The organism is Streptomyces hokutonensis, from assembly GCF_042751305.1.
Taxonomy (GTDB): domain Bacteria; phylum Actinomycetota; class Actinomycetes; order Streptomycetales; family Streptomycetaceae; genus Streptomyces; species Streptomyces hokutonensis_A.
The window spans coordinates 381482-424644 of record NZ_JBHYWD010000005.1 but is presented as its reverse complement, the minus strand read 5'-3'; the positions used below and the strand labels follow the sequence as shown (position 1 = coordinate 424644).

Below are 43163 nucleotides of genomic sequence, written 5' to 3'. Positions count from 1 at the left end.
GGCGCGCCGCGCGCGCCCCGCCGCCCCGGCGCGGGCGGGGGGGGGGGGCGCGCCGGGGGGGGGGGGGGGCGCGGCGCGGCCCCCCCCCCCCCCCCCACCCCCTGTTCAGCGTGATTCGTTACGGCAGCGCGTGCACATGCGCCCCCACCGAGTTCGACCACGAACTGCCCGCCGCCGCGTCCCAGTTCGTCGACCAGGTCATCGCGCCCCGGAGGTCGGGGTAGGTCTTCGACGGCTTGAAGGTGCCGCAGTTGGTGCCGGCGGTGAGGCAGTCGAGGGCGTTGTTCACGATGGTGGGCGAGACGTAGCCGCTGCCCGCCGCGCTGGTGGAGGCCGGGAGGCCCAGGCCCACCTGGGACGGGGAGAGGCCGCCCTGGAGCTGGATGCAGGCGAGGGCCGTCAGGAAGTCGACCGTGCCCTGGCCGTAGACCTTGCCGTCGCAGCCCAGCATCGTGCCGCTGTTGTAGTACTGCATGTTGACGACCGTGAGGATGTCCTTCACGTTCAGCGCGGTCTGGAAGTACGCGTTCGACGTCGACTGCATGTCGATGGTCTGCGGCGCCATCGTGATGATGAGTGACGAGCCCGCCTTTGAGGAAAGGGTCCTCAACGCCTGTGTCATGTACGTCGCGTTGATCCCGTTCTCCAGGTCGATGTCGACGCCGTCGAAGCCGTACGTCTGCATCAGGGAGTAGACCGAGTTGGCGAAGTTCGTCGCCGAGGTCGAGTCGCTGACCGAGATCGTGCCGTTCTGGCCGCCGATCGAGATGATCACCTTCTTGCCGGCCGCGTGCTTGGCGACGATGTCCGCCTTGAACTGGTCGACCGTGTAGCCGCCGAGCCCGGACGAGTCGAGCGTGAAGGAGACCGCGCCCGGAGTCGAGGTCGCGTCCGCGAAGGCCACCGCGATGATGTCGTACTGGGAGGAGACGGCCGAGAGCTTCTGGACGGTCGCGCCGTTGTTGAAGTTCTGCCAGTAGCCGGTCACCGCGTGCTTGGGCAGGGACCCGCCTCCGCCGCCGCCCGTCGCCGTCGTCGTGCCCGTCACCGCCGTCGACTTCCCGGACTCACCGGCCGAGTTGGTCGCCGTGACCTGGAAGGAGTACGACGTCGAGGCCGCGAGTCCCGTGACCGTGGCGGACGTTCCCGTCACCGCCGTGATCTTCGTGCCGTTCCGGTAGACGTTGTAGCCCGTGGCTCCCGACACCGCGCTCCAGGCCAGGGAGACCGAGGAAGAGGTCGTGGAGGAGACGCTCACGCCCGTCGGGGTCGCCGGGACCGTCGGGGCGGGGTCGCTGCCACCTCCGCCGTCGGGGCCGTAGACCGAGATGTCGTCGGCGTAGTAGGCCGCCTGGCCGTACCAGCCGTGGGTGTACACCGAGACGGACGTGGTCGAGGCGCCCGTCGTGAACGTCGTCGACAGCTGCTTCCAGGATGTCGTGTCGGGGGTCCAGGTCGACACGTCCGTCGTGCCGGTGCCCGTCACGCCGAGGTAGGAGTAGCCGCCCTGGACCCACGCGCTCAGCGTGTACGTCGAGTTGGGCTTGACCGCGACCGACTCGCTGCACTGGGCGTTGTCCTGGCCGGCCGGGGTGCCCTTGAGGGCCGCCGCGCCGCTGTGGACCGGGGAGGAGACGGTCGTGCCGCTGCCCGCCGTACAGGTCCAGTTGGTCAGGCCCGATTCGAAGCCGGCGTTCTTGGCGTTGTTGATGTCGGCGGCGGACGCCTGGCCGGTGCCCGCGAAGGAGAGAGCGAGGGCGGCCATGGCGATCCCGGCCCACAGACGTCTGTTCCTGAGTGCGGGCATGCCTGGTGCGCGGTCCACTGGTGCCTCCGGTGGGGGAGTTGGAGGGGACTGTGACGAACGACGGTGGCCACCGCTGGAGTTCAAGAGTTGGTCCAGACCAATTGCGCTGTCAAGAGGTCCAGACCAACTTCCCCGGCGGCGCATTCGGCACCCCGGCCGCGATCAGCTGCTCGACCTGCCCCGATTTGGCGTGTTGTGCGCAATGACAGTTGCGGTACAGGTGCCGAAACGCTGTTCTCCGGTCACAGGGGCGTGGTTACAGTGCTGAGGTAGTCACGCAGTGAAGTCGACTCGGCATACCGGAGTAATGCCGGGAAGCCGACAGGCGTGAGACGGGGAGCTGCGCGTGCCAACTGCCATTGCCGTGACCAGCGCCGACATGGCGCTGCCGCCACAGGACGAACGAACCGTGCCCGCCGTCGTGCTGCGGGACCTGGATCAACGGCCGCTGGACCAGGCGCTGTCGGAGATGCAGACCCTCATCGACCAGCACGGGCATGTCGTCGTGGTGTCCTCGCAGGCCGTGTCCGAGGGCGTCGACCGACGGCTGCACACCATCCGGTCCATCCTGGAGACCGACCGGATCGCCCTGTTCCGTCCGAATCTCCCCCCACTCGGACTCGCCGTACTGGCCCGCCAGTTGAGGCAGCTCGCGTCCTGCGACCTCAGCCCCGGGGTGCTCGCCTCGGCGGGGCGGCTGCTCACCCACTACATCCACGCCGGCGCCGTCCTCGGCTCGGTCACCAAGCTGGACCGGGTCCCCGTCGGTCTCAAGTCGCACGCCAAGTCCTGGGTGCCCGGCAGCCAGTTCGCGGTGATCGCCCACCCGGAGCCGCAGCTCATCAGGGTCGGCCCCGGAGTCGCCCTCGCCGGGCCGGAGTTCGGCACCTGGATGCTGGTCGCCAAGGGCCAGCTCCAGTCCGACTGGATCGGCACCACCCTCGCCCCGGCCTGGAACGCGATGGGGCTGCGCGAGGCCACCCTGCCCGCGGAGTCGGCGAGTTGGTGGGGCACGGGCAAGCTGATCGAGTTCTGTACGTATCTGCCCGACCTGTCGGTGCTCTACCAACTGGTCACCTCGGTACGGCAGTCCGTGTGCCATTGGTGCGGAATCGACGTCATCGGCGACCGTTGTGTCTTCTGCTCGGCAACACCGCCCGTTCACGAGAACCAAACGCCCAGCGGATAAGTCATCCCTTCACAGGACACGCTTACAGCACCTGGTCCCGCTCGACCCGGCTCGATCCGCTCATTTCCGCTCGACCGATATCCCCAATGAGGTTGTACGGTTCATGAACTCCCGTCAGCGCCGCGGCGTGATACTCCTGCTCCTGTCGGTCCTCTGCGCCCTCGGCGCGTTCGCCGGCGTCCTCTCCGTCATCAGCGACGTGAAGTCCAAGGTCGGCCCCGAAGTCGCCGCCTACCAGGTCAAGGACAACGTGGCGCCCTACACGGCCCTCACCGCCGCCCAGTTCAAGAAGATCGAGATGCCCAAGCGGTGGCTGTCGGACAACGCCGTGACCGATCTCCGGCAGATCCAGGGAAAGATCGCGGTGACCACCCTGCGGAGCGGCTCCCTGCTCCAGACCGACATGATCGTCGACCAGCCCGCCCTCCAGCCCGGGCAGCAGGAGGTCGCCATCATGATCGACGCGGCGACCGGCGTGGCCGGCAAGATCACCCCGGGTTCCACGGTCAACGTGTACGCCACCTTCGCGGGCGCCAAAGAGGGCGACCCCGACCAGTCGAAGATCATCGTGACCAACGCGAAGGTCATCGACGTCGGCCACATCACCGCCCTCGACCCGGGCAGCAACAGCGACAAGAACCAGCAGCAGTCCACCAACGCCGTCCCCATCACCTTCGCGCTGTCCACGCTGGACGCCCAGCGCATCACCTACGCCGAGTCGTTCGCCGAGCGGGTGCGGCTGGCACTGGTGGCGCCCGGCACCGATACGACCGTGCCCGAGCAGGACCGGACGTACGAACTCGCGAAGGACAAGTGAGAGGCCCGCATGCCCACCAGGATTCTCCCGGCGGTCGGTGACGCGGACGCCATCCGCGCCATCACGACCCTGCTCAGCCAGCTCCCGGACGCCGACCCGGTGGCCCCGGTGGCCGACTCGACGCAGCTCATCGACACCCTGGCCCGGCTCGCCGCCGAGTCCGTCGACGAGCTGCCCGAGGTCGTGGTGGTGCATGAACGCATCGGTCCCGTCCCGGCGTTGGAGCTGGTCCGCGAAGTCGCCCTGCGCTTCCCGGCGGTCGGCGTCATCCTCATCACCACCGACGCCAGCCCCGGCCTCTTCCAGGCCGCCATGGACTCCGGCGCCCGCGGCCTGATCGCCCTCCCCCTGAGCTACGAGGAGTTGGCCACCCGGGTCCAGGCCGTCGCCGCCTGGTCCGTGGGCGTACGCCGCCATCTCGGCCACGGCGGCGACGTGTTCACCGGCGTCGGCGGCACCGTCGTCACGGTCAGCGGCGCCAAGGGCGGGGTCGGCGCCACCCTCGCCGCGATCCAACTCGCCCTCGCCGCCCAGACCTCGGGCCGTAGCACCGCGCTCGTCGACATGGACCTCCAGACCGGGGACATCGCCTCCTACCTGGACGTCCAGTTCCGCCGCTCGGTCGTCGACCTGGCCGCGATCACCGACATCTCACCCCGGGTCCTGGCCGACGCCGTGTTCCGGCACGACACCGGGATGGCGCTGCTGCTCGCCCCCGGCGAGGGCGAACGCGGCGAGGAGGTCACCGACCGGGCCGCCCGCCAGATCGTCAGCGCGATGCGCTCCCGCTACGAGGTCGTCGTCATCGACTGCGGCGCCCAGATGAGCGGCGCGAGCGCGGCGGCCGTCGAAATGGCCGACACCGCCCTGCTGTTCACCACCCCGGACGTGGTCGCCGTACGCGCCGCGAAGCGCACCGTCCGCATGTGGGACCGGCTGCAGATCCGCAAGGCGGAGGAGACGACCATCGTCGTCAACCGGCACACGCGCGGTACGGAGATCCAGCCCGCGCTGATCCAGCGCATCACCGGCACGGCCGTGGCCGCCACCGCGATCCCCGCCAACTTCAAGGAACTCCAGGGCGCGGTGGACGCGGGCCGCCTGCACGAACTCGACAACAAGAGCGTGGTGAAACAGGCCCTCTGGGGTCTCGCGGGCGAACTCGGACTGGTCAAGGTCCCCGAAGTCGCCCAGAAGGGCGGCCGGACCCGCGGCGGCGACCGCGGCTCGCTGAGCCTCCGGCGACGTAGGGAGTGAGGGGGATGCGGATGTCCGTCCTGAGGCGAGACCGGGGCCAGGTCACCATCGAGTTCCTCGGCATGACCCCGCTGATCATTCTGACGCTGGTGCTGATGTGGCAGTTCGTGCTGGTGGGGTACACCTACACGCTCGCGGGGAATGCTGCCGACGAGGCGGTACGGGCGGGCACGGCGGCCACGCGCGGCGAACGCCAGGCCGCCTGCGAACAGGCGGGCCTCAGCAAGCTGTCCGCCGCGTGGAGGGACGGGGCCGAAGTGACATGTGGGGGCACGGGGTTCGTCACGGCCGACGTCACCCTCCACGTGCCCGTCCTCTTCCCCGGCTCGATCGCCTTCCCCTTCACGGTCCACGCCCACGCGGGCGCCGTAGAGGAGGCGACGAACTGAGATGCCCCACGGACGAATTGAGTTGTCCTACGACCGTAAGGTGCGCGACCGCGGTCAAGTCGCCATCGAATACCTCGGGTTCATCCCGATCCTGATCCTCGTCACCCTGGCCGCCGTCCAGTTGGGGCTGATCGCCTACGCCGCCGAGCAGGCGGGGACGGCGGCCAGGGCGGGCGCGCGCAGCGCCTCGCTCCGGCAGGGCGCCCAGCCGGCGTGCAGCGACGCGGTCAGCTCCCGGCTCACGGTCGTCGGCTGTCCGGCCTCGTTCGGCAGCGACACCGTCACCGTCACCGCCTCCATCCACATCCCGTCCGTCATCCCCGGCTACGACGGCTTCGGGAACGCCAGCAAGACCGCCACCATGCCGCTCGACCACTGACAGCGAACCACACGGCTCGACCGAACAAGGAGCGAGGAGCACAGCACTCATGGGTCTGCGGGAACGCGTCAACCATCCCGAGGAGAACGGCCATCGGGGCGAGGAAGGCCACATGGTCGCCTCGTACCGCGCCAAACTCCTGGAGGAGATCGACCTCGCGGAGATGAGCGCGCTGGCCGCCGCCGAGCGACGGGCCCGCCTTGAACGGGTACTCGGGCACATCATCAGCCGCGAGGGACCGGTCCTCTCGACCGTCGAGCGCTCGCAGCTGATCCGCCGGGTCGTCGACGAGGCGCTCGGCCTCGGCATACTCGAACCGCTCCTCGAAGACGCCTCGATCACCGAGATCATGGTGAACGGCCCGGACGCGATCTTCGTCGAACGCGGCGGCCGGGTCGAGCAGTTGCCGCTGCGCTTCCCCTCCCACGACCAGCTGATGCAGACGATCGAGCGGATCGTGTCGACCGTCAACCGCCGCGTGGACGAGTCGAATCCGATGGTCGACGCGCGACTGCCGTCCGGCGAACGCGTCAACGTCATCATCCCGCCGCTGTCGCTGACCGGCGCCACGCTCACCATCCGCCGCTTCCCGCGCTCCTTCACGCTCCAGGAGATGGTCGGCTTCGGCTCGCTCGACGAGCACATGCTGTATCTCCTCGCGGGGTTGGTGCACGCCAAGTTCAACATCATCGTGTCGGGCGCCACCGGCACCGGGAAGACCACCCTCCTCAACGCCCTCTCCGGCCTCATCCCGGAGACCGAACGCATCATCACCATCGAGGACTCGGCCGAACTCCAGCTCCAGCAGTCGCACGTGATCCGGCTGGAGGCACGCCCCCCGAACGTCGAGGGCAAGGGCCAGGTCACCATCCGCGACCTCGTCCGCAACTCCCTCCGCATGCGCCCCGACCGCATCGTCGTAGGAGAGGTTCGAGGCGGCGAATCGCTGGACATGCTCCAGGCGATGTCGACGGGCCACGACGGCTCCCTCGCCACCGTCCACGCCAACAGCGCGGAGGACGCGCTGATGCGCCTCAAGACGCTGGCGTCCATGTCCGAGGTGGAGATCCCCTTCGAGGCGCTGCACGACCAGATCAACAGCGCCATCGACGTCATCATCCAGCTCACCCGCTTCGCCGACGGCGCTCGCCGCATCACCGAGATCGCCCTCCTCGACAGCCATGGCAGCGAGCCGTACCGCCTGGCAACAGTCGCCCGCTTCAGCCCGCAGCCCATCGCCGCCGACGGCCGGATCTACGGCGTCTTCGAGTACTTCCCGCTCTCGCGCCGCACCGCCGACCGCCTCTACATGGCGAGCCAACCCCTGCCGCAGGCCTTCGGCGTCGCCCAGAGCACGGAACACCTAGCCCTCAGAGAAGCCAGTAGGTAGGGACCGACCCCATGGACCTCCAGACGATCGTCACGCTCACCACCGGCATCACCCTGCTGACCTGCGTCCTGGGTGTCGCCGGCGTGCACGCCTACGCCACGGGCAGGGCACAGCGCGCGGCCCTGGTCGACCGGCTGTCGTCGACCGGACAGATCCCGCTCGGCCGCGCCCGCCGCTTCCGCGGCCTGGACCGCAGACTGCGCCGCACCCGCCTCGGCCGCAAGCTCGAACTGCGGCTCGCGGCAACGGGGTTGGACATGACTCCGGGCGAGTTCTTCGTCTACATGCTGGCCACGGTGGCCGCCCTCTGGCTGATCGGCCAGGCCTCCCTGGCGCCCTTCTTCGGGCCGATCGCGGGCCTGTTGGGCATCGGGGTGGCGATCCAGTTCCTCAACTGGCAGCGCCAGAAACGCATCGAGAAGTTCATCAACCAACTCCCCGAACTGGCCCGCATCATGGCCAACGCCACCCACGCGGGACTCGCCCTGCGCACCTCGATCAGCATGGCGGCGGAGGAGCTGGAGGCACCGGCCGGGGAGGAACTCGCCAAGGTGGCCAACCAGTTGGCGGTCGGCGCCTCGATGGACGACGCGCTGAGCGAGCTGGCGGACCGCCTCCCGTCCCGCGAACTGGTCGTCCTCGTCACGACATTGGTGCTCTCCAACCGCGCGGGCGGCCAGGTGGTCAGCGCCCTGCGCAACCTCACCGAGACCCTGGAGGAACGCAAGGAGACCCGCCGCGAGGTCCGCACCCAGCTCTCCCAGGTCAACATGACCTCGTACGCCGTTCCGGTGATGGGCGTCGGCGCCCTCTTCCTCATGAACGGCGTCAAACCCGGCGCCCTCGACCGGATGACCGGCTCCCCGATCGGCCAGGCCTGCGTGATCATCGCCTTCGGCCTGTACGCGGTCGGCTTCGTCCTCATCCGCCGCCTGTCCCGCATCGACGTCTGAGAGGGGGGAACCTGATGACGGCACTCGTCCTCGGACTGGTCATGGGCCTCAGCGTGTGGGGCATCTTCGCCGGCATCCGCATGTACCGCGCGGACGTGAAACTCCCGACCGACCTGGTCCTGGCACTGGAGGTCGGCTCGACCCGCACCGGCGCGGTCGACTCCCTCATCGACCGCATGGGCATGCGCTACGCCCCGATGGTCCTGCGCCTGATGGGCCCCAAGCTGGTCGCCAAGTACCGCCGCAGGATAGACCTCGCGGGCAACCCCGGCGGCCTGACCATCGACCGCTACGCGGCGCGGCGTGCGGTGTACGGCTTCCTGGGCGGCGTCGGCGGCCTGGTGTTCCTCCTGAAGGGCAACTACCTCCTCGCCATCATCCTGTTCGCCTTCGGCGCGTTCTGGACGGAGGTCGGCATCTGGTCGGCGATCCGCATCCGCAAGGACGTGATCGAACGGACCCTGCCGGACTTTCTCGACGTACTGGCGGTGGTGGTGAGCGCGGGGCTGGGCTTCCGCCAGGCCCTGGACCGGGTGGCGTCGAAGTACGAGGGGCCGTGGGCGGACGAACTCCGCATCACGCTGCGGCAGATGGACCTGGGCATGAGCCGCCGCGCGGCCTTCACGGAACTGCGCCGGCGCAACGACAGCGAGCAGGTCGCCATGTTCGTCACGGCGCTGCAGCAGGGCGAGGAGCTGGGCGCGCCGATCGTCGACACGCTGGTCGCCCTGGCGAAGGACATGCGGCGCACGGACGCGCAGAACGCGCGGCGGAAGGCGGCTCGCGCGGTGCCCAAGGCCACCATGATGATCACCACGTTCATGGTCCCGGCCACGATGCTGCTCCTGGGCGCTGGCCTCCTCCTCGGCTCCGGCACGGACTTCAGCACGATCACGGGCAAGTAGGGGACGGGGGCGAGGGGCGGATGGCGACGACAGAGGAACGAACGGGACGACTACGACGGCGCTCGAAGCCGACGGAGATCACGACACCGCCGGCGGGGACGGTTCTGCCGGACCATGTGCGGTCCGGGGCGACGGACATACCGGTCACGACGGTGACGCCGGCGCTGCCGCCGGGGTGGACGCCGGTGGGGCCGGGGGGACCGGTGGGGTCGGGGGGCTCGGGGGCGAGGCTGCCCGGGGTGCCGACGCAGCCGGGGCCGGCGGGGCCGGCGGGGTCGGCGGGGTCGGCGGGGTCGGGGATGCCGAAGGCGGCCCGGCCGGCGGACGACGGACGGATGGCCGCCGACGGCGAGGGCGCTCCACAGGGGCCACCCGCACCCGACGACGAAGGTAGTACGGGTGGTGCGGGTGGGAGCAAGATCCCGGCCGAAGGCCGGAGCGTGGCTCTCCCCATCCAGGTCAGCGCGCTGCAAGCAATGTGCCGGCAAGTCTTCGGCTTCCGCCTCGCGATGATCGCCCTGGCCGCCCCCTCCGCCCTCCTCAACGCCAACCCCGGCGTAGCGACCCGCCTGGTAGGCGCAGCGGTCGTCGTCACCTTCATGGCCTCCTACGTCCTGTTCAGGGACTGGGAACGCTTCGGCCCCCTCCTCCTCCGCCACCCCTCCCTCCTCGCCCTGGACACCCTCTTCGCCGCCCTGCTCCTCATCTCCGCGGGCCCCACCAGCACCCTCGCCTACGTCAGCGTCTGCACCCCCCTGCTCGCCGGCATCGTCTACGGCTGGCGCGGCGCCGGCTGCTTCGCCGGTCTCCAGGCGGTCATCCTGCTCCTGGCGCAGACGGCCGCGGCCGACGCCCACCGGGGCGTGGCGGAAGCCACCCTCCTCCCCGGCCTGTGCGTGATCGCCGGCGCGGTGGGAGTGACCCTGCGCAACCTGATGCTCCGCTTCGGCGAAGCCACGACGGCGTTGACGACGGTCCAGGCGAGGCTGGCAGTGACGGAGGCGGTGGGCGCCGAACGGGCCCGCCTGGCCCGCGAGTTGCACGACTCCGTGGCGAAGACCCTGCACGGCGTGGCCCTCGCGGCGGACGGCCTGGTCGGCTCGGCGGGCGCGGACCGCATGGACCCGGCCCTGGTGAAACAGCAGGCGGAACTCGTGGCCCGCTCGGCACGCCGGGCCGCCGCGGAGTCCCGCGAACTCCTGGCGGACCTGCGCCGCGAGTCCGATCCCGACGAGGGCACGGACGTACTCGTCGAACTGGCCGCCCGCACAAGGGACTTCAGCACCAGAACCGGCCTGCCCACGACCTACCGCCCCACCGGCGAACACGGCGTACCGCCCGTCCCGCCCGCCGTGGCCCGCCAACTCCTCACCATCGCGACGGAGGCGATGGAGAACGCCCACCGCCACGCGACCCCCACCAAGGTCGACGTACGCGCCGGAGTCCACGACAGCCTGCTCCGCATCAGCGTCTACGACGACGGCCGCGGCCTCCCTCCCGGCACCACCCTCGAACAGCTGCGCAGGGCGGGCCACTTCGGCCTGGTCGGCATGGTGGAACGGGCGGCATCGGTGGGCGCCCGCATCCGCATCGGCCGGGGCGGCCACCCCAACGGCACGGAAGTCCGCCTGGAACTCCCGCTGGAAGCCCTGACGACGAAGACGTAACGACACCGCACGCACACGACGCACACGACGCACACGACTACGACGACCCGAGAGGAGGCAGCCATGCCGGACCACACGACGCCCCACCCCGGCGCGCCGCAGCCGAACCCGTTCCCGAACTTCCCGCAGCCCGCGCCGACTTCACCCCTTCGGGTGGTGGTGGCCGACGACAACCCGGTGGTCCGGGCCGGCCTGACGGCACTCCTCTCGGGCCGCGCGGACATCACGGTCGTGGCGGAGGCGACGGACGGCCGCGAGGCCTACGAGGCGGCCCGGCTGCACCGCCCCGACGTGGTCCTCCTGGACGTACGCATGCCGGGCGTGGACGGCATCTCCGCGCTCCCGTACCTGGTGGGGATCGCCCCGGTCGTGATGCTCACGTACAGCAGGGAGTCGGAGATCGTCCAGGAGGCGCTGCGCCGAGGGGCGGGCGGCTACCTGGTCCACGGCGAGTTCACCGCGGACGAACTGGTCGCCGCCGTAAGGGACATCAAGCAGGGCAGGGCCCACTTCACACCGTCGGCGGCGGGCGCACTCCTGGCCCAGCTGCGCCAGGAACGAACGGGCCCCGCACTGCCCGAGAGCCTGGGCTCATACGAGCATCAACTAAGTGCGAATGCACACGTGATGGAACCCGCAACACCCCTGCCGTCACCGACTTCAAGCAAAGGGCTTTCGCAACTGCAACCGAATGTGCGACAGTTGACGTCGGACAGGTCACGGTTCCAACTGAGCGCGAGGGAGGCGGAGATCATGGACCACATAGCGTCCGGCATGACCAACCAGCAGATCGCCGCCACCTGCTTCATCTCCGAGAAGACCGTCAAGAACCACATCAACCGCATCTTCGCCAAACTCCACAGCACCAGCCGCTCCGAGGCCGCAGCCAAGTGGCTGGGAACGGCGCCGGGTTCGGCGCGAGGGCTGGGGTGAGCTGTGATGGCGGGACGGGACACCGATTGGGCCCGGGATTGGGCCCTGGGGCCCTCTGGCGAAACGGGTGTTGAGGCATACCGTTCTCATGTCGAAAGCGGCACCGGCGACGAGGAAGCCGGTAACGCGTCACTCGGAGGGGAACACCATGAGCGACCTGATGCTGAAGACCGCAGTTGCGACCAAGGTCCGCGTGAACGGCTGGAAGAACACGACCGTCGCGGCCGTTCAGCGCCGCGCCGGCGACACGGGGCAGACCGCGGTGGAGTACCTGGGCATCATCGCGGTGGTCGTGGCGATCGTGCTGGCCATCACGGGTACGAACATCGGCCAGACCATCCTCAACAAGATTCAGGCGAAGATCAACGAAATCACCTGATGCCTCCGCGTAGGTCCAGCGACGCAGGGCAGGCCTTCCCCATCTACATCACGGTGGTGGCGGGCCTGCTCTTCCTCGCGTTCGCCTACGTCGCGGTCGGCCAGGCCGCGGTGAACCGGAGCGGCGCCCAGACGGCCGCCGACGCGGCAGCGCTCGCGGCGGCCCAGGATACCCGGGACCAACTTGCAGGCATGTGGGTGGAGAACGTACTCGACCCGACCAAGTGGCGGGACATCTTCAACGGCAACGTGGCGGGACTCGCCGATTCGTGCGTGCGCGCCGGTCAGCTCGCGGGGCAGAACGACGCCCGCGTGAACAGCTGCCCGCCGCCGACGGGGCTGCCCCTGGGCTATACCGTCGGGGTCGAGGCCACGAAGCCGGTCGGGGACTCGATCGTCCCCGGCACGGAGAGCACGTTCTCGGAAGCCTCCGCCACCGCCGTGATCGAGCCGCTCTGCACGTTCCAACTCGCCGGCGCGGACGCCGGTGCCGACGTGCTGCCGCAGCTCACCTGCAAGGACGACAAGGTCTGGGACCTGGACCCGCTCCACCTCACTGATCTTCCGGGACCCGAGGACCTCTTCGACGTCCATCTGGCCGACTGACAAGCGAACGACGAGTGGAGAAGGAAACAGAGTGATGAGCATTCGGTTCACGGCGAAGGCCCGCAGGGGGATGGTCGCGCTGTCTGTCGCTGCCGGTCTGGCCCTCGGTGTGGCCGGGTGCGGCAGTGGTGGCGGAGACGACAGCAAGCCGGACACCTCGGCGTCCGCCTCCACATCCAAGAGCAGTGGATCCGATCCGAGCGCTCAGGAGGGGCAGTCGGAGACACCTCTGGCCGAGCTCAAGGGCACGGACGGGGTGCTCCTTCAAATCACCTCCGCCCAGAGGGATTCCGGCGGGTTCATCACCGTGAACGGGAATCTGAAGAACGACGGGGCCAAATCGGTCGTCATCCCGGCTCAGGTCAGCGGAGACGAGACCGAGATCGTCAAGCACGGTCCCTCACTCGGTGGTGCCACTCTGGTGGACTCTCAGGGGAAGAAGCGCTACTACGTGCTGCGCGACACGGACGGGCGGCCACTCACCACAACTGCCCTGGGCACTCTCGAGGCCGGCCAGACTCTCCCTGTCTTCATGCAGTTCCCCTCTCCGCCCGCGACCACGACCGAAGTCACCCTGCAGATCCCGACGTTCTCCGCCGGCACCATCAAGATCTCCGGGTGAGGCCACAGTGACCACCACTCTCCGCCTCCCCCTCGTCGTCACCGCCGCCACCCTCATGGTCGCTGCGAACCTTGTTGGCGCGGTCACGGCCCACGCCGACGACACCCCGAGCCCCAGCGCCCCCCCGGGCACCGAGGCCTCCGCCTCCGCGCCCGTGCAGGTCGACCCGAACGACCCCGACCTGAAGCTCCCCGAAGGCGCCACGCTCGCCGACCCCAAGGTCCTGGACATCAAGACGGTCGTCGAGGACCAGGGCGGTGAGGAACGCCGCGAGGACACCAACTCGGACGTGACCTTCGCCCTCCAGGCCGAGGTCCTCTTCAGCAAGAACAGCGCGAAGCTGAGCGCCGCGTCGAAGTCCCGTATCGACACGATCGCCGCGGAGATCAAGAAGCAGAACGCGACCACGGTCCGCGTCTTCGGCTTCACCGACAACCTCGGCTCCTCGGCCCACGGCGACGTCCTCTCCAAGCAGCGCGCCGACGCCGTACAGGCCGTCCTGGACGCCGACTTGAACGACCCGAACATCACCTTCGAAGTACGCGGCTACGGCGAGCAGTACCCGATCGCCGACAACTCCACGGAGGCCGGCCGCAAGAAGAACCGCAGGGTGGAGGTGACGTTCCCGCGCACGGAAAGCTGACCGATTCCTACTTCTGAGGACGGTGTCGCGCAGGGGTTCGCGCATGTCGGCGCTGTCGATGCGGAAGGTCTCCGTCGCCTCAAGGCCACCGCCGGCCCCACGCTCCAGGGTCCAAGGACGGCTGATGGTCCGGCTGGGGCCGCGTGTGTACTCCGACGTCATCTGGAGCCTCGTCGGAGTACCGACCCGACGCAGCTCCCACTGTTCCTCAAGGGCGCGTACCTCGTGCTCCTTGTGGTCCAGGCGCATCCGGATCCGGACGGCGTGACTGACCTGGGCCCGGAGGAAGACCTGCTGCCACGCCGGTTCGGTCAACCGCCACTCCGCGAGCTGGTCGCACCCCTCGCGTGCCGCTTTCCAGCGCCAGCCCGGCGTTCGTCCCACTGCACCGATCCGATCGCCACCGTCACGGCTGTGTTCCCTCGCCCATACTGGGGAATCGGGCTCAACTGTCTTTGGACGCTGGTTAGTTCGAGGCCGGAGAAGCTTTGTCGTCGGCCTTGAAGTCGTAGTGGATCTGGTTGCCGCTGACAGAGGTGACCTTGACCGTCACGCCCAAGGTGCTGCCGTCGTCCGCCGTGAGCGTGCAGCGCGAGGTGGTGCCGACCTTGCCGACGAGGTCTTCGGGGCAGGAGACGTCCGGTTTCGACTGTCCTGTGGCGGCGGCGAGCTTTTCGGCGAGCGTGCTGGAAAGCTTGTCCGCGGAGAGCTTCGGCGGCGTGGACTTCTTCACCTCGACGGAAGCCGAGCAGCCCGACAGCAGTGTGCCGGCCGCGATCACCGCGAGGATCGACAGGCCTGCGGTCGTCGGGACTTTGAACACCGTGTACTCCTGGTCGGCGGGTCGGGTGGGAAGACCGGAAGAGCATACGAAGCGCGGTGCTGCCGCGCGCGATCGGTCTTGGGCGGACGGCTCGACCTCCGTCTCGCAGCAGCAAGTGCCCCGAATCGGAAGGTTGTTCACTGCCCCGGGGCTGCTTTGCCCCGGGGCACGCTCGAAAGCCCTCCCTACAACAGATGGTCCGCTTTCCCCGCCTTGATGTCCCGGATGAGGGTACGGAGCGCATCGCGGCTGTCGGTGAGGTACTGGTGCTCCTGTCCGGCGACCGCGATGTAGGCGTTGCCTTCGTCGTCGGTGCCTATGCGGAAGCAGTTGTTGCCCTCGCCGCAGTACGGGGCTTCCCAGTTGATGCCGGTCATAGTGGCTTCCTCAGAGTTCGCGGGCGACCTTGCGGATGAGATCGCGCGAGGCCGTCGTGGGCAGCGCCGCGTTGTCCATCCACTCCAAGTGGGCACGGTACTTGGTGAGCTGAGCTTCCGCGCCGGTGAATTCCGGCCCGTGCGCGGAGTCCAGCTGCACGGTGTCGAGTTGCGGCACGGCCCCGTCCGCGTACAGCAGCGCGTGCCCCGCCCCCGGGAAGCCGCCGACGCTGGTGGGGATGATCCGTACGTCGATGGAGTCACGCTCGGACTGTGCGGCCAGGTGCTCCAGTTGCTGCCGGGTCACCTCGGCGCCGCCGTACGGCATGCGCAACGCGGCCTCATGGACGTAGGCGACGTACGGAAGGGGTTCAGGGCGGTCGAAGACCTGCTGGCGCTCCATGCGATGGGCTACTCGCAGTTCGACCTCCAGCCGACTCAACGGCGGGAGTACGGCGGCGAAGACGGCGCGCGCGTACTCCTCGGTCTGGAGGAGTCCGGGTACGTGCATGACCTGCGCGGTCCGCACGCGCGCGCCGTGCCACTCCAACTCGGCGATGTCCAGCAGTCCTGCGGACAGGGTGCCCCGGTACCGCTCCCACCATCCGCGTTCCTTGCCCTCGGCCATGAGCACCAGGGCCTCGACGTAACTCCTGTCTGTGCAGCCGTAGTTGCAGGCGAGCGTGCGGATGCGCTCGGCCGAGAAGGGACGAATGCCCGACTCCATGTTGGACAGCCGGGTGCGGTCGATTCCGAGCAGCCCGGCGGCGTACTCCGTGGTGGCCTCTGCCGAGAGGCGGATTTTCCGCAACTCGGCACCGAGTCGTTTCTGCCGCTCCGTCGGCGTACTTCTTGTCGCCATGCCACCCCTTCTCCCGCTGTGGTGCAGCCAGTCTGCCAGTCGACCATGCGTGGGGGTAATTATCTCCAAGTGGGTGGACATTGTGACTCCATCGCTCCTACAGTCAGTGACGGGTCGACTACGACCCCTCCGCCCAACCGGAAGCGCATCTCGCGTGCCCGCCCGCATCTCCTCCCCTGGGAGGGGTGGGTCCGCGTCAGGGAGACAGGCCACCGCGCGGAGCGTCAAACCACCCTCCGACCAAGGGAGTTGCCATGCCCGGAACGATGACCTCCTGCCAGACCCCGCCCCTCACCGACGCACCCCACACCCCTCCGGCCCCCGAAACCCTCACCTACAGCCTCACGCTCCCCGCAGCCCCGCCGAGCCCCGCGATCGCGCGGACCGCGACCCGTTCGATCCTCCAGGCGCACGGCCTCGCCGACATGACGGACGCGGCCGTACAGACAGTGAGTGAACTGGCCGCCTGCGCCTGCCGCTTCACCCCCGCCGCCGAGATCTACGTGTCGCTCCGCTACCGCGACGGCGCCCTCCGGGTGATCCTCTACGACGCCCACCCCCGCCACACCAATCCCCGCCTCGCGGCGGCCTGCGACTCCCGCCGTCGCGCCACCTTGCGGGTCCTGTCCTGTGCGGTCCGGGCCTGCGCCGGTGAGTGGGGCTTCGGCGAGGCCCGCGAACCGGGCGGCGGGACTCGGATGTGGGCGGTGTTGCCGCGGGCGGGTGCGCGGGCGTACGGGGGAGAGTGGTGTGCGGCCTGATGCGGTGCGCGAGCCGGTGTGCGGTGTATACGTTGCGTATACTCGTCGCATGTCCGATGTCATGATTCGCGTGCCGGCCGAAGTCCGTGACCAACTCGCCGCCGTGGCGGAGGCGCGCGGGACCAGTCTCCGCGCCCTCATGCGGGAAATAGCCGCTCAGACGCTGACTCCGGAGCAGATCAAGGAGCGGGCCGACCATGCCCGCGCCCTGCTCGCCGAGCGGTTCGGACACTACGTGACGGACGAGGACTCGGCGGCGATGCGGCGCAGGATGCGTGAGGCCACCGTCGCCTATCGGGCCGCTCTTGGGGAAGCGGAGTCTTCCCATTGAACTTGGCCGAGCATTACGTTCTCGACACTCCCGCACTTTTGGGGATGGGCGGCAACAAGCAGGTTTCCGCGCTCATCCATGCGGCGGCGGCCAGTGATGACGTACGTCTGTGGGTGCCCGTGGTGTGCCTCCTGGAGGCCGAGCGCGAACGCGCCGGGACGGTCGCCCACGCGGGCGTTCTGCTGGACGTGTTCCAGATCATCGACGACGACTTCGCGATGGCCGTGACGATCGCCGAACTCCGCGGCGACGGTGTTGCCTTCGGTGTCGCGGCAGCCGTACATGCCGCGCGGCCGAACCCGATGCTTCCCGAAGGCGGATTGGTGGCAACCGTCGTACCCGAGGCCTACGACGGGCTCGGAGTCGGTGTCATGAACCTGAACCGCTGACGATCCGGACGCGGAGGGAGGAGTGGTGGACCACATCCGCAGGCAGCGTTCCGCCCCTCGGCCCGGTCGCCTCAGCGCCTGACGCAGAAGAACCGTGACCTTCCGGGTAGGCCTTGAGCCGAGAAGTCCACCGGGGGATTGGGCACCGATTTGGGCCCACGGGCCCATCTCGGGCACCCGCCCCGTCCCTAACCTCTGGAAGCTCCAGTGGAGTTGAGCGACAGACGGCGGGGGACGGGGAGACATGGCCTCGATCGGGGGAACGGGCGGGGGAGTCGGCGGGCCGAGCGGGCGGCACGAGATGCCCGTGCCGCTCGCCGCCGCACTGACGCTGGTACACATCCTGTTCGCGGTCACGGTCGTCGGCGGACTCGGAGTCCTCCTGACCGCCGCGTCGTACGACACGCTCGACGGCCAGGTCGTGGCCCTCGTTGCCTACGCCGCCGCGCCGGGCGTCCTCGGCTGGTGGCTGGCCCGGCGGAGTTGGGAGGGCGGGGGCCGGGTCCGGCTCGGACTTCTCGCCGTGCAGGGCTGGTTGATCCTCGGCGGTGTCGTCAACCTCACCTCCGGCTCCGCCCGCGGCGGCCTCCAGCTCTTCCTCCCGATCGTCATTGCGTTCCTTCTGTTCCGCCCCGAGAGCCGCGAGTGGTACGGCCTCGCCGGGCTGGAACGCGTCGAGCGCCGCCCCTTCTCCCTTGCCCGGCTGATCCGTTGGCGCCGGGACGAGGGCCAGACGGCGGTCGAGTACGCCGGGTTCATCGCCATCGTCGCCGCCATCATCACCGCCCTGCTGGTCACCGGCCTCGGCACCCAGATCTTCGGCGGCATCCAGTCGGAGGTCTGCAAGGTCACGGGCATGGCCTGCGGTACCGGCACCGGCACCACAACCACCGGCACCACAACCACCGAGACCGACACCACAGCCGCCGACAAGAAGGACGACAAGGGCGACGGAAATGGCCACGACGACGGCTGCTTCTCCGGCGTGGGCGCCTTCTTCGGCTGCGCCGGCGACCAGGTGAAACAAGTCGGCCAGGGCCTCTTCGTCGACGGAGTCTGGGGCGACCTCACCGGCATCTACGACATGGTCCGCCACCCCATCGACACTGTGAAGGGCATCGGCGACTACGGCAAAAAGCTCGGCGACGACTGGTCCAAGAACTCCAAGGACGCCGGCAAGAAGTGGTCCGACGGCGACTACGGCGGTGCCCTGTGGGACTGGACGAGCGCTTCCGCGAAGACGGGCGGCACGGTCCTCTACGACCTCTTCATCGGCGACGACGTGGCCAAGGACTGGAAGAACGGCGACAAGACCCGCGCCGTCACCCACGTCCTGTGGAACGTCGGCTCCCTCTTCATCCCGGGCTACGACGGCGCCAAGATCGTCGAGAAGGTCGGCGACCTCGGCAAGATCGGCAAGCTGGGGAAGCTCGGCGAACTCGCCGAAAAGGCGGCCAAGGCGGCGGAGGACGCGAAGAAGGCGGCCAAGGCCGGGGACGTGGCGGGCGCCGAGAAGGCGGCCAAGGAGGCCGACGAAGCGGCCGAGGCGGCGGAGAAGAAGGCCCGGCAGACCGGCTGCCTGGTCGGCGCGCCCGGCCGCCGGATCCCGTACGGCGACAGCGGCGGCCCCACGTTCGGAGGCACCGGCAGCGGCACGACCGTCCTGGCCGCCGGCAGCTCGCCGTACGTCGTACTCGCCCAAGGCAAGGACTGCGACGAGGATGCCGAGAAGGAGGCCGAGGAGGCCCGGAAGCAGGCGGACGAGGCCGACGAGGCGGCCGGGCGGATGACCAAGGAAGAGGTCGAGGCGGCCAAGAAGCCGACCGTGAGCCAGGGCGACCCCAAGAAGTTCAAGGACCACTTCCTGCGCCACAAGAAGCTGATCGAGGACGCGCTGGGCACCAAGTACAAGAAGCTCAAGGAGGACGGCCCGCGCTTCCTCCAGGACATCGAGGCCAACATCAAGAACGGCACGTTCAAGCTCGTGGGCAAGGGCACGCTGAAGAAGGGCGAAGCGGAAGGCCTGATCTACCGTGGCAAGGGCGTGACCGTCGTCCTGCACGAGAACGGCGACTTCTGGACCGTCCTGAAGTCCGGCGAGGGCCTGGACACGTCCCTCCAGATCACCAAGAAGGCCGAGTGACCGCATGACAGGAGCAGCTGTGCCGCCTGCAAGCCCGTCCCCTTCGGGCCCGACTCCCTGGAGCATCGCGGAGGACGTACTCCGCCGGCGGTACGTCACGGACGTCCTGGTCCCGGGCCGCATCGACCGGGACGAGATGATGTCCCGGTTCGTGCCCCAGCCGCTCGTCGTCTTCGTCCTCCTCGACGACGGGGCCCTGCGCCTCGAATCGGTCGGCGGATACGGCCAGTTGGAGATCCGGGTGGTGGACAGGGTCACCCTGGGCGGCGTCGACCTCTACGCGGCCATCGAGGAGGAGGGGGACGAACTCGCCCTGGCCTCCCAGGGCGAGCAGCTCTTCGGCGACAGCTGGGACCGCCTCCGTTGCACGGCCACCCGCCCCTTCACGGACGCCGGCTCCCACCCCGAGGAGGGTGTGGTCAAGTGCCTCGCCCTCGAACTGGAGTCCCGCTACTGGCTCTTCTTCGACCCGACCTGGCCCTTCGGCATCAGGATCGGAAACGCCGAGGACATGCGCCGCTGGGAGTCGGAGTACGGCGAGCACTCCGGCCGGAACGCGGGGACCCGCGGCCCCGGAACGGCCTGACCCGGAAAAGGAGGCGGAAGTTGGAGGACTCGGGAGAACACCTCCTGCTGCCCCTCGTCTTACGCGAACTCCCCTACAGCTGGGACACCGGCTTCACCTGGCCCCGGGAACTCCCGGAGACCGAGGCGAACATCGCCCGCGCACGGGCGATCCTGGAGGCCTGCGCACCCGAGGCCCCGGTGCCCGACCCCGTCCCGGACCCCGACTGGACCCGCGACGAGGACGAGGGCGAAGAAGAGCCCGCCTGGCTCGAAATCCGTGTCGTGCTAAGGGAGTTCATGCCTTACGCCGACCAGGTCACCGAGGAGCGCATGGCCGAGGCGATGCGGGAGTGCGTGCTGCTCGGCATCCCCGGTGTGCCTGTGGACGCGGACGGTGAGGAGGCGGAGCGCTTCGTCCGGCGGTGGGTTAGTTGGATCGGCGGCTGGATCGCCGGAGAGGTCTTCACCTGGCTCGGCATGTGCGTGGACGACGACACCCTGGTGACCCCGTGGGCGATGGAACTAGCCGAGCGCTACGCCCGGTTCGGCGTCGCCACCGACCGGGCCCTGTCGATGCTCCACTGGCACGGCACCGTCCCCCGAAGCCGCGAGGCCCTCGCCCGCCTGAAGGCGGACGGCACACTGTCGCCGTGAACGAGCGGGAAAACAGGCGAGGTTGACGATGCCGCTCGCGAACCTCTTCGTCGTGGCGGAGTCGCGTCCCGCCGAAATCCGGCGCGCCCTCGCGGACTTGCTTTCCCGCTCCCCCTACTCCGGCTCCACCGTCACCCGAACCCCCACCCCCAACCCCCACCCCGCCATGACCCCCGCCTCCGCCTCCAGCACATGCCGGGACCGGAGCCGCGGCAGGCCCAGTCGTCCCGGCCTCATCGTGTGGACGGCGACGACCTCCAACTTCCCGTTCAAGTAGGCCACATCGATCGGGAAGCGCATCCGGAACGTGTGCACACTGCTCGCCGGCGAGAGCAGCATCGCCCCGTCGATCCCGTCCCGGCCGAGCAGCCCCTTCGTGCGCGCCCGGTAGGAGGTCGCGAGCTCCAGCGGGACGGCGACCGGGCCCGCGGCCCCCCGCACGATCAGCTTCCCCGGCCCGTCACTCCAGCGTCGTCCCATACCAGGTCACCCTTCTGCGTCACTCCGGATCCGGTGCCGACCGGCCTACCGACCGTATCCGCCCCTGACTGGGCCCCACATGGGCCCACGGACCCATGCCCCGCCCGCCGCCACCCGGATATCGTCCCCGCGTGCGCCTGATTCTGATCGTCCTGGGTGCCCTCTGGGGCGCGTGGTCGGGCCTTCTGCTGCCCCGCGCCGCCCACCGCCTCTCCGTCGAGGCCGAGGAACCCTGGAACGGGCACTGCCCCGACGGCCACCCGATCAGGGGTCCGTACGACGGCTGGCTGGGCCGCGCCCGCTGCAACGGAACCGGCCCAGCACACCCGTGCGGTTCCTACGGGCCCAGCACCCCCGCCGTATCCACCGCCATCGCCCTCGTCTGCGCGACCCTCGCCGCGGCCACCGGCCCCCACCCCGAACTCGTCGTCTGGCTGCTCGCCGCACCCGTCGCCGTGCTGCTCGCGCTGGTCGACTACCGGGTGCACCGTCTCCCCGACGTCCTCACCCTCCCCCTCGCCGCCGCCACCCTCGCTCTCCTCGGCGTCGCGGCCCTGCTGCCCGCCGACGCCGGCTCCTGGCCCACCGCGCTGCTCGGTGGACTCGCCCTCGGCGCCGGGTACTTGGCGCTGTATCTCATCAACCCCGCCGGCATGGGCTTCGGCGATGTGAAGCTCGCCCTCGCCCTCGGCACGGCCCTCGGCTGGTACGGCTGGCCGGTGCTCGTCACGGGTGCCTTCGCGGGGGTGCTGTACGGCGCGCTGTACGGCCTCGGGATGGTCGCGCTGCGCCGGGCGGGTCGTAAGACGGCGATTCCGCTGGGGCCGTTCATGCTCGGCGGCGCGTTCACGGGCGTGGTGCTGGGAGCGTTGGCGGCGGCGTGAGACGGTGGTGAACCCGGTTCTGAACGAGGTGACGTACCCGTGCGGAAGATCTCCTACATGATGTCCGTGTCCCTCGACGGTTTCCTGGAGGGCCCCGACCGGGACATCGGCTGGCATCTGGTCGACGACGAACTCCACCGGCACATGAACGACACCCTCAGGCCCTTGGGCGCCTTCCTCGACGGCCGGGTCACCCACGAACTGATGGCCGCCCACTGGCCCACCGCCGACGCCGACCCGGACGCCTCCGCGGTCACCGCCGAGTTCGCCGCGATCTGGCGGGACAAGCCGAAGACCGTGTACTCGCGGACCCTGCCCGCCGGTCCCGCCGAGTGGAACACGACCGTCGTGTCCGAGGTCGTCCCCGAGGAGGTGCGCGCCCTCAAGGAACAGCCCGGCGGAGACCTCGGCCTCGGCGGCGCCGACCTCGCCGCCACCTTCCTCCGGCTCGGCCTCGTCGACGAGATCAAGGTGTACGTCCACCCGGTCCTCATCGGCCGCGGCACACGCATGTTCCCCGAGGCCGACACCCACACCGCGCTCCGCCTCACCGAGAACCGCACCTTCGGCAACGGGGTCGTCCTGCTGCGCTACGAGCGGGTCGCCCCGTAAATCCGTTGTCCGCCGTGCTCTCACCGGATAGGAAGAACCCATGACTGGACTCGGCGCGGTGTTCCGTCCCCAACTTCCCCCCGAGCGACTCCGTGCGGTGGTCGAACTCGCCGACGCCTCGGGGCTCGAAGAGCTCTGGCTGTGGGAGGACTGCTTCCGCGAGGGCGGGATCTCGGCCGCGGCGGCGGCGCTCGCCTGGAGCGAGCGGGTGCGGATCGGCGTCGGACTGCTGCCGGTCCCGCTGCGCAACGTCGCCATCACCGCGATGGAAGCCGCCACGCTGTACCGGCTGTTCCCGGGGCGCCCGATCCTCGCCGTCGGACACGGCGTTCAGGACTGGATGGGCCAGGTCGGCGCACGCGCCGAGTCCCCGGTGACCCTGCTGCGCGAGCATCTCGACGCGCTGCGCGCCCTGTTGCGCGGAGAACGGCTCACCACCCAGGGCCGCTACGTCAAGCTAGACGACGTAGGCCTCGACTGGCCGCCGGCCGGTCCCGTCGAGATCCTCGCCGGCGCCGGCGGCCCGCGCACCCTCCGCCTCTCCGGCGCCGCGGCCGACGGTACGGTCCTCACCGCGTCCACCGCACCGGACGGCGTTCGACGGGCCCGCCAACTCATCGACGAGGGACGGGAGTCGGCCGGTCGTACCGAAGCGCACCAGGTCGTCGTCTATCTCCTCACCGCCACCGGACCCGGCGCCGCCGCCCGAGTCCGCGCCGAACTCGCCGAAGAGGGACTGGAGTCGGTCCCCGACCTCGGTGTCGCCGGCGACGCGGACGCCGTCGCGAAGGCCGTCCAGCGCCTCGCCGAGGCCGGCGCCGACACGGTCGTCCTCCAGCCCACCGGCGACGAACCCGACCCGGAGGCCTTCGTACGCTTCGCGGCGGAGGAGGTCAGGGCACTCGTCCCCTGACCCGCCCCGCGCTGCTTCGAAAATCGGCAGCGCCCACCGACACTGCCCTGCGACCATCGCCGCATGGGCAACAGCAGGAGCTTTGAGGATCTTGTCGCGGAGGGGGCCGCCGTCCCCACCGAGGGCTGGGACTTCTCGTGGTTCGAGGGGCGGGCCACCGAGGCACGTCCGTCGTGGGGATACGCGCGCACGGCCGGGGACCGCCTCACCTGGGCGAACACCGCCCTGGACGTCCAGACCGGCGGAGGGGAGGTCTTCGACTTCGCCCTGGGCCGGGCCGCCGTCCAGCCCCCGATGATGGTCGCCGCCACCGAGGGCTGGCCGCCGAACGTCGCCAAGGCCACCGAGCTGCTCCGCTCGCGCGGGGTCGTGGTGGTCGCGGCGGCCGAAGACGCCCCGCTGCCCTTCGCCGACGCCACCTTCGACCTCGTGCTGAGCCGCCATCCGGTCCGCGCCCACTGGCCGGAGATCGCCCGCGTGCTGCGCCCCGGCGGCACCTACTTCGCCCAACACGTGGGCCCCCGCAGCGCGTTCGAACTCGTCGAGCACTTCCTCGGCCCCCAGCCGGAGGACGTGAGCGGTGCCCGCGACCCCGAGCGCGAGCGGGCCGGCGCCGAGGCCGCGGGTCTCGAGGTCGTCGGCCTGCGGGCCGAACGGCTGCGCATGGAGTTCTACGACATCGCGGCCGTCGTGCACTTCCTGCGCAAGGTGATCTGGATGGTCCCGGACTTCACGGTCGAGGCCTACGAGCCCCAACTCCGTTCCCTGCACGAGCGGATCGAGACCACGGGCCCGTTCGTGACCCACAGCACCCGGCACCTCTTCGACGTACGCAAGCCGCTCGCGTGACTCAGGCGTGCGGCCCGGAGACGACGTCCCCGATCACCAACTCGGCCCGCGCCTCCAGCACTTCGCCCACCCGTTCCGCCCGCTCGCCCAACTCCCGTTCCTGGCGCGCCGAGAGCTTCCCCAGCGGCTCGACGGTGACGGTCGTACGCCGTCCGCGTCTGCGCTGGTGCCAGACCCCGGCCACCACCCCGTCGACCAGCAGCACGGGGTAGTTGCCGGCCTGCCCGCCCGCCAGCGCCCGCTGGTACGCGGCACCCGGGAACAGCGTCTCGCGGGGCTGGGCGGCGATGACGTAGGCGTCGAAGTAGGGGAGGAGGCGCACGCCCCGGACCGGTTCCCCGGGGAACGAGGTGTCGCCCGCCGCCAGCCACGCGCGCGTGCCCTCGAAGTCGGCCTCCTCGATTCCGCCCTCGGCGGCGCAGGTCTCGAAGAGCGTCGTCGCCCAACCTCCGGGCGCCGCGAGCCATTTGGCGAAATCCGGTGGGGTCGCCGGACCGTAGGCGCGCAGATATCGCCGTACGAGGGTGCGCAGGGCCTCGGCCGTGGGGAGCGGGGTGAAGCGGGGCGGGCGGGTGTAGGTGACTTTGCGGCCGCGGTTCGGGCCGAAGCACAGGGCGCCGGACTGGCCGGCCCGGTGCAGGACCTGGCGCCAGCGCGGCCACAGGTCCTGGAAGGCCGGCATCACCCGGTCGCCCGCCCACGGGCCGGTGCGGGCGACGACCGCCTCGTCGAGTTCGTCGATGGTCAGGGTCTGTCCGTCCAGGGCGTCGGCAATGGCCGCGACCACCTCGGTGGCCTGTGTCCCGGTGAGCCGGATGTCGGGGGCGAACCGGCCCGTGCCCGGGATCGCGGTCAACGCGGCGCTCCACAGCGGGAGTTCACGGGTGGGCAGCAGATGGACGGTCCCGCGCGGGCCGTGGGTCTTGAGGAGGGAGGCGGGTGAGCCGTCGGCCTGCCACAACGCCGTTCGCACGTCCGCCCGGGTCCGCCCGGCAGCCCGTACCCCGACCGACAGCTCGGCCGCCGACAGCACCTGCGCGTGGGCGGCGAGCATCGACGCCACCACGTCGGCCACCGGTGTGCCGGTCCCGGCCGGGGTGTCGAGGAACTGCCGTTCGAGACGGCGGGCGCTCGCCCGGGCCCAGGTGGTCTTCACAGTCATGGCGCGACGCTAGGGCCGAACTAGGTCACAGGACGTCCGCCACACGTCCACGCGGTTTCCACATCGTTATCGAGATCGACTCGCGTTCCGGCCATCTCCTCACGTAAGTTCAGACCAAGGTAATTCGCGTGAGCAAAGCTGCGCGGTCGGCACCGCGCGGTGGAGGGGGCTGCGCGGTGCCCCTGCCCCGTCAAGCGGACGTTCGCCGGCGGTGTCACCCCTGCGAGCGACACGCCGGGGGGTGGCGGAAAACCTCCACGTTCTCCTCCGAATCCGCTGTGAACCGGCCATGATCAGGGCTGGAATCAGGGCTTCCGGACCCCTGGACGTGTTGTCGGCCGACTCCGGAGAGTAGTTGTGGCACGCCGATGCACGCAGCATCACTTACGAAGGGTTATGGTGGAAACCCCCCCTCGGGCCGGTCCGTATCCCCCCCACGGACCGGCCCGATTTTTTGTGCCCCGCGGTGACGGCCCCCGCGCCGGCCGGCGGCGACCCCGGACCGACCCCCGTGCCGAACCGGGCCCGACCCCCGCGCCGAACCGAGACCGACCTTCGTGCCGAACCGGGATGAGCCCAGACACTGCTTGGGGGAACCGGGCTCCAGCGGGGGTAGGCTTCGACGCCGGGGACTGCCATCCACGGAGGGGCTGACAACACGTGAACGTGCGCGACACCCTGCGCCGCCTGCTGGTCAGGTTCTACGCACGCAGGGTGGGAGGCCATCTCGACCACGCACAGGTGCCCAAGCACATCGGCGTCATCATGGACGGCAACCGGCGCTGGGCGAAGGCCGCGGGTTCCACCACCGTCCAGGGGCACCAGGCCGGCGGCGACAAGATCGAGGAGTTCCTCGGCTGGTGCAGCGAGACGGACGTCGAGGTCGTCACCCTCTGGCTGCTCTCGACGGACAACTTCGACCGCCCGCAGGAAGAACTCGGCCCGTTGCTCGGCATCATCGAGAACGTCGTCACTTCCCTTGCCGCGGACGGCCGTTGGCGCGTCCACCACGTAGGCACCCTCGACCTGTTGCCGTCGGGAATGCAGTCCGCCCTCAAGGAGGCGGAGGAGTCCACCGCGCACATCGACGGAATACTCGTCAATGTCGCCATCGGCTACGGCGGCCGGCAGGAGATCGCCGACGCGGTCCGCTCGATGATCCTGGACGCCGCCGACAAGGGCACCTCGCTGGAGGAGCTCGCCGACCACGTGGACGTCGAACTCATCGGCAAGCACCTCTATACGGGCGATCAGCCCGACCCCGATCTGGTGATCCGCACCAGCGGGGAGCAGCGGCTGTCCGGATTCATGCTCTGGCAGACGGCCCACTCCGAGTACTACTTCTGCGAAGTCTTCTGGCCGGCCTTCCGAAAGGTCGACTTCCTGCGCGCGATGCGCGACTACGCCGCGCGACACCGGCGTTACGGCGGATGACGGACAAGGCGCCCCGAGTACCCCGTTTGGTGCACAAGTAACAAGGAGTTCACCAGGGCGTCGTCATATGCCGTGGCATGGCGGCGCATGTTCGAGGGCATAAGCCAAGCAGGTCGACGCCCGAACCACGGGTGTCGTATCTCAGCGGACGGCACGGGGCCGTCCGCCCGGGAGGCCCTTTGCACCAGTTCGACCGTGCGGTCAGTACGGGCGAGACGGAGGGCCGGTCCCCGGCCCGCGCACTGCGGTCCGGACCGGTCCAGCTCCTCTCCGTCGCTCCCCGACCTCTTCCGAGGGGGTACGTCCTTCCGTGGTGACCAGCACAAAGCGCCGCCTGCCTGACCGGCGCACCTATGTTCTCGACACCAGCGTTCTGCTGGCCGACCCGAACGCACTGAACCGCTTCGACGAGCACGAAGTCGTGCTGCCGATCGTCGTGGTCACAGAGCTGGAGGCCAAGCGGCACCATCCCGAACTCGGCTACTTCGCCCGGCAGGCCCTGCGCCTGCTCGACGAGTTCCGGGTCCGGCACGGTCGCCTCGACGCCCCCATTCCGATCGGGGAACTCGGCGGCACCGTCAGGGTCGAGCTCAACCACTCGGACCCCAGCGTGCTGCCCAGTGGGTACCGCCTGGGGGACAACGACTCCCGCATCCTCGCGGTCGCCCGCAATCTGCAGGCCGAGGGGTACGACGTCACCGTCGTGTCGAAGGACCTTCCGCTCAGGATCAAGGCCTCGTCCGTCGGACTCCTCGCCGAGGAGTACCGCGCGGAACTGGCCATCACGGGCTCCTCCGGCTGGACCGGAATGTCCGAACTGACCCTGCCGGGCGAACAGGTGGACATCCTCTTCGAGGAGGGCCACGTCTACGTCCCGGAAGCGGCCGACCTTCCCGTGCACACCGGGCTGACCATCCAGTCCGAGCGCGGCAAGGCGCTGGGCCGGGTCACCGCCGACGGCAACGTCCGGCTGGTGCGCGGCGACCGGGAGGCCTTCGGCATCAAGGGCCGCAGCGCGGAGCAGCGCATCGCGCTGGATCTGCTGCTCGACCCGGACATCGGGATCCTGTCCATGGGAGGCCGGGCGGGCACCGGCAAGTCCGCGCTCGCGCTCTGCGCGGGCCTGGAGGCGGTCCTGGAGCGCCGCCAGCACAAGAAGGTCATGGTCTTCCGGCCGCTGTACGCGGTGGGCGGACAGGAGCTGGGCTATCTGCCCGGCTCCGAGGCCGACAAGATGGGCCCCTGGGCCCAGGCGGTCTTCGACACGCTGTCCGCGGTCACCAGCCGCGAGGTCATCGAGGAGGTCACCGCCCGCGGGATGCTCGAGGTCCTGCCCCTCACCCACATCCGCGGACGCTCGCTGCACGACGCGTTCGTGATCGTGGACGAGGCGCAGTCCCTGGAGCGGAACGTCCTGCTGACCGTCCTGTCCCGAATCGGCGCCAATTCACGGGTGGTTCTCACCCATGACGTGGCCCAGCGGGACAACCTGAGGGTCGGCCGCTACGACGGTGTCGTCGCCGTGGTGGAGAAGCTGAAGGGCCACCCGCTCTTCGCGCATGTGACCCTCACTAGGTCCGAGAGGTCCCAGATCGCGGCGCTTGTGACCGAAATGCTGGAGGACGGCCAAATCTGAGGTAGTTGCACGTCAGTTGGCGCCGCCCCGCAAAGCCAAGGAGCTTAGCGGGGCGGCGCTTTGGCGTCCTGCTGTTTCTCCAAATCCCCTGGGGCAAACGGGATGTGAGCTTTCACACGCAACTCAGAATTGCCACTCGGCGTCCGGTTACGGCAGAGTCTCATTTCTGTCAGGCCCCGCATACGACACACGTGTACCCCCAGCGGTACGCACCAACTTGAGCATCACAGCCAACTCCACAGCGAAGTCGTATGCCGCCCGCTCTCCACGCGGCGCTCCCCTCGCGGGAGTTGCCCACCGGGCCCGTGCCTCCCGTGACCCCGTAGGTGGGAGGCCAGCGTTCAGGGGCACGATTGCGTCCGCCAGGGTCACCGAAGCGGACGATGCTGGAAGGAAACCGTGTGAGCCGGATTTCGGTCCGGGGATTCGCAGTGGCTTCGGCCACCGCGGTCACCGCCGTCGGAAGCGTCGTGGGCGTTGCCTCTGGCAGCGTCGCTCAGGCGCAGAACAATGACGCCGAGACGACGGCAGCCGACACCACGCTCCTGGCGGACATCCCCACGGGCCAGCAGGCCCAGGTGCAGACCGCTTCCTTGACGCAGCAGGCCGACGCCCAGGCGATCCAGGCCGACGCGAGCGCCAAGAAGGACGCCGAGGAGTCGGCCCGCCTGGCCGCCGCGAAGACCGCGGTCGCCAAGAAGGCCGCAGCCGAGAAGGCGGAGAAGCTGGCCAAGGAGCGCGCCGCGGCGAAGTCCGCGGCCAGCCGTTCCTCTTCCAGCTTCCCCGTGCAGAGCTCGTACTCGACCGCGCAGATCCAGGCCATGGCCGCGCAGATGGTGCCGAGCGGTCAGTTCCAGTGCTTCAGCAACATCGTGTCGCACGAGTCCGGCTGGAACTACCACGCGGTCAACGCCTCCTCCGGCGCCTACGGTCTCTTCCAGGCACTCCCCGCCTCCAAGTACTCCTCGGCGGGCTCCGACTGGCAGACCAACCCAGCCACCCAGATCAAGTGGGGCCTCAACTACATGGACAGCCGCTACGGCAGCCCGTGCGAGGCCTGGTCGTTCTGGCAGGCGAACAGCTGGTACTAGTGGTACGCCCGGTCCCCGGGCCGCTCAACCTCAGAAGGCCCCTCCCCGTCATAGGGGGAGGGGCCTTCGCCCTGTACGGTCGGACACGCAACGGCTCCAAGGGGGAGTGAGGTGGGGACGGACGGGGGGAGAGGGCGGATCATGTCGCGAGTACCAGGGTGGCTCGGCCGGCTCGGCAACGGGCTGAGCGAGATGGGGGAGCGCTTGGACGAGCGCCGTGCCGAGGTGGAGAAGGAACACTCCGAGGCCGGGCCCGAGTTGCCGCCCGCCGACCCCGAACCCCCCGAGCCCGCCCCGGTACCCGTCACCATCGACCGTGACCGCCCCGACCCCGCGCTCGCGGTGCCCTGGGGTGTACGGGTGGCCGCCGAGGCGGGCTGGCGACTGCTGATCCTGGCCGGCACGGTCTGGGTGCTGATGCGGGTCATCAGCGCCGTCCAACTCGTCGTCCTCGCCTTCGTCGCCGCACTCCTCATCACGGCGCTGCTCCAGCCGACGGTGGCCCGCCTGATCCGCTACGGCTTCCCGCGCGGGGTCGCCACGGCCCTCACCGCGATCCTCGGCTTCGTCGTGATGGGCCTGATCGGCTGGTTCGTGACCTGGCAGGTCATGGCCAACATCGACAACCTCTCCAACCAGGTCCAGAACGGCGTCGACGATCTGCGCAACTGGCTGCTCAAGGGCCCGTTCCACGTCACCGAGAAGCAGATCAACCAGATCGCCAAGAACCTCCGCGAGGCCATCGGCGCCAACACCGACCAGATCACCTCGGCCGGCCTGGAGGGCGTCCAGGTCATCGTCGAGGCCCTGACCGGCATCCTGTTGACGGTCTTCTCGACCCTCTTCCTCCTCTACGACGGCCCGCGCATCTGGCAGTGGACACTGAAACTGGTGCCCGCGGCGGCCCGGCCGGCGATGGCGGGCGCGGGCCCGCGCGCCTGGCGCACCCTCACGGCCTACGTCCGCGGCACGGTGATAGTCGCCCTGATCGACGCCATCTGCATCGGCATCGGCATCTACTTCCTCGGCGTACCGATGGCCGTGCCGCTCGCCGTCTTCATCTTCCTGTTCTCGTTCATCCCGCTGGTCGGCGCGGTCGCGTCCGGCGCGCTGGCGGTCGTCGTCGCGCTGGTCACCCAGGGCGTCGTCGTGGCCCTGTTCACCCTGGGCGTCGTCCTCGCCGTCCAGCAGATCGAGGGCCACATCCTCCAGCCCTTCATCCTGGGCCGAGCGGTCCGGGTCCACCCCCTCGCGGTGGTCCTCTCGGTCGCCGCGGGCGGCATGGTCGCCGGCATCGGGGGAGCGGTGGTCGCCGTCCCACTGGTCGCGGTCACCAACACGGTGGTGAGCTACCTGAAGGCCTACGCCCAGGGCACGGAGCCGCCTTCTCGGCTGTCGCCGAAGCCGCGGGGGGCTACGGCGGTTTCATCGACACCGCCGGACCAGGCACCGTAAACGACGTTTCCCACCCACCCGTTCACCGTCAGCCGAGAGGTTTCAGCACCGCCTCCGCCTCCAACGCAACCCCCACCGCCTGCACCACCGCCGCGATCTTGAACGCCTCCTGGATCACGTCCCGTTCGACCCCCGCCTTGCGCAGCACCTGCTCGTGCGAGTCGAGACACATCCCGCACCCGTTGATCGCGGACACGGCGAACGACCACAACTCGAAGTCGGCCTTGTCGACACCGGGGTTGGCGATCACGTTCATCCGCAGCCCCGCCCGCAGGGTGCCGTACTCGTGGTCGGACAACAGGTGCCGCGTCCGGTAGAAGACGTTGTTCATAGCCATGACCGCGGCGGCGGCCTTGGCGGCCGTGTACGCCTCCGGCGACAGGTTGGCCTTCGCCTCAGGCGCCAACTCCCGCAGTACGAGCGGCGATCGGGACGCGATCGCCGTCGCGAGCACCGTCCCCCACAACTGCTGCGCGGGAAGGTCGGAGTTGCCGATGACCGAACCGAGGTTGAGCTTCAGGTCCTTGGCGTAGTCCGGTATGGCGGACTTCAGGGCGTCCAGTGACATGTCAGCTCACTTCCCGGCGAGCAGCGCGCCCGCGTCCAGCGTGTCGTCGCCCTTGGTCCAGTTGCACGGGCAGAGCTCGTCCGTCTGGAGCGCGTCGAGGACCCGCAGGACCTCCTTGGGGTTACGGCCGACCGAGCCCGCGGTCACCATGGAGAACTGGATCTCGTTGTTCTGGTCCACGATGAACACCGCGCGCTTGGCGAAGCCGTCCTCGCCCTCGATGCCGAGGTCCCGCATCAGCTCGTGCCTGGAGTCGGCCAGCATCGGGAACGGCAGGTCCCGCAGGTCGTCGTGGTCCTTGCGCCAGGCGTGGTGGACGTACTCGGAGTCGCCGGAGAAGCCGAGCACCTGGGCGTCACGGTCGGCGAACTCGTCGTTCAGCTTGCCGAAGGCGGCGATCTCGGTGGGGCACACGAAGGTGAAGTCCTTGGGCCACGCGAAGACCACTTTCCAACCTTCATAGGTCTTGTGAGTGATCCGTTCGAACTCCTTGCCCTTCTCCAGCGAGACACAGGCGGTCAGATCGAACGACGGGAACTTGTCACCGACAGTGAGCACGAGCTCTCCTTACAGCGGAGAAGCACCCGAGCGGAATGGGTGCTTCTCATGGTGTTTGGTCGGCCCCGATCCTGGCACAACGTGCATTGATTGTGGAAATAGCTACACTGGGGCGTGTTGATCGGAGGCGGTTATCAGTGACCGTTAGTAATACGAGTAAGAGACGCCAGCCCAGCCTGGCCCAGTTGCGCGCCTTCTCCGCGGTCGCCGAACACCTCCACTTCCGGGACGCCGCCGCCGCGATCGGCATGAGCCAGCCCGCCCTGTCCGGTGCAGTCGCCGCACTGGAGGACACCCTCGGCGTCACCCTCCTGGAGCGCACCACCCGCAAGGTGCTGCTCTCGCCCGCCGGCGAGCGGCTCGCCGTGCGGGCGAAGGCGGTGCTGGAGGAGGTCGGGGCGCTGCTGGCGGAGGCGGAGGCCGTGCGGGCGCCGTTCACCGGGGCGCTGCGCCTCGGGGTCATCCCGACCGTCGCGCCGTATCTGCTGCCGACCGTGCTGCGGCTGGTGCACGACCGGTACCCGGACCTCGACCTCCAGGTGCACGAGGAGCAGACCGCGAACCTGTTGGAAGCGCTGACCACCGGTCGCCTCGACCTGCTGCTGCTCGCGGTGCCCCTCGGTATGCCCGGAGTGGTCGAACTCCCGCTGTTCGACGAGGACTTCGTGCTCGTCACCCCGCTGGGCCACCCCCTCGGGGGCCGGTCCGGCATCCCGCGCGAGGCGCTGCGCGAGCTGAATCTGCTGCTTCTCGACGAGGGGCACTGCCTGCGCGACCAGGCTCTCGACATCTGCCGGGAGGCCGGCCGCGCGGACGCCCCGGTGACCACGACGGCCGCCGGACTCTCCACGCTCGTACAGCTCGTCGCCGGCGGGCTCGGGGTCACGCTGCTGCCGCGCACCGCCGTACGCGTCGAGACCACCCGCAGCGACCAACTCCTCACCGGCTACTTCACCGAGCCCGCCCCGACCCGCCGGATCGCCCTCGCGATGCGCACCGGAGCCGCCCGCCGCGCCGAGTACCAGGAGCTGGCCGTCGCCCTCCGCGAGGCCCTCCGGCCGCTGCCCGTCAGGGTGTTGGGCACCGGCAACTGACCCGTCCCCGTTCGGTCAAATGAGCGCCGTACAAAGGAAATCGAACGGCGGGAATTCTCAACTTCCGTCACCCGCAGGCAGGTAGGAAGAACCCCGCCGGAATATGCGCTCGGACTGATACACCTTCACCCCTCAGCGCTACACGTCAGTTGCGTGTACGAAAAGCCTAGGGGAGTGATGTCGGGCATTCGGGATTCCCTCGGCCGGGTCGGTCACGACCTGCTCGCGGCGGCTCTTTCGGCCTGTGGGCGCGAGGAGTTCACCGGGGGACTGCGGGTGTCCGGCAGACCCGGCGGGATCTTCCATCTGCGCGGCGGGCTCGTCATCGCGGTGGAGAGCCCCGGTGCGCCCGGTCCCGAGGCACTGGTGCTGCGCTCCGGCCGGGTCACCGGCGAGCAATGGGCCGAACTGGTACGGGAGTCGGGCGGCTCGCGCTGGCCGGTGGCCGGACTGATCGCCCACGGGTACGCGGGCGCAGCCCAGTTGCGGATCGTCTGCGTGCTGGCCCTGCACGACGCGGCCTTCGCGGTCGTCGCCGGAGACGTCGACCACTGCGAACGCGCCCCGGACGTAAGGCCGTTCGCTCCTGTCGGCATCGGCGAACCACCGATCCGGCTGCTCCAGGACGGAGCCCGCAGACTCGCCGCGATCGCCGCGCTCCCGTATCCCGTACGCCCCGACCGGGAACGCCCCCGGGCCCCGGCCGGCGGTCTCGACGAGGCCGGACTCGGCATGCTGCAACGGGAGTTGCTCACCCATGTCGACGGCCGACGCACCGCCCGCGATCTCGCCTTCCGCACCGGGCGCGGCGTCTACCCGGTCACCGCCGAGGTCGCGCGGATGCTCGCCGAGGGGCTGCTGGAGTGCTCCGACACCCCGGTGCCGATCCCGGTCCGGGTGCCGCCCGACGGACCCGCCCTGCGCCGTCGTGAACCGGCGCCCGCGCCCCCGCAGTTCATCGCGCCCACCGCACCCACCGCGCTGCCCCGCCGTAATCCGGGGGCCAGCGGCATCACCGAATCTCTCGTCCCCGAAAAGAGCGGGGCGGGCTGGAAAGGGTTCTTCCGACTGCGGAACGGAACCTCGAAATGACCCTGACGGACAAATACGATCAGTTTAGGGGAGTTGAGTAAGTGGATCACAAAGCCCTGACATTGGAAATGCGCACACTGCGCGAACAGGTGACCGGAATCACCGACACCGCGCTCACGGCGGCCGACGGACTGCTCATCGCGGCCGACACCGCCGACACGATCGACCCGGAGGCCCTCGCCGCGCTCGCCGCGGCCGGCCTGGGCCTGGCCCGGCGCACCGCCGAGGCCACCGACCGCGGCACGCTGCGCCAGACGGTGACGTACGGCAGTCACGGCTGCGCCGCGACCTATGCCGTGGGCGACACCGCACTGATGGTGGTGCTCGGCGACGAGGGGATGGACGTGGACCGGCTGCATCTGGCGGCCCGGCCGACGCTCGACCGGATCGAGTCGATCCTCACCGAGAAGGCATCAGAAGGAGTGTGAAGGGATGGCGACGAAGCGTATGACCCCAGGATTCTCCGACCAGGTGATGGGCCTGGTCAAAACCCTCCGGACCGACGCCCCCGACTGTGTGGCCTCGGGCGTGGTCGACATGTCCACCGGCATGCTGCTGTCGTACGAGACCATCGACAACCACCCGCCAGAGGTCCTCGACCTGCTGGCGGGTGCGACCCTCGACCTGTTCCAGGGCCGGACGGTCGTGATGATCGAGGACGTCTTCAAGGAGCGCCGCGGGATCACCAGTGACCACCACTTCTTCCAGGAGATCCTCGTCAACAGCGAGAACCTCACCCATCTGTTCGTGCGGATGACCGAGCAACAGGACGTCGTCGCCGTGGTGGTCTGCCGCAAGTCGGTGAACGTGGGCATGCTCTTCGCCCAAGTCCGGCGCGTGGTGCGGGAGTACGGACTCTGACGAGGGCGGGCGGACGGCTGCGGACTACTCCGTGCGCAGCCCGTCCGGCCGCATCATCCGCAGCAGCGGCGGCAGGCTCAACAGCGTCACCGCCAGGACGATCCCCGCGCCGATGCCGGACATCGCCAGCACGCTCGACCAGTCGACGCGCACCGAGGTGGCGGTCATCTTCAGCAGCACCGCGCCCAGTGTCATCCCCACCACCGTGGCCAGGGCCAGGCCCAGGCCGATCGGGATCGCCGTCTGCCACAGCACCGACAGGCTCAGCGTGCGCCGCCGGGTGCCGAAGGCGACCAGCGCCGACAGCAGCTTCTTGCGCTCCCGCAACTGCTCCAGCTGCGACACCAGCAGGCTCGACCCGATGAGGAGCAGCACACAGGTGGCGCCGACGAACAGCCCGGTGCGGATCGACTTGAACTGCAGCGACTGCCTGGTGGACGCGAGCATGAACACGTTCGCCAGCGGGTTCATGCGCGCGGCGGTGTTGCGCACGTAGTCGCTCGCGTCCGCCACCGAAGGGTCGAGCGAGACGAACACGTGCTGGTCCAGGACGCGCATCGCGTTCGCGGGCATCGCGCCCGACGTGATCATCAGACCGTCGCGGGCGTAACCGGTCGGATCCTCGCGCGGCTGTGCCGTCTTCACACCCGCGGGCACCTTCCAGGGCGTCGGGTGCGAGACGCTCGACGTCCCGTCCCACGCCGGGTCGAAGTACACCGTGTGGCCGGCCGTGGCCATCTTCTTCGTCGCGGCGTCGTAGTTGCCGCCGGTGATCCGGAAGATGTCACCGTCCCGGCAAGCCGGCAGGCTCGCCACCTCACGCAGTTCGGCGCAGCTGCCGACGGAGATCTCCAGCTCGTTGTCCGGGTTCTTCGCCCGCTCGCCGACCGAGGTCTGCGAGATGGCCGACGTACGGCGCACGCCCTCGGTGTGCGCCAGGCGCCGCCCGACCTCGGCGAGCGGAGTGCCGCTGCCCACGGAGACCTCCATCTGGGCCCGGTTCACATCGTTGCCGGTCTCCTTGGTGTAGTCGCCCTCGACGCCGGCGAACAGCATCTGCAGCGCGATCGCACCGGCCACCGCGACCGCGATGCCGTTGACCATGCGGGCGGCGGTCCCACTGCTCAACTGGAGCCTGCGGACCGCGAGTTGCCAGGACACCGAGCCGGAGTTCAGCCGGGCCACGGTGGCCTCGACGACCCAGGGCAGCAGGGCGGTGATGCCGACGAGCAGCAGGACCGTGCCGCCGATCACCAGGTACTGGTTGAAGTTCCCGTTGGAGTTGCCCTGCCCGACCATCGGGTAGAGCATCGCGAGGCCGGCCAGCGGCATGAGCAGCCGCCACCACAGCCGGCGCCGCGGCGGCTTCGCCTTGCGGACCACACCGAGCGGTTCGATGACGACCCCGCGCAGCGCGAACAGCGTCACCAGCACGGCCGAGGCCGGTACGGCGACGGCGACGAGCAGGGCGAGCGCGGGCGACGGGTTGAGGTCGCTCGGGAACACACTGATGTCCCGCACCTCCATCAGCGTCGCCAACTGCCGCCCCAGCAGGAAGAACCCGGTGCCGAAGACGAGCCCGAGGAGCGCCCCCGCGAGCGCCTCGCCGCCCGCGATCCGGCGCGCCATCCGCCCGTCCGCACCGACCAGCCGCAGCGCCGCCAGCCGCTGGTCCCGGCGTTCGCCGCCGAAGCGCACGGCCGCCGCGATGAACACGCCGACCGGCAGCAGCAGCACGACGAACACGATCAGGATCAGCAGCAGCAGGATCGGGTCGAGCTTGTCCGGCTGGGAGCTGGGGGAGGGCCCGAAGTAGTTGATGCGTTCGACGCTGCTGCCGGACTGGACCCGCTGGAGATCCTTTCCGCCCGCGTAGTAGGCGAGTTCGGCGGGCCCGATGAGCCCGGCCTGCGCGATGGTGCCGGTGATCCGGTAGGGCAGCCGCTCGCGCAGCAGCTTCCCGGAGCCGGACTTGAGGAGCTTGTCGAGCGCGGGGGAGACGACCATCTCGCCCACCGCGGGGAACTTCGCGACCCCCGGCGGCAGCGGTGCCTCGGCGCCCTCCGGCTCCACCATCCGGCCGCGCACGTCCTTCTCGCGGAACGTGGTGTCCGCGTCGGCGATGACGAGGGTGTTGTCCGCCTTCGGCAGATGCTTCCCGCTGTAGGTGAAGTCCTGCCGGGCGTTGCCGCGGTCGCTGCGCTGCGACAGCGCGTTCGGCAGCGCGGTGGTGAGCAGCAGCAGCGCCACCCCCAGCCCCACGCCGACCGCCGTCAGTACGGCCCGGATCCAGCCCTCACGCCCGCCGCCGAACGCGAACCGCACCCCCATGGCCAGATCGGCCGCCCACTGGCGCAGGTTCATACGATCCGCTCCATGTCCTTCGACTTGCCGTCCCGTACGACGATCTCGCGGTCCGAGTACGCGGCCACCCGGGCCTCGTGCGTGACGAGCACGACGGCCGCGTTCGTCGACCGGGCGGCCTCGGTCAGCAGCTCCATCACGCGCTCGCCGTTGAGCGAGTCGAGCGCGCCGGTCGGCTCGTCGGCGAACAGCACGCGCGGGTTGGTGACCAGCGAGCGGGCCACGGCAACGCGCTGCCCCTGACCGCCGGAGACCTCACCGGGCCGCTTCTTGGCGAGGTCGTCGACCTCGAGCCGCTCCATCCACATGAGAGAGGCGCGCTCGGCCTCCTTGCGGGAGGTGCCGTTCAGCCGCAGCGGCAGCGCCACGTTCTCGACACAGGTCAGCTCGGGCACCAACTGGCCGAACTGGAACACGAACCCGAACTCCGAGCGGCGCAGCGCGCTGCGCTGGGCGTCGCTCATCGTCGCCATCTCCTGCCCGTTGTACATGATCGAGCCCGAGTCGGGCGGCACGATCCCGGCGAGACAGTGCAGCAGCGTCGACTTCCCGGACCCGGAGGGCCCCATCACGGCGACCACCTCACCGGGGTGGATGGAGAACTCGGCGCCGTCGAGCGCGGTCGTCGGCCCGTAGGCCTTGCGCAGCTCCTCGGCCGCGAGCAGGGAACCGGCGGGATGCGTCGTCACTTGGCCACCACCTCGGCGAGCTTTTCGAGGCGCGCGGCGGTGAGCTCCAGCCACCGCAGGTCGGCCTCCAGATGGAAGAGGGCGTGGTCGCAGATCAGCTGGTCCGCGAGATCGCCGGTGCGCTTGCGGTCGGTCAGGATCCGCATGCCGCGCAGATGCTCGGAGCGCTGCACATCGAGGATCTCCGCCGCGTTCCGGTGCGTGAGCAGCGCGAGAACGACCTTGGTGTAGAGCGTCGACTGCAGATACGGCTCGGGCTTCTCGGGCGTCGCGAGCCACTGCTGTACGTCGGTGATCCCGGCGTCGGTGATCGCGTACCGCTTGCGCTCGGGACCGCCGCCGGCCTCGATGCCGTCGACCTCGACGAGGCCGTTCTTCAGCAGGCGGGACATCGTCGAGTAGACCTGGCCGTAGTGCAGCGGCCGGTCGTGACCGAACTTCTCGTCGAAGGCCCGCTTCAGGTCGTAACCGTGGCGCGGGCCGGACTCAAGGAGCCCCAGAAGGGTGTGACCGATGGACATGCGGAGCACTCTACATACGGCGTATACCCGGTGTGTATACGCACGGTGTGTAGATCATGGCCCGGGGTACGGCCCCGCAGGTGGGGGCCGATTGTCACGGTTCTGCTACATGCCGGGTGCGGATATCCCAGCCCGTCCGGCGTTTGAGGACGAGGCCCTTCAGGCCGACGGGGGTCCGGGGGCGGAGCCCCCGGGAGGCCGGCCACGACGAGGCAGTGGTCCGGCCTCACCGGGAAGCCGCCCTGCCTCTGCGAGAGCCCGCCGCAACAGGAACTCGATCTGCGCGTTGGCGGACCGCAGGTCGTCCCCGGCCCACCGGGCGATCGCCTCGTACACGGACGGGTCCAACCGCAGCAGCACCTGCTTGCGCTGCTGCGGCTGACGCTGAGGGGCCGAACCCCCGGAGGGAACCGTCACTGGTACAGGGTCCCCGTGTTCAGCACGGGCTGCGGCGACCGGTCCCCGCAGAGCACCACCAGGAGGTTGGACACCATCGCCGCCTTCCGCTCGGAGTCCAGCTCCACGATGTCCCGCTCGGTGATCCGGGCCAGCGCCGCCTCGACCATGCCCACCGCGCCGTCCACGATCTGCCGCCGGGCCGCGACGACCGCCCCGGCCTGCTGCCGCTGGAGCATCGCCGAGGCGATCTCGGGCGCGTAGGCGAGATGCGTGAAGCGGGACTCGATGATCTGGACGCCGGCCGCCTCGACGCGCGCGCTCAGTTCGAGGACGAGCTTCTCGGTGATCTCCTCGGCGTTGCCGCGCAGCGAGAGCCCGCCCTCGTCGTGGGAGTCGTAGGGGTACTCGATGGCGATGTGCCGTACGGCCGCCTCGGTCTGGATGGCGACGAAGTCGCTGTAGTCGTCCACCTCGAAGGTGGCCTGCGCGGTGTCGCGGACCTTCCACACCATGACCGCGGCCAGCTCGATCGGGTTGCCGTAGGCGTCGTTGACCTTGAGGACCGCGGTCTCGTGGTTGCGGACCCGGGTGGAGATCTTGGTGCGCGCGGTGAAGGGGTTCACCCAGCGCAGTCCGTCCTGCCGGATGGTCCCCCGGTAGCGCCCGAAGAGCTGCACGACCCGCGCCTCGCCCGGTGCCACCGTGTTGAGCCCGCGCATCGCGATGACCGCGGCCAGGAAGACAAGAAGCCCGCCGACGATCAGCGCGGCCTTGCCGCCGGGCGCGGTGACCGCGGTGGCGGTGGCGAGCAGTCCGGCGGCGAGCAGCAGCCCGGCGAGGCCGAGCACCAGTGCCAGCGCGCCGCCGATGCTGTGCGCGGCGAACTCGCGCACACGCGGGGCGGGCATCTCGGGTACGTCCGCCGTGGGTGAGTCCGTGGCCATCATTTCCCCCATATCTCGGTTGAAGCAAAGTGATATCACTTTACCCCCGCGCGGCAACCCTCAACCCCGTTCGTACGTCGGTTCCGTTGGAACAGGTGCTGATTCTCACGTCCGTAAAAGACAGGATCGGCAGACCTTTGTCACAACTGGCGGTGTTAGCTTTCTGAGCTGACTTGCAGCCACGGACGAGACGGAAGCGGAGCAGACGGACTCATGGGACGAGCGGAAGAGCGACGAGCGCGACAACGCGGTGGCCGCCGCGCTGCGCCCAAGAACCGCCGCTCGTCGGGGGCCACAGCGACAGCGACCGCCACAGCCACGGCGCCGGCCGTCAGCACCTCGGCCGGCACGAGCCGCATGGACGCCAAGGGCGGCAAGAGCGGCAAGGGCGGTAAGGGCGGTAAGAGTTTCATACGCAGACTCTTCACCTGGAAGAAGATCCTCGGCACGTTCCTCGGCTTCTGCCTGCTCGGCATCGGCGCGTTCATCGTGCTCTACATGATGATCAGCATCCCCGAGGGCAACGCGACCGCGAAGCTCCAGAGCAACGTCTACAAGTACAGCGACGGCTCGATCCTGACCCGCAGGGGCCAGGTCAACCGGGAGAACGTGGACCTCTCGCAGGTCCCGAAAGAGGTCCAGGAGACCTTCGTCGCCGCCGAGAACAAGACCTTCTACAAGGACGCGGGCGTCGACCTCAAGGGCACCGCGCGCGGTCTGCTCAACACGCTGTCCGGCAAGGGCGCGCAGGGCGGTTCGACGATCACCCAGCAGTACGTCAAGAACTACTACCTGACGCAGGACCAGACCGTCACGCGCAAGCTGAAGGAACTGGTCATCTCGCTGAAGCTGGACCGCGAGAAGTCCAAGGACTACATCCTCGCCGGATACATCAACACCAGTTACTACGGCCGCGGCGCCTACGGCATCCAGGCCGCCGCGCAGGCCTACTACCAGGTCGACGCGAGGAAGCTCTCGGTCGAGCAGGGCGCCTATCTCGCCGCGCTGCTCCAGGCGCCGAACCAGTACGACTGGGCGATAGCCACCGACACCGGCAAGCAGCTGGTGAAGGCGCGCTGGAACTACGTACTGGACAACATGGTCAAGCAGAACTGGCTGAGCTCCGCCGAGCGCCAGAAGATGACGTTCCCGACGCCCAAGCCGCCCAAGGCCGAGGCCGGCATGGAGGGGCAGAACGGCTACCTGGTGACCGAGGCCAACGCGGCGCTGGAGAAGCAGCTGATCTCCAGTGGCCAGGCCGCCAACACCAAGGATGCCGAGGCTCTGGTCACCGCGGGTGGCTGGACGATCACCCTCAACATCGACAAGAAGAAGCAGGCCCAGCTGGAGAAGTCCGTCAAGTCCCAGCTGACCAGCAAGCTCGCCCCGAAGAAGCGCAAGGTCGACGCGAACGTCCAGCCCGGCGCGGTGTCCGTGGACCCCAAGACGGGCGCGGTCGTGGCGATGTACGGCGGCGTGGACTATCTGAAGCACTTCAGGAACAACGCCACCCGCACCGACTACCAGCCCGCCTCCACCTTCAAGCCGGTGATCCTGGCCGCGGCCCTGGCCGACCAGGCCAAGACGCAGTCCGGCAAGACGATCACCGCCGACACGCTCTACGACGGCACCAGCAAGCGCCCGGTGGTGGGCAGCGACATCGCCTTCGCGCCGGAGAACGAGGACGACCAGAACTACGGCAAGGTCACTGTCCAGACGGCGATGAACAAGTCGATCAACTCGGTCTTCGCGCAACTCGGTGTCGACGTCGGCATGGACAAGGTGATGAAGACCGCCGGCGAGCTGGGCATGGACACCGCCGACCTGAAGGCCGTACCGGCGCAGACCCTGGGCACCATGGGCGCGAGCCCGATGGAGATGGCCGGCGTCTACGCCACCTTCGACAACCACGGCCGGAAGGTCACCCCGGCGATCATCAAGTCGGTGTCGCACAACACGCGCACGCTCACCATGCCGAACCCGATCGGCGCCCAGGTCATCCCGCGTGAGGCCGCCGACACGGTGTCCTCGGTGCTGACCGGTGTGGTCGACGACGGTACGGCGAAGGTGTCGGTGGCCGAGAACAGCAAGCGCGACGGGCAGCAGGTGGCGGGCAAGACGGGTACGTCCGACAGCAACCTGTCGGCCTGGTTCACCGGGTACACGCCCGACCTGGTCACCTCGGTGGGCCTGTTCGGCGAGAAGAAGGGCAGCGGCGCACACGTCCCGCTGACCGGTGCGACCGGTCTGATCACCGCGGGCGGCGGCCGTATCAACGGTGGTGGCTACCCGGCGCAGATCTGGGCGACGTACATGTTCGGAGTGACCGAGGCGAACAGCAAGTTCGACCTGGAGACCGACCAGGGTGCGGCCGTCGAGCCGGATTTCACGCCGACCCCGAGCGCGACCGTGTCGGCCACGCCGACCCCGACTCCCACGACGAAGAGTCCGTCGCCGACCCCGACGAAGGAGTCGCCCACGCCGACCCCGACTCCCACGCCGACCCCGACACCCACTCCGACGCCGACGACCAGTCCGCCGACGACACCGAGCGGCGACATCACGGACCAGCCGCTCGACCAGTTCGGCCAGTAGCCGGGTCACACGAACGGAAGGGGGGCGCCGCCGCACCCGCCCGCCCGCGCGGCGGCCCCCACGCGCGGTAGGGCGGGCGCCGGGGGGCGGGGGCGGTGGGGACCACGAGGCAAAACAACA

At 69.5% G+C, this 43163-nt stretch carries 46 protein-coding genes; 33 read left to right on the top strand and 13 right to left on the bottom strand.

Annotated elements, in window-relative coordinates; translation table 11 throughout:
* Positions 1-118: 118 nt before the first annotated feature.
* Entirely contained in the window at positions 119-1807 is a 1689-nt protein-coding gene (locus ACFXC1_RS16885) for a chitinase (RefSeq protein WP_381243381.1), read from the bottom strand.
* A 346-nt stretch (positions 1808-2153) separates the two neighbouring features.
* Here ACFXC1_RS16885 and ACFXC1_RS16880 point away from each other — a divergent pair, with 346 nt between their 5' ends.
* From ACFXC1_RS16880 to ACFXC1_RS16815, 14 genes are all read left to right on the top strand, one after another.
* Complete coding sequence (locus ACFXC1_RS16880; RefSeq protein ID WP_381243379.1) at positions 2154-2996, top strand: hypothetical protein; 843 nt, start codon at positions 2154-2156, stop codon at positions 2994-2996.
* Positions 2997-3099: 103 nt separating this feature from the next.
* Positions 3100-3813 (top strand): Flp pilus assembly protein CpaB, encoded by a 714-nt coding sequence (cpaB, locus tag ACFXC1_RS16875; protein ID WP_381243377.1) that lies wholly within the window; start codon positions 3100-3102, stop codon positions 3811-3813.
* A 9-nt stretch (positions 3814-3822) separates the two neighbouring features.
* On the top strand, positions 3823-5070 hold the full coding sequence (locus ACFXC1_RS16870; protein WP_381243375.1) for an AAA family ATPase: 1248 nt from the start codon (positions 3823-3825) through the stop codon (positions 5068-5070).
* A gap of 5 nt (positions 5071-5075) precedes the next feature.
* Positions 5076-5459 (top strand): TadE/TadG family type IV pilus assembly protein, encoded by a 384-nt coding sequence (locus ACFXC1_RS16865; protein ID WP_381243373.1) that lies wholly within the window; start codon positions 5076-5078, stop codon positions 5457-5459.
* A 1-nt stretch (position 5460) separates the two neighbouring features.
* The gene (locus ACFXC1_RS16860) at positions 5461-5838 is read left to right on the top strand and encodes a TadE/TadG family type IV pilus assembly protein (protein WP_381243371.1); all 378 of its coding nucleotides are present in this window, start codon (positions 5461-5463) and stop codon (positions 5836-5838) included.
* Positions 5839-5887: 49 nt separating this feature from the next.
* A complete protein-coding gene (locus ACFXC1_RS16855) occupies positions 5888-7228 on the top strand; it encodes a CpaF family protein (RefSeq protein ID WP_019072776.1) in 1341 nt (446 codons plus the stop codon).
* Positions 7229-7239: 11 nt separating this feature from the next.
* Positions 7240-8181, top strand: a complete 942-nt coding sequence (locus ACFXC1_RS16850; RefSeq protein WP_381243370.1) for a type II secretion system F family protein — start codon at positions 7240-7242, stop codon at positions 8179-8181.
* A gap of 14 nt (positions 8182-8195) precedes the next feature.
* The gene (locus ACFXC1_RS16845) at positions 8196-9086 is read left to right on the top strand and encodes a DUF5936 domain-containing protein (protein ID WP_381243368.1); all 891 of its coding nucleotides are present in this window, start codon (positions 8196-8198) and stop codon (positions 9084-9086) included.
* A gap of 20 nt (positions 9087-9106) precedes the next feature.
* Complete coding sequence (locus ACFXC1_RS16840; RefSeq protein ID WP_381243366.1) at positions 9107-10753, top strand: sensor histidine kinase; 1647 nt, start codon at positions 9107-9109, stop codon at positions 10751-10753.
* 63 nt (positions 10754-10816) lie between these two features.
* Complete coding sequence (locus ACFXC1_RS16835) at positions 10817-11686, top strand: response regulator (RefSeq protein WP_381243364.1); 870 nt, start codon at positions 10817-10819, stop codon at positions 11684-11686.
* Positions 11687-11834: 148 nt separating this feature from the next.
* Positions 11835-12065, top strand: coding sequence for a hypothetical protein (locus ACFXC1_RS16830; protein ID WP_381243362.1), 231 nt, complete (start codon positions 11835-11837; stop codon positions 12063-12065).
* A complete protein-coding gene (locus ACFXC1_RS16825; RefSeq protein WP_381243359.1) occupies positions 12065-12670 on the top strand; it encodes a pilus assembly protein TadG-related protein in 606 nt (201 codons plus the stop codon). The genes ACFXC1_RS16830 and ACFXC1_RS16825 overlap by 1 nt, the downstream gene beginning before the upstream one ends.
* Positions 12671-12704: 34 nt before the next feature.
* Positions 12705-13292, top strand: a complete 588-nt coding sequence (locus tag ACFXC1_RS16820) for a hypothetical protein (RefSeq protein WP_381243356.1) — start codon at positions 12705-12707, stop codon at positions 13290-13292.
* Positions 13293-13347: 55 nt separating this feature from the next.
* Positions 13348-13935, top strand: a complete 588-nt coding sequence (locus tag ACFXC1_RS16815) for an OmpA family protein (RefSeq protein ID WP_381243555.1) — start codon at positions 13348-13350, stop codon at positions 13933-13935.
* A 466-nt stretch (positions 13936-14401) separates the two neighbouring features.
* Here the strand turns inward: ACFXC1_RS16815 and ACFXC1_RS16810 are convergent, their stop codons facing one another.
* From ACFXC1_RS16810 to ACFXC1_RS16800, 3 genes are all read right to left on the bottom strand, one after another.
* Entirely contained in the window at positions 14402-14758 is a 357-nt protein-coding gene (locus ACFXC1_RS16810) for a DUF4333 domain-containing protein (RefSeq protein WP_381243354.1), read from the bottom strand.
* Positions 14759-14943: 185 nt separating this feature from the next.
* Entirely contained in the window at positions 14944-15135 is a 192-nt protein-coding gene (locus ACFXC1_RS16805) for a hypothetical protein (RefSeq protein ID WP_381243352.1), read from the bottom strand.
* 10 nt (positions 15136-15145) lie between these two features.
* Positions 15146-15997, bottom strand: a complete 852-nt coding sequence (locus ACFXC1_RS16800; RefSeq protein ID WP_381243350.1) for a helix-turn-helix domain-containing protein — start codon at positions 15995-15997, stop codon at positions 15146-15148.
* A 254-nt stretch (positions 15998-16251) separates the two neighbouring features.
* On the opposite strand from ACFXC1_RS16800, the gene ACFXC1_RS16795 reads away from it, so the two are divergent.
* The 6 genes from ACFXC1_RS16795 (at position 16252) to ACFXC1_RS16770 (ending at position 20842) form a co-directional block, all read left to right on the top strand.
* The gene (locus ACFXC1_RS16795; protein WP_381243347.1) at positions 16252-16758 is read left to right on the top strand and encodes an ATP-binding protein; all 507 of its coding nucleotides are present in this window, start codon (positions 16252-16254) and stop codon (positions 16756-16758) included.
* 49 nt (positions 16759-16807) lie between these two features.
* Positions 16808-17089, top strand: coding sequence for an Arc family DNA-binding protein (locus ACFXC1_RS16790; RefSeq protein ID WP_381243344.1), 282 nt, complete (start codon positions 16808-16810; stop codon positions 17087-17089).
* A 2-nt stretch (positions 17090-17091) separates the two neighbouring features.
* Positions 17092-17478 carry a PIN domain-containing protein gene (locus ACFXC1_RS16785; RefSeq protein ID WP_381243342.1) on the top strand — a complete coding sequence of 129 codons (387 nt, stop codon included), beginning with the start codon at positions 17092-17094 and terminating at the stop codon, positions 17476-17478.
* Between the two features lie 244 nt (positions 17479-17722).
* Positions 17723-19621 (top strand): hypothetical protein, encoded by a 1899-nt coding sequence (locus tag ACFXC1_RS16780; RefSeq protein ID WP_381243340.1) that lies wholly within the window; start codon positions 17723-17725, stop codon positions 19619-19621.
* A 19-nt stretch (positions 19622-19640) separates the two neighbouring features.
* Positions 19641-20207, top strand: a complete 567-nt coding sequence (locus ACFXC1_RS16775; RefSeq protein WP_381243337.1) for a hypothetical protein — start codon at positions 19641-19643, stop codon at positions 20205-20207.
* 20 nt (positions 20208-20227) lie between these two features.
* On the top strand, positions 20228-20842 hold the full coding sequence (locus tag ACFXC1_RS16770; protein ID WP_381243335.1) for a hypothetical protein: 615 nt from the start codon (positions 20228-20230) through the stop codon (positions 20840-20842).
* Positions 20843-20956: 114 nt separating this feature from the next.
* Here the strand turns inward: ACFXC1_RS16770 and ACFXC1_RS16765 are convergent, their stop codons facing one another.
* Entirely contained in the window at positions 20957-21322 is a 366-nt protein-coding gene (locus tag ACFXC1_RS16765) for a DUF192 domain-containing protein (protein ID WP_381243332.1), read from the bottom strand.
* A 131-nt stretch (positions 21323-21453) separates the two neighbouring features.
* On the opposite strand from ACFXC1_RS16765, the gene ACFXC1_RS16760 reads away from it, so the two are divergent.
* From ACFXC1_RS16760 to ACFXC1_RS16745, 4 genes are all read left to right on the top strand, one after another.
* A complete protein-coding gene (locus tag ACFXC1_RS16760) occupies positions 21454-22206 on the top strand; it encodes a prepilin peptidase (RefSeq protein WP_381243329.1) in 753 nt (250 codons plus the stop codon).
* 39 nt (positions 22207-22245) lie between these two features.
* Complete coding sequence (locus ACFXC1_RS16755) at positions 22246-22818, top strand: dihydrofolate reductase family protein (protein ID WP_381243327.1); 573 nt, start codon at positions 22246-22248, stop codon at positions 22816-22818.
* Positions 22819-22858: 40 nt separating this feature from the next.
* Positions 22859-23731 carry an LLM class flavin-dependent oxidoreductase gene (locus ACFXC1_RS16750; protein ID WP_381243324.1) on the top strand — a complete coding sequence of 291 codons (873 nt, stop codon included), beginning with the start codon at positions 22859-22861 and terminating at the stop codon, positions 23729-23731.
* 63 nt (positions 23732-23794) lie between these two features.
* Positions 23795-24580 carry a class I SAM-dependent methyltransferase gene (locus ACFXC1_RS16745; protein ID WP_381243322.1) on the top strand — a complete coding sequence of 262 codons (786 nt, stop codon included), beginning with the start codon at positions 23795-23797 and terminating at the stop codon, positions 24578-24580.
* Position 24581: 1 nt separating this feature from the next.
* Here the strand turns inward: ACFXC1_RS16745 and ACFXC1_RS16740 are convergent, their stop codons facing one another.
* Entirely contained in the window at positions 24582-25742 is a 1161-nt protein-coding gene (locus ACFXC1_RS16740) for a winged helix DNA-binding domain-containing protein (protein ID WP_381243319.1), read from the bottom strand.
* A 660-nt stretch (positions 25743-26402) separates the two neighbouring features.
* Between ACFXC1_RS16740 and ACFXC1_RS16735 the strand changes: the two genes are divergently transcribed.
* The 4 genes from ACFXC1_RS16735 to ACFXC1_RS16720 all read left to right on the top strand — a co-directional run bounded on the left by ACFXC1_RS16735 (position 26403) and on the right by ACFXC1_RS16720 (position 31358).
* Positions 26403-27176, top strand: a complete 774-nt coding sequence (locus tag ACFXC1_RS16735; protein WP_381243316.1) for an isoprenyl transferase — start codon at positions 26403-26405, stop codon at positions 27174-27176.
* A gap of 310 nt (positions 27177-27486) precedes the next feature.
* The gene (locus ACFXC1_RS16730) at positions 27487-28812 is read left to right on the top strand and encodes a PhoH family protein (protein ID WP_019072758.1); all 1326 of its coding nucleotides are present in this window, start codon (positions 27487-27489) and stop codon (positions 28810-28812) included.
* 401 nt (positions 28813-29213) lie between these two features.
* Positions 29214-29903 carry an aggregation-promoting factor C-terminal-like domain-containing protein gene (locus tag ACFXC1_RS16725; protein ID WP_381243313.1) on the top strand — a complete coding sequence of 230 codons (690 nt, stop codon included), beginning with the start codon at positions 29214-29216 and terminating at the stop codon, positions 29901-29903.
* Between the two features lie 141 nt (positions 29904-30044).
* On the top strand, positions 30045-31358 hold the full coding sequence (locus tag ACFXC1_RS16720; RefSeq protein ID WP_381243310.1) for an AI-2E family transporter: 1314 nt from the start codon (positions 30045-30047) through the stop codon (positions 31356-31358).
* A gap of 28 nt (positions 31359-31386) precedes the next feature.
* Here the strand turns inward: ACFXC1_RS16720 and ACFXC1_RS16715 are convergent, their stop codons facing one another.
* Together ACFXC1_RS16715 and ACFXC1_RS16710 are read right to left on the bottom strand one after the other, a co-directional pair.
* On the bottom strand, positions 31387-31926 hold the full coding sequence (locus tag ACFXC1_RS16715; RefSeq protein ID WP_381243307.1) for an alkyl hydroperoxide reductase: 540 nt from the start codon (positions 31924-31926) through the stop codon (positions 31387-31389).
* A 6-nt stretch (positions 31927-31932) separates the two neighbouring features.
* The gene (locus tag ACFXC1_RS16710; protein WP_381243305.1) at positions 31933-32484 is read right to left on the bottom strand and encodes a peroxiredoxin; all 552 of its coding nucleotides are present in this window, start codon (positions 32482-32484) and stop codon (positions 31933-31935) included.
* Positions 32485-32621: 137 nt separating this feature from the next.
* On the opposite strand from ACFXC1_RS16710, the gene ACFXC1_RS16705 reads away from it, so the two are divergent.
* The 4 genes from ACFXC1_RS16705 (at position 32622) to ACFXC1_RS16690 (ending at position 35531) form a co-directional block, all read left to right on the top strand.
* Entirely contained in the window at positions 32622-33578 is a 957-nt protein-coding gene (locus tag ACFXC1_RS16705; RefSeq protein ID WP_381243302.1) for a LysR substrate-binding domain-containing protein, read from the top strand.
* Between the two features lie 177 nt (positions 33579-33755).
* Positions 33756-34670: a MarR family transcriptional regulator gene (locus ACFXC1_RS16700; protein ID WP_381243299.1), complete on the top strand. Its 915-nt coding sequence runs from the start codon at positions 33756-33758 to the stop codon at positions 34668-34670.
* Positions 34671-34738: 68 nt separating this feature from the next.
* Positions 34739-35098, top strand: a complete 360-nt coding sequence (locus tag ACFXC1_RS16695; protein WP_381243553.1) for a roadblock/LC7 domain-containing protein — start codon at positions 34739-34741, stop codon at positions 35096-35098.
* A gap of 4 nt (positions 35099-35102) precedes the next feature.
* Complete coding sequence (locus ACFXC1_RS16690) at positions 35103-35531, top strand: hypothetical protein (RefSeq protein ID WP_019072752.1); 429 nt, start codon at positions 35103-35105, stop codon at positions 35529-35531.
* 24 nt (positions 35532-35555) lie between these two features.
* Here the strand turns inward: ACFXC1_RS16690 and ACFXC1_RS16685 are convergent, their stop codons facing one another.
* The 5 genes from ACFXC1_RS16685 to ACFXC1_RS16665 form a co-directional block, all read right to left on the bottom strand.
* On the bottom strand, positions 35556-37895 hold the full coding sequence (locus ACFXC1_RS16685; RefSeq protein ID WP_381243296.1) for an ABC transporter permease: 2340 nt from the start codon (positions 37893-37895) through the stop codon (positions 35556-35558).
* The gene (locus tag ACFXC1_RS16680; protein ID WP_381243293.1) at positions 37892-38584 is read right to left on the bottom strand and encodes an ABC transporter ATP-binding protein; all 693 of its coding nucleotides are present in this window, start codon (positions 38582-38584) and stop codon (positions 37892-37894) included. The genes ACFXC1_RS16685 and ACFXC1_RS16680 overlap by 4 nt, the downstream gene beginning before the upstream one ends.
* Positions 38581-39105, bottom strand: a complete 525-nt coding sequence (locus ACFXC1_RS16675) for a PadR family transcriptional regulator (RefSeq protein WP_381243290.1) — start codon at positions 39103-39105, stop codon at positions 38581-38583. Before ACFXC1_RS16675 ends, ACFXC1_RS16680 begins: the two co-directional genes overlap by 4 nt.
* Positions 39106-39264: 159 nt before the next feature.
* Positions 39265-39522 carry a type II toxin-antitoxin system antitoxin gene (locus tag ACFXC1_RS16670; protein WP_381243287.1) on the bottom strand — a complete coding sequence of 86 codons (258 nt, stop codon included), beginning with the start codon at positions 39520-39522 and terminating at the stop codon, positions 39265-39267.
* Positions 39519-40451, bottom strand: coding sequence for an SPFH domain-containing protein (locus ACFXC1_RS16665; RefSeq protein ID WP_381243551.1), 933 nt, complete (start codon positions 40449-40451; stop codon positions 39519-39521). Before ACFXC1_RS16665 ends, ACFXC1_RS16670 begins: the two co-directional genes overlap by 4 nt.
* 210 nt (positions 40452-40661) lie before the next feature.
* Between ACFXC1_RS16665 and ACFXC1_RS16660 the strand changes: the two genes are divergently transcribed.
* A complete protein-coding gene (locus ACFXC1_RS16660) occupies positions 40662-43043 on the top strand; it encodes a transglycosylase domain-containing protein (RefSeq protein WP_381243284.1) in 2382 nt (793 codons plus the stop codon).
* Positions 43044-43163: the final 120 nt, after the last annotated feature.

Excerpts from the sequence above, each read along its gene's own strand:
- ACFXC1_RS16885 (WP_381243381.1), bottom strand. The coding sequence starts at position 1,807 with ATGCCCGCACTCAGGAACAGACGTCTGTGGGCCGGGATCGCCATGGCC.
- cpaB (WP_381243377.1), top strand. The coding sequence starts at position 3,100 with ATGAACTCCCGTCAGCGCCGCGGCGTGATACTCCTGCTCCTGTCGGTC.
- ACFXC1_RS16870 (WP_381243375.1), top strand. The coding sequence starts at position 3,823 with ATGCCCACCAGGATTCTCCCGGCGGTCGGTGACGCGGACGCCATCCGC.
- ACFXC1_RS16865 (WP_381243373.1), top strand. The coding sequence starts at position 5,076 with ATGCGGATGTCCGTCCTGAGGCGAGACCGGGGCCAGGTCACCATCGAG.
- ACFXC1_RS16860 (WP_381243371.1), top strand. The coding sequence starts at position 5,461 with ATGCCCCACGGACGAATTGAGTTGTCCTACGACCGTAAGGTGCGCGAC.
- ACFXC1_RS16855 (WP_019072776.1), top strand. The coding sequence starts at position 5,888 with ATGGGTCTGCGGGAACGCGTCAACCATCCCGAGGAGAACGGCCATCGG.
- ACFXC1_RS16850 (WP_381243370.1), top strand. The coding sequence starts at position 7,240 with ATGGACCTCCAGACGATCGTCACGCTCACCACCGGCATCACCCTGCTG.
- ACFXC1_RS16845 (WP_381243368.1), top strand. The coding sequence starts at position 8,196 with ATGACGGCACTCGTCCTCGGACTGGTCATGGGCCTCAGCGTGTGGGGC.
- ACFXC1_RS16840 (WP_381243366.1), top strand. The coding sequence starts at position 9,107 with ATGGCGACGACAGAGGAACGAACGGGACGACTACGACGGCGCTCGAAG.
- ACFXC1_RS16835 (WP_381243364.1), top strand. The coding sequence starts at position 10,817 with ATGCCGGACCACACGACGCCCCACCCCGGCGCGCCGCAGCCGAACCCG.
- ACFXC1_RS16830 (WP_381243362.1), top strand. The coding sequence starts at position 11,835 with ATGAGCGACCTGATGCTGAAGACCGCAGTTGCGACCAAGGTCCGCGTG.
- ACFXC1_RS16825 (WP_381243359.1), top strand. The coding sequence starts at position 12,065 with ATGCCTCCGCGTAGGTCCAGCGACGCAGGGCAGGCCTTCCCCATCTAC.
- ACFXC1_RS16820 (WP_381243356.1), top strand. The coding sequence starts at position 12,705 with ATGAGCATTCGGTTCACGGCGAAGGCCCGCAGGGGGATGGTCGCGCTG.
- ACFXC1_RS16815 (WP_381243555.1), top strand. The coding sequence starts at position 13,348 with ATGGTCGCTGCGAACCTTGTTGGCGCGGTCACGGCCCACGCCGACGAC.
- ACFXC1_RS16805 (WP_381243352.1), bottom strand. The coding sequence starts at position 15,135 with ATGACCGGCATCAACTGGGAAGCCCCGTACTGCGGCGAGGGCAACAAC.
- ACFXC1_RS16800 (WP_381243350.1), bottom strand. The coding sequence starts at position 15,997 with ATGGCGACAAGAAGTACGCCGACGGAGCGGCAGAAACGACTCGGTGCC.
- ACFXC1_RS16795 (WP_381243347.1), top strand. The coding sequence starts at position 16,252 with ATGCCCGGAACGATGACCTCCTGCCAGACCCCGCCCCTCACCGACGCA.
- ACFXC1_RS16790 (WP_381243344.1), top strand. The coding sequence starts at position 16,808 with ATGTCCGATGTCATGATTCGCGTGCCGGCCGAAGTCCGTGACCAACTC.
- ACFXC1_RS16780 (WP_381243340.1), top strand. The coding sequence starts at position 17,723 with ATGGCCTCGATCGGGGGAACGGGCGGGGGAGTCGGCGGGCCGAGCGGG.
- ACFXC1_RS16765 (WP_381243332.1), bottom strand. The coding sequence starts at position 21,322 with ATGGGACGACGCTGGAGTGACGGGCCGGGGAAGCTGATCGTGCGGGGG.
- ACFXC1_RS16750 (WP_381243324.1), top strand. The coding sequence starts at position 22,859 with ATGACTGGACTCGGCGCGGTGTTCCGTCCCCAACTTCCCCCCGAGCGA.
- ACFXC1_RS16745 (WP_381243322.1), top strand. The coding sequence starts at position 23,795 with ATGGGCAACAGCAGGAGCTTTGAGGATCTTGTCGCGGAGGGGGCCGCC.
- ACFXC1_RS16740 (WP_381243319.1), bottom strand. The coding sequence starts at position 25,742 with ATGACTGTGAAGACCACCTGGGCCCGGGCGAGCGCCCGCCGTCTCGAA.
- ACFXC1_RS16720 (WP_381243310.1), top strand. The coding sequence starts at position 30,045 with ATGTCGCGAGTACCAGGGTGGCTCGGCCGGCTCGGCAACGGGCTGAGC.
- ACFXC1_RS16715 (WP_381243307.1), bottom strand. The coding sequence starts at position 31,926 with ATGTCACTGGACGCCCTGAAGTCCGCCATACCGGACTACGCCAAGGAC.
- ACFXC1_RS16700 (WP_381243299.1), top strand. The coding sequence starts at position 33,756 with ATGTCGGGCATTCGGGATTCCCTCGGCCGGGTCGGTCACGACCTGCTC.
- ACFXC1_RS16695 (WP_381243553.1), top strand. The coding sequence starts at position 34,739 with ATGCGCACACTGCGCGAACAGGTGACCGGAATCACCGACACCGCGCTC.
- ACFXC1_RS16690 (WP_019072752.1), top strand. The coding sequence starts at position 35,103 with ATGGCGACGAAGCGTATGACCCCAGGATTCTCCGACCAGGTGATGGGC.
- ACFXC1_RS16685 (WP_381243296.1), bottom strand. The coding sequence starts at position 37,895 with ATGAACCTGCGCCAGTGGGCGGCCGATCTGGCCATGGGGGTGCGGTTC.
- ACFXC1_RS16675 (WP_381243290.1), bottom strand. The coding sequence starts at position 39,105 with ATGTCCATCGGTCACACCCTTCTGGGGCTCCTTGAGTCCGGCCCGCGC.
- ACFXC1_RS16665 (WP_381243551.1), bottom strand. The coding sequence starts at position 40,451 with ATGATGGCCACGGACTCACCCACGGCGGACGTACCCGAGATGCCCGCC.
- ACFXC1_RS16660 (WP_381243284.1), top strand. The coding sequence starts at position 40,662 with ATGGGACGAGCGGAAGAGCGACGAGCGCGACAACGCGGTGGCCGCCGC.